Genomic DNA, 56,017 nt, shown 5'->3' with positions numbered 1-56,017 from the left:
TAGATGCCTTCCGGCAGGTCGTCACGGGAAACGTACAGCTGAATACGGCCGCCCACGTCCTGCAAGGTCACGAAGGAGGCTTTACCCATGATACGACGGGTCATCATGCGGCCAGCAACGGCCACTTCAACGTTCAGCGCTTCCAGCTCTTCGTTCTCTTTCGCGTCGAAGTCAGCGTGCAGTTGGTCTGAGGTGTGGTCACGACGAAAATCGTTCGGGAACGGCACGCCCTGCTCGCGCAGCGCTGCCAGCTTCTCGCGGCGGGTTTTCAGTTCGTTGTTAAGATCGACTACCGCGTCAGCGCCCTGTGCTTGTTGTTCAGACATGTTGGTTCCTCATAACCCTGCTTTCAAACTTGCTTCGATAAATTGGTCCAGGCTGCCGTCCAGCACCGCCTGCGTGTTGCGGGTTTCAACCCCGGTACGCAGGTCTTTGATGCGGGAGTCATCAAGGACGTAAGAACGGATCTGGCTGCCCCAACCGATGTCGGACTTGTTGTCTTCCATCGCCTGTTTCTCAGCATTTTTCTTCTGCATCTCCAGCTCATAAAGCTTCGCTTTCATCTGCTTCATGGCCTGGTCTTTGTTCTTATGCTGGGAACGGTCGTTCTGGCACTGTGTTACCAGCCCGGTTGGAATGTGGGTAATACGCACCGCTGATTCCGTACGGTTAACGTGCTGACCACCCGCGCCGGATGCGCGATAAACGTCGATACGCAGGTCCGCCGGGTTAATTTCGATATCAATATCTTCATCAACTTCCGGATAAACAAACGCGGAGCTGAAGGAGGTATGACGACGGCCACCGGAGTCGAACGGGCTCTTACGCACCAGGCGGTGAACGCCGGTTTCGGTACGCAGCCAGCCGTAGGCGTAATCGCCAATGATCTTGATGGTGACGGATTTCAGACCTGCGACTTCACCTTCAGACTCTTCGATAATTTCGGTTTTGAAGCCGCGCGCTTCAGCCCAACGCAGGTACATACGCGTCAGCATGCTGGCCCAGTCCTGCGCTTCGGTGCCGCCAGAACCCGCCTGAATATCGAGATAGCAGTCAGCGCTGTCGTATTCGCCGGAGAACATACGGCGGAATTCCAGCTGCGCCAGCTTCTCTTCCAGCACGTCGAGTTCTGCCACGGCTTCGTTAAAGGTTTCTTCGTCGTCGGCTTCGACGGCCAGCTCCAGTAAACCGGAAACATCTTCCAGCCCCTGGGCCATTTGATCCAGCGTATCTACGATAGCTTCGAGAGAGGAACGCTCTTTACCCAGCGCCTGTGCGCGTTCAGGTTCGTTCCAGACGTCCGGCTGTTCCAGCTCGGCGTTTACTTCTTCAAGACGCTCTTTCTTGGCATCGTAGTCAAAGATACCCCCTAAGAACGTCAGAGCGCTCCGTGAGGTCCTGAATACGGTTTTTTACCGGATTAATTTCAAACATGGTCTGTTTTCTTTTATGGACTTGTCAAAATGCGGTGATAAGAGCGGGATTGTACCGAATCCACGCCCTTTTTTATAGAGATTACTGCCGCTAAATTGGCCAGATATTGTCGATGATGATCTGAAGGGTGCGGTTACCGCGAAACTCGTTGATGTCCAGTTTATACGCCAGCTCGACCTCGCGCACGCCGTTGTCCGGCCAGATGGAGGTATCGACGTTGAAGGCAATGCCGTCCAGCAGCGGGCCGCCGCCGACCGGCTCAACCATCACCTTCAGATGACGTTCGCCGACGATGCGCTGCTGCAGCAGACGGAAACGACCGTCAAACAGCGGTTCCGGGAACATCTGCCCCCACGGGCCGGCATCGCGGAGCATTTGCGCCACGTCCATCGTCATCTCAAGCGGTGAAAGCTCGCCATCGGACACCACTTCCCCCTGCAGCAGGGCCGGGTCAATCCAGTCGGTGACAAGCTCACCAAACAGCCGCTGGAATTCGTCGAATTTCGCCTCTTCCAGAGACAGGCCAGCCGCCATCGCATGACCGCCAAACTTGATCATCAGACCCGGATACAGCGTATCGAGACGCTCCAGCGCATCGCGCATGTGCAGACCCTGAATCGAGCGGCCAGAGCCTTTCAGCGTGCCGTCACCCGCGGGCGCGAAGGCGATCACCGGACGGTGGAAACGTTCTTTAATACGCGACGCCAGAATGCCGACCACGCCCTGATGCCACTCGGGATGGTACATCGCCAGGCCCCCCGGCAGCGTATCGCCGCTGCGTTCAAGCGTTTCGCACAGGGTCAGCGCTTCGGCCTGCATCCCCTGCTCAATCTCTTTACGAGTCTGGTTCAGCGCATCCAGCTCGTTGGCCAGCACACGCGCTTCACCAATGTTGTCGCACAGCAGCAGCGCCACGCCGACGGACATATCGTCCAGCCTTCCGGCCGCGTTCAGACGCGGGCCGAGGGCAAAGCCCAAATCGCTTGCTGCCAGCTTGAGCGGATCGCGGTTGGCAATCTCCAGCAGCGCCTTGATCCCCGGACGGCACTTGCCCGCGCGAATGCGGCTTAGGCCCTGCCAGGTCAAAATGCGGTTATTGGTATCGAGCGGTACCACGTCCGCGACGGTGCCCAGCGCCACCAGATCGAGATATTCGGCCAGGTTCGGTACGGCAATACCGAGGGATTCGAACCAGCCCTTATCGCGCAGCAGGGTCCGTAACGCCAGCATCAGATAAAACGCCACGCCTACGCCCGCAAGGGATTTCGATGGGAAATCGCAGTCGCGCAGGTTGGGGTTAATAATCGCTTCCGCATCCGGCAGCGTTTCGCCCGGCAGGTGGTGATCGGTAACCAGCACCGGGATCCCCAACGCGTGGGCATGATCGACGCCCGCATGGGAAGAGATCCCGTTATCGACGGTCATGATCATCTGCGCACCGCGGGCGTGGGCCTGATCGACCACTTCCGGGCTGAGGCCATAGCCGTCTTCAAAACGGTTAGGCACCAGATACGTGACGTTATCGCAGCCCAGCGCGCGCAGGCTGAGCACGCTCAGCGCGGTGCTGGTTGCGCCGTCGGCGTCGAAATCCCCTACCACCACAATCCGCGTTCCTTCACGCAGCGCGTTGTAGAGCATTTCGGTAGCTTTTTCGATACCGCTCAGCTGCTGCCAGGGCAGCATCCCTTTCACGCTGCGCTCAAGATCCTCAGCGCGACGCACGCCGCGGCTTGCGTAGAGGCGCTTAAGCAGCGCCGGGAGATCGTCTGGCAAATCAACCGGTTCAACCGCCTCGCGGCGGCGCAATTTTATCGGGGCTTTCACGCGGATTATTTACCACCAAACTGTTTCTGGTGCGCGTCGAGGAACTCTTTCATCTCTTTTGGCCCCTGATAGCCCGGAACGACATAGCCGTTGCTCAGGACAATCGCTGGCGTACCGCTCACGCCAAACTGCACGCCGAGCGCGTAGTGGTTAGCGATATCAATGTCGCAGGAGGCCGGCTTAACGCCTTTGCCGTTCATCGCGTCGTCAAACGCTTTGTTGCGGTCTTTCGCACACCAGATAGCCTTCATGTCCTGCTCTGGCTGGCTCTGCACGCCCGCGCGTGGGAAGGCCAGATAGCGCACGGTAATACCCAGCGCGTTGTAGTCTTTCATCTCTTCATGCAGCTTGTGGCAGTAGCCGCAGGTGATGTCGGTGAAAACGGTAATAACGTGTTTTTCCTGCGCCGCCTTATAGACGATCATCTCTTTTTCGAGCGCGTTCAGGTTTTTCATCAGCAGCTGGTTGGTCACGTTGACCGGCTGCGCGCCGCTCACGTCGTACATTGGCCCCTGAATAATGTGCTTGCCGTCTTCGGTGACGTACAGCACGCCGCTGTTGGTCAGTACCGTTTTCATCCCAGCGACCGGTGCTGGCTGAATATCGCTGCCGGTGACGCCAAGCTTAGCCAGCGACTGTTTGATGGCGGCGTCGTCCGCATGGGCGAAACCGGTAAATGAGGCTGCCAGCAGGGTGAACAGCGCGAAAGATTTTTTCATATGTGATCCTGTTACAATTCGTCGGCACTCACGCACGAGGGTGGTGCTGTTGGTGTAGCTGCCGCAGGCGTTCCGTCGCGACATGGGTGTAAATTTGCGTCGTGGAAAGATCGCTGTGCCCCAGCAGCATCTGCACCACGCGTAAATCAGCGCCGTGGTTTAACAGATGCGTCGCGAAGGCGTGACGCAATACGTGCGGCGAAAGCTTTTCACTGTCGATACCCGCCAGTGTGGCGTAATGCTTGATGCGATGCCAGAACGTTTGCCGCGTCATCTGCTGGGCGCGCTGGCTCGGAAACAGGACGTCGATAGACGTACCATTGAGCAGCCACGGACGGCCATGCTCCAGGTACGTTTCCAGCCAGTAAACCGCCTCTTCCCCCAGCGGAACCAGCCTTTCCTTATTTCCTTTACCGATGACGCGCACCACGCCCTGACGCAGGCTGATGTCGCTCATCGTCAGGCCAACCAGTTCCGAAACGCGCAAGCCGGTAGCATACAATAGCTCAAGCATGGCTTTATCGCGTAACTCCAGCGGCAGGTCAACAGCCGGTGACTGTAATAATCTCTCAACTTGTGCTTCGCTGAGATCTTTCGGCAGCCGCTGCGGAAGCTTAGGGGAAGCCAGCAGCGCGCTGGGATCGTCTTCGCGAATCTTCTCACGGTAGAGATGCTGGAACAGCCGACGCATGGCGCTAAGCAAACGCGCGGAACTGGTGGCTTTGTAGCCCCCAGCGATACGTTCCCCCAGCAGCGCCTGCAGGTCATCACGCTGCGCGCTCGCAAGGGATAACCCCCGGTGCGCAAGCCACTCCACCAGCATGGTGAGATCGCGACGGTAGGCGCTGAGGGTATTCTCGGCCAGATTTTTCTCCAGCCACAGCGCGTCGAGAAACTGTTCGATCAGTGCGAGATCCTTTTCCACATCAGCCCCTTTGATTCTGCAGTCAGGCCATTATGCCTGATTGCGACCGGTTTCTGGTACACTACGCGCATAGTCAAAGCAAGAATTGAGATAGTTACGCGATGAATATTGGTCTGTTCTATGGTTCCAGCACCTGCTACACCGAAATGGCGGCAGAGAAAATTCGCGACATCATTGGCCCGGAACTGGTGACGTTGCATAACCTGAAAGATGACGCGGTCGCGCTGATGGAACAGTACGATGTCCTGATCCTTGGCATCCCAACCTGGGATTTTGGTGAGATACAGGAAGACTGGGAAGCCATCTGGGATCAACTCGACTCAGTCAACCTCGACGGCAAAATCATTGCCATGTACGGCATGGGGGACCAGCTCGGTTACGGGGAATGGTTCCTGGACGCGCTCGGCATGCTGCATGACAAACTGGCACCGAAAGGGGTGTCGTTTATCGGCTACTGGCCAACCGAAGGTTACGAGTTCACCAGTAAAAAACCGATTATTGCCGACGGCGAGCTGTTTGTTGGGCTCGCGCTGGATGAAACCAATCAGTACGATCTCAGCGATGAGCGCCTGCAAACCTGGTGCGAGCAGATTCTGGGCGAAATGGCAGAAAAGTTTAGCTAACGCGCATTATCCCTGCGTCGTCTGTTGCAACAGCATCCGGCGCAGGTCTCGCCACTCGGCAGCATCCATACTGTCAGCCGCCAGCCACAGATGCTGGCAACGCCCGCCGTCCACCTTGCGTAACCGTAACATCATGCCGCAGTTGAGCATCCAGGGCATACCAAGAATATCCCACTCTTTACCCTGCCAGCGCAGGCGGGAATCCATCAGTAGCTTGATCTCTCCCTGACGAGCATTAATGCGACGCTGGCTGCGTACGCTGTCAAACACGACAAACGAGAGTAACAACAGCCACAGCGGCGTATAGCTCAGCGGCCACGGCATCAGCAACACAAAGGCCGCAACCAGGCCGTGGAGCAATAAAGACATCCACTGCGAGCGCCACGAGACGCGAAGATCAGATTGCCACAGGACCACGTTCCCGATTCCGTGTTTGAATTAATTGCACCATCCGTTGCAACTCGGTGTCGGCGGGTTTGCCGTGGTTCATCAGCCAGTTGAATAAATCCGGATCGTCAGACTCAAGCAGGCGAACAAACAGACGCTTATCATCATCGCTTAAGCTGTCATACTCATATTCGAAGAAAGGCATGATGGAAATATCAAGTTCACGCATGCCGCGACGGCACGCCCAGTGAATACGGGCCTTGTTGTTAATATCCATGTTCAGTTTCCTGCATTACGTTTGGCACAGTCGGTACCCCGTTCAGTGTTCTTTATTTCTCTACGGGGACACCAGCTAGTGTAACGTGTTTTTGACCGTTTCATTACTGGAATATTGCGATCGCCGAGCAGGCTTCCAGAATAAACCCCACAAAGACAGCGGATTACATTATTTTGCGTAACGCTACGCATAACTGGTTTAGGGCACAAATGGTCTGTTGAAAGCGCTTGCATTGCCTGCAGGCTCTTTTACCATTAGGCATTATCAAAGCGTTAAGCAATTCAGGATATCGTTATGGCATTTACACCATTTTCTCCTCGCCAGCCCGCCGCCTCTGCGCGTCTGCCGCTGACGCTTATTTCTCTTGATGACTGGGCGCTGGCAACGCTCACCGGTGCCGACGCCGACAAATATCTGCAGGGCCAGGTGACCGCCGACGTCAGCCAGATGACCGAACACCAGCACCTGCTGGCCGCGCATTGCGACCCAAAAGGCAAAATGTGGAGCAACCTGCGCCTCTTCCGCCGTCAGGACGGCTTTGCCTTTATTGAGCGCCGCAGCCTGCAAGAGGCCCAGCTCAAAGAGCTGAAGAAGTACGCGGTCTTTTCCAAAGTCACTATCGCCCCGGACGACGAACATGTCCTGCTGGGCGTGGCTGGTTTCCAGGCGCGAGCGGCACTGAAAAATCTCTTCAGCGAACTGCCGGACGCAGAAAAGCAGGTGGTCAGCGAAGGCGCGACCTCCATCCTGTGGTTTGAACACCCGGCGGAGCGTTTCCTGTTAGTCACGGATGCGGCAACGGTCGAACGCGTGACCGAAGCGCTGCGCGGCGAAGCGCAGCTAAACAACAGTCAGCAGTGGCTGGCGCTGAACATCGAAGCGGGTCTGCCGGTGATTGACGCAGCAAACAGCGCGCAGTTCATTCCTCAGGCAACAAACCTGCAGGCGCTGGGGGGCATCAGCTTTAAAAAGGGCTGTTACACCGGCCAGGAGATGGTGGCGCGTGCAAAATTCCGCGGGGCAAACAAACGAGCGCTCTGGACGCTGGCGGGCCATGCCAGCCGTGTACCTGAAGCGGGTGAAGACTTAGAGCTGAAGATGGGTGATAACTGGCGCCGCACCGGCACCGTGTTAGCCGCCGTACAGCTGGATGATGGACGTCTTTTAGTTCAAGCCGTCATGAACAACGACATGGAAGCCGATAGCGTGTTCCGCGTGCGTGACGATGCGAAAACGCTGAGCATCGAGCCGTTGCCGTATTCGTTAGAAGAGTAATAGTCTACAGGTGTCCTCCCTCTCCCTTTGGGAGAGGGCCAGGGTAAGGGCAACCGCCCGCACGGTGGAAAAAACTACGCCTGCCCCACGTACAAATAGATCGCCAAAAAGTGGCATACGCTGCCGCCAAGCACAAAGCCGTGCCAGATGGCATGGTTGTATGGGATGCGCTTGCAGACGTAGAAAATCACGCCGAGCGAGTACACCACGCCACCTAAGGCCAGAAGCGTCACGCCCCCTACCGACAGTTTGATTGCCAGTTGATACACCACAATCAGCGACAGCCAGCCCATTGTCAGATAGGTGACCAGTGACAGCACCTTAAACCGGTGCGCGATGGTCAGCTTAAACAGGATCCCCAGCAGTGCCAGGCTCCAGATAACAATCATCAGGCCACGCGACAGCGGTGAGTTGAGCCCCACCAGCAAAAACGGTGTGTAGGTGCCTGCAATAAGAAGATAGATAGCGCAGTGGTCAAATTTCTTGAGCCACATCTTGGCCCGCTGATGCGGGATCGCGTGATACAGCGTCGACGCCAGGAACAGCAGGATCATACTCCCGCCATACAGGCTGTAGCTGGTAATGGCCATCGCGCTGGCATTGGCGTCTACCGCCTGTACCAGCAATAACACTAAACCGACAATCCCAAACACCAGGCCAATACCGTGGCTGATGCTGTTGGCTACTTCCTCAGCCAGCGAATATCCCTGTGCGATTAATGGTCTACTCACCATACAAAACTCCGGGAAAACAAAAGATGATTATTCATCGCATAACTATGCTAACTGAGAATGATTCCAGTGAACACCTGTTAGCTAAAATAATTTCATTTCAAAATTTATACCTAAAAATCATAGATATAATGAAATCTTTCACCTAACAATTGTTCACATAAAAATTTAATCATTATGAATCAAGAGTATAAAAATGGATCCTGCCCTCCGGGTGCATGTTATGATATGACGATGAGTTCAGAATGAGAGTTATGCCATTGTGAGTATGTTCACCCATTCCGCCATTGCCAGTCTCAATAACCTGGAGATGATGGTCTACAACTATGTCATAAAAAATCGTGACAAAGTCATGTACATGACCATCCGCGAGCTGGCGGATGCGGCAGACGTCTCAACCACCACTATCCTGCGCTTTTGCCGCAAGCTTAACTGCGAAGGGTATTCTGAATTTCGGGTGCGCTTTAAGCTTTATCTTGAACAGAACGAGCCCCAGCAGGCGAATTTCGGTGCCAGCGAAATTATCAGCTTTTTTAAAAGCGTGAATAATGAAGAGTTCGACGCGTTATTAGATAAGGCGGTTGATATTATTTTATCGTCAGAGCGAATTATATTTGTCGGTGCCGGAACATCGGGTTCGCTGGCAAAATATGGCGCACGCTTCTTTTCTAATATCGGGAAATTCAGTAACCATATTGATGATCCTTATTTCCCGGTCACCAATGATATGGCGAAAAATGCGCTGGCGATTGTGCTTTCCGTCTCGGGCGAGACCGAGGAGATCCTGCGCTTCGCCAGCCAGTTCAGCCTGCATCACTGCAAGGTGCTCTCGATAACCAGCCACGAGCACTCGCGTCTCGCAAAACTGGCGGACTTTAATCTCTCCTGGCACGTTCCTCAGACGCGTATTGCAGGCGTCTACGACATCACCACGCAAATTCCCGTCATTTATATTCTGGAATCTCTCGGACGTAAACTGGCGAAGAAACTCACAGAATAAAACACCCTGTTTTTTTGATGTGACAAATCACATTTACTGTGAATTGTTATATCGTGACATTCCATTTCGCTTTGCTAGACTCGATGCCAATAAGCCATTTATTGAGAAGAGCAGCGATGAAAAAATTAACCTTACCAAAAGATTTTTTATGGGGCGGCGCGGTTGCCGCTCACCAGGTTGAAGGCGGCTGGAACAAAGGCGGCAAAGGGCCAAGCATTTGTGACGTATTGACCGGCGGCGCGCACGGCGTCCCGCGCGAAATCACCCAGGAAGTCGTGCCGGGTAAATACTACCCAAACCACGAGGCCATCGACTTCCACGGCCACTATAAAGAAGACATCAAGCTGTTTGCCGAGATGGGCTTCAAGTGCTTCCGCACCTCTATCGCCTGGACACGCATCTTCCCGAAAGGTGACGAAACGCAGCCAAACGAAGAGGGGCTGAAGTTCTACGACGACATGTTCGACGAGCTGCTGAAATACAACATCGAACCGGTGATCACCCTCTCCCACTTCGAGATGCCGCTGCACCTGGTGCAGGAGTACGGTAGCTGGACCAACCGTAAAGTGGTCGATTTCTTCGTGCGCTTCGCGGAAGTGGTTTTTGAGCGCTACAAAAACAAGGTCAAATACTGGATGACCTTCAACGAAATCAACAACCAGCGTAACTGGCGCGCGCCGCTGTTCGGCTACTGCTGCTCGGGCGTGGTCTATACCGAACATGAAAATCCGGAAGAGACCATGTATCAGGTCCTGCACCACCAGTTTGTGGCCAGCGCCCTGGCGGTGAAAGCCGCACGCCGCATCAACCCTGAGATGAAAGTTGGCTGCATGCAGGCCATGGTGGCGCTCTATCCATTCTCCTGCAAGCCGGAAGACGTGATGTTCGCCCAGGAATCGATGCGCGAGCGCTATGTCTTTACCGACGTCCAGCTGCGTGGTTACTACCCATCCTACGTGCTGAACGAGTGGGAGCGCCGCGGCTTCTCCATCAAAATGGAGGCAGGCGACGAGCAGATCCTGCGTGAAGGTACCTGCGACTACTTAGGTTTCAGCTACTACATGACCAACGCGGTGAAAGCGGAAGGCGGTACCGGCGATGCGATTTCCGGTTTTGAAGGCAGCGTGCCAAACCCGCACGTGAAAGCATCCGACTGGGGCTGGCAGATCGATCCGGTAGGCCTGCGCTATTCCCTGTGCGAACTGTACGAGCGTTATCAGAAACCGCTGTTTATCGTGGAAAACGGCTTCGGCGCCTACGATAAGGTGGAAGAAGACGGCAGCATCAACGACGACTATCGCATCGACTACCTGCGTGCCCACGTGGAAGAGATGATCAAAGCCGTGACGCACGATGGCGTGGATCTGATGGGCTATACGCCGTGGGGCTGTATCGACTGCGTGTCATTTACCACCGGCCAGTACAGCAAGCGCTACGGCTTTATCTACGTGAACAAGCACGACGACGGAACCGGCGACATGTCGCGCTCACGTAAGAAAAGCTTCGAGTGGTATAAGGGCGTGATTGCCAGCAACGGCGAGAAACTTTAACGGCGCTATGATTGATCCCTTCTCCCCTTAGGGGGGAGGGGTTTACTTCCCGCCCGCCAGCTCAATAAAACTGCCCGTCACGTACGACGCCTTCTCGCTCAGCAGCCAGACAATCGCCTGCGCCACCTCTTCCGGCTGGCCGCCGCGCTGCATCGGCAGCAAGGATTTCACGCGATCCACTCGACCCGGCTCTCCGCCGGATGCATGAATATCGGTATAAATCAGCCCAGGACGTACGCAGTTGACGCGAATGCCCTGCGCCGCCACCTCCAGCGACAGCCCGGTTGTCAGCGAATCCACCGCCCCCTTGGACGCGGCGTAATCCACATATTCACCCGGCGCGCCCAGGCGCGACGCGGCGGAAGAGACGTTCACTATCGCCCCGCCCTTGCCGCCATGCTTAAAGGACATGCGTTTTACCGCTTCCCGGCAGCAGAGAAAGTAGCCCGTGACGTTGGTCGCCAGGACGCGGTTAATGCGCTCTGCGGACAGATTCTCGATAGTGGATTGTTCAAACAGAATCCCCGCATTATTGACCAGCGCACGAAGCGGCTCGCCTTCACGATCGAGGCTGTCAAACATCGCCAGCACCTGGGCTTCATCGCTGATGTCCGCACGTACGGCAAAGGCTTTACCGCCCGCTTCAACGATCTGGTTGATCACGTCCGTCGCGGCTTTAATGTTGTGATGATAGTTCACCGCCACGGTGTAGCCTTCGCGAGCCAGCTGCAGCGCGGTGGCTTTCCCAATTCCGCGGCTGGCGCCGGTGACCAGTGCAATTGCCATTATCTTCTCCCAATAAAAAAGCCGGGTGGCGGCTTCGCCTTACCCGGCCTACGTTACTACATCAGCAATGTTACTGGTATTCGCTCATCGGTACGCAGGAGCAGAACAGGTTACGGTCGCCGTAGACGTCATCGAGACGCTTCACGGTCGGCCAGTATTTGTTTGCCACGCCTGCCGGGAAGACCGCCAGCTCACGGGAGTAACCGTGGTTCCACTCTGCCACCATTTCGTGCTGGGTGTGCGGGGCGTTGACCAGCGGGTTATCTTCCAGCGTCCACTCGCCGTCCTGCACGCGGTCGATCTCCATGCGGATGGCCAGCATCGCGTCGATAAAGCGGTCCAGCTCGGCTTTGCTTTCAGACTCCGTTGGCTCCACCATCAGCGTGCCCGCAACCGGGAACGACATGGTTGGCGCGTGGAAGCCGTAGTCGATCAGGCGCTTGGCGATATCCAGCTCGCTGATGCCGGTCTGCTCTTTCAGCGGACGAATATCGAGGATGCACTCGTGCGCCACGCGACCGTCACGGCCGGTATAGAGCACCGGGAAGGCGGACTTCAGGCGAGTTGCAATATAGTTAGCGTTCAGGATCGCCACCTGGCTCGCCTGCTTCAGCCCTTCCGCGCCCATCATGCGGATGTACATCCAGCTGATTGGAAGGATAGAGGCGCTGCCGAACGGTGCCGCAGAGACCGCGCCCTGACGGGTCAGCATGCCTTCAATCTGCACCACGCTATGGCCCGGCACAAACGGCGCCAGGTGCGCTTTCACGCCGATTGGGCCCATGCCCGGTCCGCCACCGCCGTGAGGGATGCAGAAGGTTTTGTGCAGGTTCAGGTGCGACACGTCCGCGCCGATAAAGCCCGGAGAGGTAATGCCCACCTGAGCGTTCATGTTCGCGCCGTCGAGGTAAACCTGACCGCCGAACTGGTGCACCACTTCGCACACTTCACGGATAGTCTCTTCGTACACGCCGTGGGTGGACGGATAGGTCACCATGATGCAGGATAGCTTGTCGCCCGCCTGCTCGGCTTTCGCGCGCAGGTCGGCCAGATCGATGTTGCCGTTCTTATCGCACGCCACCACCACCACTTCCATACCCGCCATCTGGGCAGAGGCCGGGTTGGTACCGTGGGCAGAGCTTGGGATCAGGCAGATATCGCGGTGACCTTCGTTGCGGCTTTCGTGATAGTGACGGATTGCCAGCAGGCCCGCATATTCACCCTGCGCGCCGGAGTTCGGCTGCATGCAGAGCGCGTCATAACCGGTCAGCTTCACCAGCCAGTCGGAAAGCTGGTTGATCATCATATGATAACCTTCAGCCTGCTCCGGCGGGCAGAACGGGTGCAGCTCGGAGAATTCAGGCCAGGTGATCGGGATCATCTCCGCCGCGGCGTTCAGCTTCATGGTGCAGGAGCCCAGCGGGATCATCGCCTGGTTCAGCGCCAGATCCTTGCGCTCCAGAGAGTGCATATAGCGCATCATCTCGGTCTCGCTGTGGTAGCGGTTAAAGACCGGATGCGTCAGGATCGCGTCGTTACGCAGCATGCTTTCCTGAATGGAGCGGCTGTCGAGCGCGACCTCTTTGTCGAGCGCATCAATGTCCAGACCGTGCGCGTCACCCAGCAGCACGCTGAACAGGTTCAGGATATCGTCGCGGGTGGTGCTTTCATCCAGCGTAATGCCGACGGCGTTGTGGATGTCGCTGCGCAGGTTGATCTCTGCCGCATTCGCACGCGCCAGCACGGCCGCTTTGTCCGCCACGTCCACGCACAGGGTGTCGAAGTAGTGGGCATGGCGCAGCTTAAGGCCTTTCTGCTGCAGGCCGCAGGCCAGAATATCGGCCAGACGGTGAATGCGGCTGGCAATGCGCTTCAGGCCTGCCGGGCCGTGGAACACGGCGTACAGGCTGGCGATGTTTGCCAGCAGCACCTGGGAGGTACAGATGTTGGAGTTCGCTTTCTCACGGCGGATGTGCTGCTCGCGGGTCTGCATCGCCATGCGCAGCGCGGTGTTACCGGCAGCGTCTTTTGAGACGCCGATAATACGGCCTGGCATGGAGCGTTTGAATTCATCTTTCGCGCCGAAGAACGCAGCGTGCGGGCCGCCGTAGCCCATCGGCACGCCGAAGCGTTGCGCTGAACCGAATACGATATCTGCGCCCTGTTTACCCGGCGCCGTCAGCAGCACCAGCGCCATAAAATCAGCGGCAACGCTGACAACCACTTTGCGGGATTTCAGCTCGGCAATCAGCGCGCCGTAGTCGTGAACTTCACCGGTAGTGCCTACCTGCTGCAGCAGCACGCCAAAGACGTCCTGGTGATCCAGCACTTTGTCAGCGTCGTCTACGATCACGTCAAAGCCGAAGGTCTCAGCGCGTGTACGCACCACGTCCAGCGTCTGCGGATGCACGTCCGCCGCCACGAAGAAGCGGTTGGCATTTTTCAGCTTGCTCACGCGTTTTGCCATCGCCATCGCTTCGGCGGCGGCGGTCGCTTCATCCAGCAGCGAGGCGGAGGCGATATCCATTCCGGTCAGATCCAGCGTCACCTGCTGGAAGTTCAGCAGCGCTTCCAGACGGCCCTGAGAGACTTCCGGCTGATAAGGGGTGTAAGCGGTGTACCAGCCCGGGTTTTCCAGCATGTTGCGCAGGATCACCGGCGGTAACTGCACGTTGGTGTAGCCCATGCCAATGTAAGACTTATAGCGCTTGTTCAGGCCTGCGATAGCCTTCAGCTCCGCCAGCGCGGCGAATTCCGTGGTGGCTTCCCCCACCTGAGGCGGCGTGGCAAGCTGGATGTCTTTTGGCACAATCTGGCCGATCAGTGCGTTTAATGAATCCGCGCCAACCGTCTTCAGCATCTCCTGCTGTTGCTGAGCATCCGGCCCAATGTGACGTTCGATGAAGGCGCCACGGTTTTCAAGCTGGCTTAAAGTCTGTGTCATGAGCGATGGTTCCTGAAACGTGCAGTGAATTTAAGTTCCCTCTCCCTCTGGGAGAGGGTTAGGGTGAGGGGAAGATGGGCACCCTCGCCCCTGCCCTCTCCCGAAAGGAGAGGGGGATAAACGATTACTCGTCTTCTAACAGTGCTTCGTACGCGGTCGCATCCAGCAGCGCGGCAACCTGAGATTCGTCGCTGGCTTTGATCTTGAAGATCCAGCCGCCTTCATAAGGCTCGCTGTTCACCAGTTCCGGCGAATCGCTCAGCGCGTCGTTGACGGCAACGATTTCGCCGCTAACAGGGGCATAGATGTCGGATGCCGCTTTTACGGACTCCGCTACGGCGCAGTCGTCGCCCGCGCTAACGGTCGTGCCCACGTCAGGCAGGTCAACAAACACCATGTCGCCCAGCAGCTCTTGCGCGTGCTCGGTGATCCCTACGGTGTAAGTGCCGTCCGCCTCTTTGCGCAGCCACTCGTGTTCTTTGCTGTATTTCAGTTCTGCTGGCACATTGCTCATTGAAGTTCTCCTGATAAAAATGATTAGGCGACCGGCTTACCGGCGCGAACAAAAATCGGTTTGGTCACGTTGACCGGCATTTCGCGGTTGCGGATTTGCACCACCGCCGTTTCGCCAATGCCCGCCGGCACGCGTGCCAGTGCAATACTGTAGCCCAGCGTCGGGGAGAAGGTACCGCTGGTGATCACGCCTTCGCGATGATTGCCGTCGGCATCGGTAAAACGCACCGGCAGTTCGCCGCGCAGTACGCCCTTCTCGGTCATCACCAGGCCCACCAGCTGTTCAGTGCCCTTCTCGCGCTGCATCTCCAGCGCTTCGCGGCCAATAAAGTCACGGTCAGCCGGTTCCCACGCGATGGTCCAGCCCATGTTGGCGGCCAGCGGAGAGACGCCTTCATCCATCTCCTGACCGTAAAGATTCATCCCCGCTTCCAGACGCAGCGTATCGCGCGCGCCCAGACCCGCAGGCTTCACGCCAGCTTCCACCAGCGCACGCCAGAAATCAGCGGCCTTCTCGTTCGGCATCGCAATTTCGTAGCCCGCTTCACCGGTGTAGCCGGTGGTAGCGATAAACAGATCGCCCGCCTGCACGCCGAAGAACGGCTTCATGCCTTCGGTTGCTTTGCGCTGCTCGTCGTTAAACAGAGACGCGGCTTTCGCCTGCGCGTTCGGCCCCTGTACGGCGATCAGCGACAGATCGTCACGGACGGTGATGTCGATGGCATAAGGTTCGGCGTGTTGGGTGATCCAGGAGAGGTCTTTTTCGCGGGTGGCGGAGTTGACAACGAGGCGGAAGAAATCTTCAGTGAAGTAGTAGACGATAAGGTCATCAATCACGCCGCCCGAGGCATTCAGCATGCCGGTATAGAGCGCTTTACCCGGCGTTTTCAGTTTGGCGACGTCGTTTGCCAGCAGATAACGCAAAAACTCCCGGGTGCGGCTACCGCGCAGATCGACAATCGTCATGTGGGACACGTCGAACATACCGGCATCGGTGCGCACCGCGTGGTGCTCATCAATCTGCGAGCCGTAGTGCAGCGGCATCATCCAGCCGTGGAAGTCCACCATGCGGGCGCCGCATAACACGTGTTGTTCGTACAAAGGAGTCTGTTGAGCCATCTTGTCCTCGTTGAAAAATTCACCGTGAAACCCGGTATCGGCCCCGTTACCTGGCGCCGACGCAAACGTTCTCTTTTACCCGAACTTACCACCGAAACCGGCGGTTAACCATAAGGTAAAACGGGTCATCACATTAGCTTATGACCAAAAAACGCTAAAAAGCCTACAGAGTTATTCACTGGAAAAATGCGATTAACCCCGCACAAAATTAACAATGATCTAACAGGATTTAGCACATGCTGATATTTCGTGCGGAAAATCGGGCCGAATTTCCGTAACATAAAATCCCGTATATTAGATTTTCTAATGCGAAAAATGACGTGAAATTAGAATATTTCAAACGAGGAAATCTCCCCGGCGCAGAGGCCGGGAAAATAAAGTGTGACAGGGGTCTAAATTAGCGTAACCAGTCGGGAAGATCGTTAAGACCCATCGCCTGACGGAGGAGTTGGGGCTTAACACCCGGAAGGGTGTCAGCAAGCTTGAGGCCAATGTCGCGCAGCAGTTTTTTTGCCGGATTCGCCCCGGCAAACAGCTCGCGGAAGCCCTGCATGCCCGCCAGCATCATCGCCGCACTGTGCTTGCGGCTGCGCTCGTAGCGACGCAGGTACAGATGCTGGCCGATATCTTTGCCTTCGCGGTGCAGGCGACGCAGTTCCTCAACCAGCTCCGCCGCGTCCATAAAGCCAAGGTTGACGCCCTGCCCGGCCAGCGGATGAATGGTATGCGCCGCATCACCGACCAGCGCCAGACGGTGCGCGGCAAACTGACGCGCGTAGCGGCCGGTTAACGGGAACACCTGCCGCTCGCTTTCAAGCGTGCACAGGCCAAGGCGGTTATCAAAGGCCACGCACAGCGCCTGGTTAAAGGCGTCCGGCGCTGCCTCATGCATCTGCCGGGCTTTCTCCGGCACCAGGGACCAGACAATCGAGCACAGGTGCGGATCGGCAAGCGGCAGGAACGCCAGAATGCCGTCGTTGTGGAAAATCTGCCGCGCCACGCCGCCGTGCGGCTCCTCTGTGCGGATCGTCGCGACCAGAGCGTGATGACGATAGTCCCAGAAGGTCAGCGGGATATCGGCTTTATTACGCAGCCAGGAGTTGGCACCGTCAGCGCCGACCACCAGCCGCGCGGTCAGCATATCGCCGCTTTGCAGGGTGATAAACGCCTCGTTTTCGCCCCATGCCACCTGCTGGATCTGCGCAGGCGCAATCAGCGTCACGTCGCTGCACTGCTGTGCTTTCTGCCACAGCGCGTGGTGGATCACCGCGTTTTCGATGATATGACCCAGATGGCTGTAGCCCATGCTTTCATCATCAAAAGCAATATGACCAAAGCTGTCTTTATCCCACACTTCCATGCCGTGATAGCAGCTGGCGCGCTGCGCCACAATATCTGCCCAGACGCCAAGGTGCGTCAGCAATTTCTCGCTGGCGGCATTGATCGCCGAGACGCGGAGTTCCGGCGGGGCATCCGGGGCAACGGGCTGGGGCTGCTTTTGCTCCAGCACCGCCACGCGAAGGCCGCTGCCCTGTAAACCACAGGCCAGCGCCAGTCCGACCATACCGCCGCCAACGATGGCAACATCAACATTTTGCACGGTGATAACTCCTTAACGTGCGACCCAACCAAGAGTCCGCTGCGCCAGCACGTCACGTGCCGGAATGAATAGTTCCATCGCCATCAGCCCGAGGTTGCGGCCCGCAACCAGCGGTGCCCAGCGGTTGGCAAAAAGATGGACCAGGCCATCGGTCACACCGATAGTGGCCTCTTTATCCGCCTGACGGCGCTTCTGGTAATGGCTGAGTACCGAATAAGCACCACAGTCTTTTTGCTCGCTCCACGCCTGCGCCAGTGATTCGGCCAGGCTCATGACGTCGCGTAAGCCAAGGTTAAAGCCTTGCCCCGCGATGGGATGCAGCGTCTGAGCAGCGTTACCGACAAGCGCCAGACGATGGGAGATGGACTGAGACGCCGTGGTCAGCGATAGCGGATAGACTGTCCGCTTGCCGGCATGGGTAATACGCCCCAGCCGCCAGCCAAAGGCTTTCTGCAGCTCGGTACAAAAACGTTCGTCGGACCAGGCCTTCACCTCTTCAGCTTTATCCGGCGGATGACACCAGACCAGGGAACAGCGCCCGTCCGACATCGGCAGCATCGCCAGCGGGCCATGCTGCGTAAAGCGTTCAAACGCCCTGCCGTGGTGTTCAGCTGCGGTAGAGACGTTCGCAATGACCGCCTCCTGACCGTAAGGCTGCTGGCGCCACTCCACGCCGCACTGGGCGCCGAGCGACGAGCGCGAGCCGTCCGCGGCGACCAGAAGCTGGCCTTCAAGCACGGTGCCGTTTTCCAGCGTCACGCTGACCGACGCCTCACTGCGGCTCACGCTGGCCACGCGCGCTGGACAATGCAGCGTGACGCCCGGCGCATCCTGGAGCAGACGAAACAGACGTAACCCGACATCGTGCAGCTCAACAACCTGACCCAGCGCGTCAATGCGGTAATCCTGCGCGTCCAGCGTGACAAAGCCAGCATGGCCGCGATCGCTCACGTGGACGGTTTTGATTGCCGTGGCGCAGTCGGCGATGGCCTGCCAGATGCCAATGCGGGACAGCTGCTGGCAGGTGCCCTGCGCCAGGGCAATCGCGCGGGAATCAAAACCGGGATGATTCTTTGCCTGCGGCGCGACGGCTTCCACCAGGTGCACCGCAAGCTGCCCCTTCGTCAAATGCGAAATGGCCAGTGCCAGCGTGGCACCGGTCATGCCGCCGCCAACGATAATCACGCTCATGCGCGTGCCGCTGCCATCAGCGCCTCGATATCGTCAGCGTTTTTCACGACGCTCGCGGTCAGGTTTTCGTTACCGGTTTCGGTGATCACGATGTCGTCTTCAATACGAATGCCAATCCCGCGGTACTCTTCAGGCACGTCGGCATCCGGCGCGATATACAGGCCCGGTTCCACGGTTAACACCATGCCCGGCTCCAGCACGCGCGAACGGTCGGTGCCGTACGCGCCAACGTCATGCACGTCCAGCCCCAGCCAGTGGCTCAGGCCGTGCATGAAATACGGTCGATGCGCATTTTCAGCGATCAGGGTGTCGACCTCCCCTTTCAGGATCCCGAGCCTGACCAGACCGGTAATCATGATGCGCACCACTTCGCCGGTCACTTCCTGGATGGACGTACCCGGACGATACAGCCTGAGCGCCGTCTCAAGGGATTCGAGAACAATGTCGTAAATCGCGCGCTGTGCCGGCGAGAATTTACCGTTCACCGGGAAGGTACGGGTGATGTCCCCCGCGTAGCCCTGATATTCGCAACCGGCGTCAATCAGCACCAGATCGCCGTCGCGCAGCGCGCTTTCGTTTTCGGTGTAGTGCAGAATGCAGCCGTTTTCCCCGCCGCCAACGATGGTGTTGTAAGAGGGATAACGCGCGCCGTGGCGATTAAATTCGTGATGTATTTCGCCTTCCAGCTGGTATTCGAACATCCCGGGACGGCACTTTTCCATAGCGCGGGTGTGCGCCAGGGCGCTGATTTCGCCCGCACGACGCATCAAATTTAGCTCTTCTTCAGACTTGAACAGGCGCATCTCATGCACCACCGGACGCCAGTCCGTCAGCGTGGCGGGTGCGGACAGGTTCTGCCGCGAGCCTTTGCGCAGCTTATCCAGCGCGGTGAAAACAATCTCATCGGCGTAGGCATATTCGCCCTGCGCGTGATAGAGCACGTCGAGGCCGTTAAGCAGCTGATAGAGCTGCTGATTGATTTCGCTAAACGCCAGCGCGCGGTCAACGCCCAGCTTTTCCGGTGCGGCCTCCTGGCCTAAGCGGCGGCCAAACCAGATTTCGGCCGTCAGATCGCGCACGCGGTTGAAAATCACGCTGTGGTTGTGGGTGTCATTGCTCTTAATCAGCACCAGCACCGCTTCCGGCTCGTTAAAGCCGGTGAAGTACCAGAAATCGCTGCTCTGGCGATAGGGATATTCGCTGTCGGCGCTGCGCGTGACTTCGGGCGCAGCAAAAATCAGCGCGGCGCTGCCTGGCTGCATTGTTGCCAGCAGCGCCTGACGGCGGCGCGAATACTCTTGACTCGAGATAACCATGACACCCTCCTGTGCGTTATTTTTCTTAATGTAAGGTTGGCTTGCGGACTTCCGGCGCGGTCGGCTGAGAGCGCGTGAAGTTGTCGTGGCACAGCAATGCCGCCACGCGCACGTACTCGATAATCTCTTCAAGAGACATTTCCAGCTCTTCCTGGTCTTCGTCTTCATCGTAGCCGAGCTGGGCGATGTTACGCAGATCGTCGATCGCCTCACCCGCTTCGCCGGTCACTTTATCCAGTTTAGGCTGCGTCACGCCCAGGCCCAGCAGATAGTGGTTTACCCAGCCGGCCAGCGCATCGGCGCGATCGAACACGCTGACGTCGTCGCCTTCAGGCAGATAAAGCTGAAAAAGGAAGCCATCGTCTTCCAGGGAATCGCTGGTTGCGGCGTGCATTTTACGCAGCGCTTCCGCCAGCTCGTGACCAAACGCCAGCCCTTCATTCGTGAGGTCGTGGATCAGCGGCTGCCATGAGCTGTCGCTGTTTCCGCCGCACAGCATGCCACTGATCAGTCCGTGCATTTCGGCAGGGGTTAAACCGACTCCCTGCTGGTTCAGTAACTGGTTTAAATCCTTGTAACCAGGCATTTCGTTCTGTATAGACATGCGCATTCGTCGTCATTGGGGGGAAGTTTCATGATATGCTACCACTTTGGACCCTGGTGATACCAGAAAAGGGCTTGTATCTTCACATCAGGGTAGCTATAGTGTCGCCCCTTCGCAGCCCCCGGGGCATCAGGCGAAGGCAGCGCAGTCAATCAGCAGGAAGGTGGCATGTCTGCACAACCCGTCGATCTCCAGATTTTTGGCCGTTCACTGCGAGTGAATTGTCCGCCTGAACAAAGGGATGCTTTGAATCAGGCAGCGGACGATTTGAATCAGCGGTTGCAAGATCTAAAAGAACGCACTAGAGTCACAAATACTGAGCAGCTGGTTTTCATCGCCGCGTTGAACATCAGCTATGAACTGACTCAGGAAAAAGCGAAGACCCGCGACTACGCGGCAAGCATGGAGCAGCGCATTAAAATGCTTCAGCAGACCATAGAACAGGCACTGCTTGATCAAGGTCGCAATCCCGAAAGACCGGGACCAAAGTTTGAATAACACTTCTCAGTTGACTATGGTAGAGTAACTGTGAAGACAAAATTTCTCTGAGATGTTCGCAAGCGGGCCAGTCCCCTGAGCCGATATTTCATACCACAAGAATGTGGCGCTCCATGGTTGGTGAGCATGCTCGGTCCGTCCGAGAAGCCTTAAAACTATGACGACACATTCACCTTGAACCAAGGATTCAAGGGTTACAGCCTGCGGCGGCATCTCGGAGATTCCCTCTCTTTTCTTCTACCGACTACCATGACCCAATTCCCTGAAGTTTCTGCTTCACGCCAGGACATCCGTCAGTTAATTCGTCAGCGCCGCCGTGCGTTAACCGCCGATCGGCAAGCGCATTTTGCCCAGCAGGCCGCCGCCCGTATGATGGCGTATCCCCCTGTCGTGATGGCGCATACCGTTGCGCTGTTTCTGTCATTTGATGGAGAGCTGGATACCCAACCGCTGATAGAACAGCTCTGGCGCGCCGGGAAGAAAGTGTATCTGCCGGTGCTGCACCCGTTCAGCGAGGGGAATCTGCTGTTTCTGCACTATCACCCGCACAGCGAGCTGGTGGTGAATCGCCTGAAAATCACCGAACCGAAACTCGACGTGCGCGACGTGCTCCCGCTGTCACAGCTGGATGTGCTGATTACGCCGCTGGTGGCGTTTGATGAACAGGGCCAGCGTTTAGGGATGGGCGGCGGTTTTTATGACCGGACGCTGCAAAACTGGCAGCAGTACGGGTTGCAGCCGGTGGGTTATGCGCATGATTGTCAGGGCGTGGAGGCGTTGCCGGTGGAGAAATGGGATGTGCCGTTGCCGGCGGTGGTGACGCCATCAAAGTTATGGGAATGGTGAATCAAACGTGCGGCCTGATGCCCTCACCCCATCCCTCTCCCACAGGGAGAGGGTGAAAACATAAAAAAAAACGGTAACTATCGTTACCGTTTTGCATTTACCTCGCCACAATTAGTACAGCAGACGCGCGCGAATCGTCCCCTGAATCGCCTTCATGCTCTGCAGCGCTTTTTCGGCCACATCGTCATCCGCTTCGATATCAATAACCACGTAACCCATCTGCGAGTTCGTCTGCAGATACTGCGCGGCAATGTTGACGCCCTGCTCGGCAAAGATCTGGTTGATCGCGGTCAGCACGCCTGGACGGTTTTCGTGGATGTGCAGCAGACGACGACCACCGTGCAGCGGCAGAGATACTTCCGGGAAGTTCACGGCAGAGAGCGTAGACCCGTTGTCGGAATATTTGCTCAGTTTGCCCGCCACTTCCAGACCGATATTCTCCTGCGCTTCCTGCGTAGAACCGCCGATGTGTGGCGTCAGGATCACGTTGTCGAACTCGCACAGCGGAGAGGTAAACGGATCGCTGTTGGTCGCAGGCTCCGTCGGGAAGACGTCGATGGCGGCGCCCGCCAGATGCTTGCGCTTCAGCGCATCAGCCAGGGCCGGGATATCGACAACCGTGCCGCGCGCGGCGTTGATCAGCAGTGAGCCCGGCTTCATCAGCGCCAGCTCTTCCGCGCCCATCATGTTCTTTGTGGAGGCGTTTTCCGGTACGTGCAGGCTCACCACGTCGCTCATGTTCAGCAGGTCAGACAGGTGTTGAACCTGGGTCGCATTGCCCAGCGGCAGCTTGCTTTCGATATCGTAGAAAAACACGTGCATGCCCAGGGATTCCGCCAGAATACCGAGCTGCGTACCGATGTGGCCGTAGCCGATAATCCCCAGTTTTTTACCACGCGCTTCGAAAGAGCCGGACGCCAGCTTGTTCCACACGCCGCGGTGCGCCTTGGCGTTCGCTTCTGGAATGCCGCGCAGGAGCAGCAGCAGTTCGCCAATCACCAACTCCGCTACGGAACGGGTGTTGGAGAACGGGGCGTTGAAGACGGGAATACCGCGTTTGGCGGCAGCATTCAGGTCAACCTGGTTGGTACCGATGCAGAAGCAGCCGATAGCCACCAGCTTTTCCGCCGCGGCAATAACCTCTTCAGTCAGGTGAGTACGGGATCGCAGGCCAATGAAGTGGGCATCACGGATGGACGCTTTCAGCTCTTCGGTATCGAGCGCGCCTTTGTGAAATTCGATGTTGGTGTAACCTGCCGCACGAAGGCTATCGATTGCTTTTTGATGCACGCCCTCGACCAGCAGGAATTTAATCTTGTCTTTCTCCAGTGATACCTTTGCCATTTACCCGACCCTGTTTTTGTCTGAACTGATGTTGTGCTGGATATGAATCCGCTGTAGCCAACATATCAAAAAAAACTATTGCAGCAATATGAACGTTTGCGTCGGCACTCTGAAGAAAAGTCATACAGAGCAAAATGTCAGAGGAAAATGCTATGGAAATTTACAAACGCGGCAGGATCGGCAAAAGAGGCGGAAAAACGTGACACAAGTCACCGAATTTAGCTTTTCAAAAATTTTTTAGCGGGGGGAGGACTCCCCCCGTCAGATCATTTTACGATGGTTTTCACGCCGTCAGCGGTGCCGATCAGCGCCACATCCGCGCCACGGTTGGCGAATAACCCTACGGTCACTACGCCTGGGATAGCGTTGATGGCATTTTCCAGCGCAATCGCGTCGAGAATTTCCAGACCGTGAACGTCGAGGATCACGTTACCGTTGTCGGTCACTACGCCCTGACGATATTCCGGACGACCGCCCAGCTTCACCAGTTGACGTGCAACCGCACTGCGGGCCATTGGGATCACTTCGACCGGCAGCGGGAAATTACCCAGAATGTCGACCTGCTTGGAGGCATCCGCGATGCAGATAAACTTGTCCGCAACGGAGGCGATGATCTTCTCGCGCGTCAGCGCCGCGCCGCCGCCTTTAATCATCTGCATGTGGCCGTTGATTTCATCCGCACCATCAACGTAAATCCCCAGACGATCCACTTCGTTGAGATCGAAAACGGTAATGCCGAGGCTTTTCAGCTTTTCCGTGGAAGCATCAGAGCTGGAAACCGCGCCCTCGATTTGCCCCTTCATCGTGCCCAGCGCATCGATAAAGTGTGCCGCGGTTGATCCCGTACCGACACCGACAATGGTACCCGGCTGCACGTACTGGAGAGCGGCCCATCCTACTGCTTTTTTCAGTTCATCCTGCGTCATGATCGTTTTGCCTGTGGTGTGAAAACTCAGGGCGCATTATAGAACACGTCGAATGGAATTCGTCTGCCACGAAGGGAAAATTGTGTCATAGTGCAGAATAAGCAAAATTAAGGAGCCAGCCAGAGCAATGAAACGTCCGGACTACAGAACACTACAGGCACTTGATGCAGTTATTCGTGAACGAGGTTTTGAGCGCGCGGCGCAAAAGCTTTGCATCACCCAGTCCGCCGTATCACAGCGTATCAAACAGCTTGAAAACATGTTCGGCCAGCCGCTGCTGGTACGCACCGTGCCGCCACGTCCAACCGAGCAAGGGCAAAAGCTTCTTGCCCTGCTGCGCCAGGTTGAACTGCTGGAAGACGAGTGGCTGGGTGACGAACAAACGGGCTCTACGCCGCTGCTGCTCTCTCTGGCGGTCAACGCCGACAGCCTGGCAACCTGGCTGCTGCCGGCCCTTGCGCCGGTATTAGCGGATTCCCCTATCCGCCTGAATTTACAGGTTGAAGATGAAACCCGTACCCAGGAACGCCTGCGTCGCGGTGAGGTGGTTGGGGCGGTCAGTATTCAGCCTCAGGCCTTGCCAAGCTGCCTGGTGGATCAGCTGGGCGCGCTGGATTACCTGTTTGTGGGTTCAAAAGCTTTTGCCGAGCGCTACTTCCCGAACGGCGTCACCCGCGCGGCGCTGCTGAAAGCCCCTGCCGTGGCGTTCGACCATCTGGATGATATGCATCAGGCCTTCCTGCAGCAAAACTTCGATCTGCCGCCGGGCAGCGTGCCGTGCCATATCGTCAACTCGTCTGAAGCCTTCGTGCAGCTTGCGCGTCAGGGCACCACCTGCTGCATGATCCCGCATCTGCAGATTGAAAAAGAGTTGAAAAGCGGTGAGCTGATTGACCTGACGCCGGGACTGTATCAGCGCCGGATGCTCTACTGGCACCGTTTTGCGCCGGAAAGCCGGATGATGCGCAACGTCACCGACGCGCTGCTGGCATACGGGCACAAGGTGTTGAGACAGGATTAATCGATTGAATTCCCTCTCCCTGCGGGAGAGGGTTAGGGTGAGGGCAAATTACTGCGCCTTAGCCGCCTCAGTTTGCTGAGTTTGAGTTGGCTCCAGCTGGAACACCACATCCACCTGATCGTCGAACTGAATGGTTGGCTGCTCGTAAGTTTCCTGAGCAGAAACCGGGGCTGCATCTGCCTTCATCATCCGTACCATCGGGCTTGGCTGGTAGTTAGAGACGTGGTAACGCACGCTATAAACCGGGCCGAGCTTGCTCTTAAAGCCAGAAGCCAGCTGTTCCGCCTGGTGAATGGCATCATCAATCGCCGCTTTACGCGCTTCGTCTTTGTATTTTTCCGGTTGCGCAACGCCCAGCGACACGGAACGAATTTCGTTCAGACCCGCCTTCAGCGCGCCATCCAGCAGCGAGTTAAGCTTATCCAGCTGACGCACGGTCACTTCGACGGTACGCACGGCACGGTAGCCTTTCAGGATGCTTTTGCCATTCTGGTAGTCGTAATCAGGTTGAGTACGCAGGTTCGCGGAGTTGATATCTTTTTTACCGACACCGTTCTGCTCGAGGAAAGAGAGATATTGCGCAACACGATCGTCAGCCTGCTTCTTGGCCGATGCCGCATCTTTCGCAGACACATTGACTTCAATTGCCAGCGTTGCAACATCGGGTACCGCGTCCACGCTTGCGTTGCCTGAAGTGACGATGTGCGGGCCATCCGGCAGTTCACTTGCCTGCACCGACACCGCACCAAAACTTACTAATGCCGCCAGGGCCATCACCTTAAACTTCACTGTTATTCCTCCATGTTGCGAAGAGTGCCCATTAACAGGGCGCATGCCAGCAAGCTTAGCGGGTCTTGTTCAGTTGTCCATAAGACAAGGATTAGTTGAACAATTCCTGAACGTGGTGAATCCCCTCTTTTGCCAGCTGAAAAGCAATAAACCACATCACCAGCCCCACCAGCGTATTAATGATGCGCTGGGCTTTGGCCGTACGCAGACGAGGAGCCAGCCATGCCGCCATAATGGCGAGACCGAAGAACCAGAGGAAAGAGGCGCTGACCGTACCCAGCGCAAACCAGCGTTTCGGCTCAACGTCCAGCTGTCCGCCGAGGCTGCCCAGCACCACGAAGGTGTCCAGATACACATGCGGGTTAAGCCAGGTGACCGCCAGCATGGTGACGATAATCTTCCAGCGGCCCTGCTTCATGACTTCCGCGCTCGCCAGTTCGAGGTTGCTGCTCATCGCCGTTTTCAGGGCACCGAATCCGTACCAGAGCAGAAACGCCACGCCGCCCCAGGTGACCAGCGCCAACAGCCACGGAGACTGCATCAGCAATGCGCTGCCGCCAAAAATCCCGGCACAGATCAGCAGTAAATCGCTTATCGCGCACAGCAGGGCAATCATCAGATGATACTGGCGGCGAATGCCCTGGTTCATCACAAACGCATTTTGTGGGCCAAGGGGTAGGATCATGGCCGCACCTAAGGCAAGCCCTTGAAAGTAATAAGATAACATGACGAAATTCTCACAGTGTTGTTCTGGAAGGAGACTATACTGCGCGAATTACATTAGAGGAAATTGATAATATTAATTGGGGATTAGCAGTGCTTATAAAAATAATGCCCGGTGGCGCTAGCGCTTACCGGGCCTGCGGGACAAGTTATTCGGCTTCTTTGACTTTTTTGACGTTTACGTCCATCTGAGGGTACGGGAAGCTGATGCCGTTGGCATCGAAGTCGCGCTTAATGCGTTCCAGCACGTCCCAGTACACGTTTTGCAGATCGCTGCTTTTGCTCCAGATACGTACCACAAAGTTAATGGAGGAAGCGCCGAGTTCATTCAGGCGAACCGTCTGCTCTTTGTCTTTCAGAATGCGATCGTCTGAAGCAATGATGTTGGTAATCAGCGACTTCACCTGATCGATGTCAGAGTCGTACGCCACGCTGATAATCAGTTCATTACGACGCACCGGTTCACGGGAGAAGTTAATGATGTTGCCCGCGATAATTTTCCCGTTCGGCACAACCACGATGCGGCCATCGACGGTGCGCATGGTCGTTGAGAAAATTTGCACCTGCAGCACGGTTCCGGCAATGCCGCCAAGGTCAACGTACTCGCCGGAGCGGAACGGACGGAAGGTGACCAGCAGAACCCCTGCCGCCAGGTTTGAAAGCGAGCCCTGCAGCGCCAGACCAATAGCCAGACCGGCGGCACCGAGAACAGCAATGACTGAGGCGGTCTGCACGCCCACACGGCCCAGCGCCGCAATCAGCGTAAAGGCGATAATGCCGTAGCGCACCAGTGCGGAGAGGAAGTCAGCCACCGTGGCGTCAATGTGACGGGCCAGCATTACGCGGTTAACCGCGTTCGAGACAATACGCGCCACGATCATCCCGACGATGATGATGGCAATCGCCGCGACGATGTTCACGGCATAGCTCAGCAGCAGAGCCTGGTTGCGCACCAGCCAGTTACCGGCGTGATTGATGCTGTCTACAACATCGAGTTGTTCCATTTATTCTTCCTTTTGTTAAACCAAAACACAAAATCCATCCCCCATGGAGACAGGCAGGTCCGTAAAGGTTAAACAAAAAGCGCCGGGTTTGCCAAACAGATCACAAAAACCGGCCAGGCAGAGTATTGAAAAAGCATAAAAAAAGGCCCGCATTTGCGGGCCTTCTGATGTTGTTAGCAGCTCAAATTACAGAACGTCTACCGCGTTCAGTTCTTTGAATGCCTGCTCCAGACGAGTAATCATTGAAGTCTGGGCAGCGCGCAGCCATACGCGTGGATCGTAGTATTTCTTGTTCGGCTGGTCTTCGCCTTTCGGGTTACCCAGCTGACCCTGCAGGTAAGCTTCGTTCGCTTTGTAGTACTGCAGGATACCGTCCCAGGTTGCCCACTGGGTGTCGGTATCGATGTTCATTTTCACTACGCCGTAGCTTACAGAGTCTTTGATTTCCTGAGCAGAAGAACCGGAACCGCCGTGGAAGACGAAGTTCAGGCTGTTGTGCGGCAGGTTGTGTTTCTTAGAAACGTATTCCTGAGAATCACGCAGGATAGTCGGGGTCAGAACCACGTTACCTGGTTTGTAAACGCCGTGTACGTTACCGAAGGACGCTGCGATGGTGAAGCGTGGGCTGATTTTGCTCAGCTCGGTGTAAGCGTAATCAACGTCTTCTGGCTGGGTGTACAGTGCAGAAGCGTCCATGTGGCTGTTGTCCACGCCGTCTTCTTCACCACCGGTGCAACCCAGTTCAATTTCCAGAGTCATGCCCATTTTGGCCATGCGCGCCAGGTATTTGGAGCAGATTTCGATGTTTTCGTGCAGTGACTCTTCAGACAGGTCGATCATGTGAGAAGAGAACAGTGGCTTACCGGTAGCCGCGAAGTGTTTTTCACCCGCGTCCAGCAGACCGTCGATCCACGGCAGCAGTTTCTTCGCGCAGTGGTCAGTGTGCAGGATAACTGGAACACCGTAGTGCTCAGCCATCTGATGTACGTGGTGCGCACCAGAGATAGCGCCCAGGATTGCAGCACCCTGAGGAATATCAGTTTTCACGCCTTTACCTGCGATGAACGCAGCGCCGCCGTTAGAGAACTGAACGATAACTGGCGCTTTAACTTTAGCAGCAGTTTCCAGTACGGCGTTGATGGAGTCGGTACCCACGCAGTTAACTGCTGGCAGAGCGAAGTTGTTTTCTTTAGCTACCTGGAACACTTTCTGTACGTCATCACCAGTGATAACGCCAGGTTTTACGAAATCAAAAATTTTAGACATGTTGCTTAGTCCTGTATCTTCGGCCGTTAGAAAAGGTGCGAGCTCTTAAAAGCGCGCTGAAAATTGGGCAGGTTTCCCTGCCCTTGAATGGCTTACTTCTTAGCGCGCTCTTCGAGCATTGCTACTGCTGGCAGTACTTTGCCTTCCACGAATTCGAGGAATGCGCCGCCACCAGTGGAGATGTAGGAGATCTTGTCAGCGATACCGAACAGGTCGATTGCCGCCAGGGTGTCACCACCGCCTGCGATAGAGAACGCTTCGCTGTCTGCGATAGCGTTAGCAACGATTTCAGTACCTTTGCGGAAGTTCGGGAATTCGAACACGCCAACAGGACCGTTCCACAGGATAGTTTTTGCGTTTTTGAGGATTTCAGCCAGTTTCTGTGCAGAAACGTCGCCCAGGTCCAGAATCTGCTCTTCGTCTTTAATGTCGTTTACAGATTTCAGGGTCGCGGTTGCGGTTTCGGAGAACTCGGTCGCTACGCGAACGTCAGTTGGAACCGGGATATCGCAGGTGCTCAGCAGGCGTTTGGCTTCGTTAACCAGGTCTGCTTCGTACAGGGATTTACCCACGTTGTGGCCCTGAGCGGCAACGAAGGTGTTCGCGATACCACCGCCAACGATCAGCTGGTCAGCGATTTTAGACAGGGAATCCAGAACGGTCAGTTTGGTAGAAACTTTAGAACCACCAACGATAGCTACCATTGGACGAGCAGGTTCTTTCAGTGCTTTACCCAGCGCTTCCAGTTCGTCAGCCAGCAGAGGACCGGCACACGCTACGTCTGCGAATTTACCGATACCGTGGGTTGACGCCTGAGCACGGTGAGCCGTACCGAATGCATCCATCACGAATACGTCGCACAGTGCAGCATATTTTTTGGACAAAGTTTCGTCGTCTTTCTTTTCGCCTTTGTTGAAGCGAACGTTTTCCAGCACAACCAGTTCACCGGCTGCAACTTCAACGCCGTCCAGGTAATCTTTCACCAGGCGAACCGGGTTGGACAGTTTGTCTTTCAGGTAATTAACCACTGGCAGCAGAGAGAACTCTTCGTTGTACTCGCCTTCAGTTGGACGACCCAGGTGGGAGGTGACCATCACTTTCGCGCCCTGCTTCAGAGCCAGTTCGATGGTTGGCAGAGATGCACGGATACGCGCGTCGCTGGTCACTTTGCCATCTTTAACCGGTACGTTCAGATCGGCACGGATGAAAACGCGTTTACCAGCCAGATCCAGATCGGTCATCTTAATTACAGACATGGTGAATCCTCTCGTTGATTCTTAAAGTTTTGCAGACGCACAATGCGTCTTACCTGAAACCTTGAGCGGCCATTGCTAACGTGGTGTCGAGCATTCGGTTAGCAAAGCCCCATTCGTTATCACACCAGACCAGCGTCTTGATAAGGTGTGCACCACTGACTCGCGTCTGCGTGCCATCGACGATGGCGCTGTGCGGGTCGTGGTTAAAATCTACTGAGACCAACGGTAATTCCGTATAGTCAACTATACCATGAAATGCCCCCTGTGCCGCTTTTTGCAGCAAGAGGTTGACTTCACAGGCTTTTACCGGTTTTTTCACCGTCACGCTAAGGTCGATTGCGGTGACGTTAATCGTCGGGACGCGCACGGCAATCGCTTCAAACCGGTCATTAAACTGCGGAAAAATTCGGGTGATCCCTGCAGCCAGTTTCGTGTCCACCGGAATGATTGACTGGCTCGCCGCGCGAGTGCGTCGTAAATCCGGATGGTAGGCGTCGATAACCTGCTGATCGTGCATGGCGGAGTGAATCGTGGTCACGGTGCCGGATTCAATGCCATACGCATCGTCTAACAGTTTGATGACCGGAATAATGCAGTTGGTGGTACAGGAGGCGTTGGAAACAATGCGGTGTTCGGCCTGCAGCTCATGCTGGTTGACGCCAAACACGACTGTCGCGTCAAGGTCGTTACTGCCGGGATGAGAAAACAGGACTTTTTTCGCGCCTGCAGCAAGATGCGCTTCGCCATGTTCGCGGTTACCGTACACGCCTGTACAGTCAAGCACCACATCCACGCCCAGTTCACGCCAGGGTAGCCCGGAGATGCTGTTCTCATGCAGCACACGAATAGCGTCGTCACCAACAAAAAGCCGATCTCTTTCCTGGCGTACGTCCCAGGCAAAGCGTCCGTGGCTGGTGTCATATTTCAACAAATGCGCCATGCCCGTAGCATCCGCCAGTTCATTGATTGCCACCACGGTTATTTCCGCCCGACGTCCGGATTCATATAAAGCACGAACCACGTTACGTCCGATGCGACCGAAGCCATTAATCGCTACGCGTACGGTCATAGATCTCCTGCAAAGCAATCCCTGAGTTTGAGGTGGCTGAAAGAGTAATCCAGCTACGCCCGAAGGGGAATCCTTGCTGTCACAAACTGCGATTGATTGGTCAATTGTCGAACATTTAATCGACTGAAACGCTTCAGCAAGAATAAGCGAATCGGGGAATAAAAGGAATGTCTGTCCAGATGAATAAGCGAGCTATATGACTTGCGTCACATTTTAGGTGGAATAATGGCGGCAGGGGAAAAGCAAAACGGTAACCGAGAGGTTACCGTTTTTTAGTGTTTGCACCTTCTCCCGTGGGAGAGGGCTGGGGTGAGGGCATCAGCCCGCACCTTACAAACAATTACAGCAGTTCTTTCGCTTTCGCGACAACGTTCTCAACGGTGAAGCCGAACTCTTCGAACAGCTGTTCTGCAGGAGCAGATTCACCGAAGGTGGTCATACCGACGATAGCGCCGTTCAGGCCCACGTATTTGAACCAGTAGTCTGCGATACCTGCTTCCACTGCCACGCGAGCGGAAACCGCTTTAGGCAGCACGGATTCACGGTATGCGGCATCCTGCTTGTCGAACGCGTCGGTTGACGGCATGGAGACCACGCGCGCCTTCACGCCTTCGGCAGTCAGTTTTTCCCACGCTGCAACAGCCAGTTCAACTTCCGAACCGGTGGCAATGAAGATCAGCTCTGGCTGGCCCGCGCAATCTTTCAGCACGTAACCACCGCGAGCGATGTTCGCCAGCTGCTCAGGCGTACGCTCCTGCTGTGCCAGGTTCTGACGGGAGAGGATCAGCGCGGTTGGACCGTCCTGACGCTCAACGCCGTATTTCCACGCCACTGCGGATTCCACCTGGTCACATGGACGCCATGTGCTCATGTTCGGCGTCACGCGCAGGGAAGCCACCTGCTCTACCGGCTGGTGAGTTGGACCGTCTTCGCCCAGACCGATGGAGTCGTGGGTGTAGACCATCACCTGACGCTGTTTCATCAGCGCGGCCATACGCACGGCGTTACGTGCATATTCGACAAACATCAGGAAGGTAGAGGTGTACGGCAGGAAACCGCCGTGCAGGGAGATACCGTTGGCAATCGCGGTCATACCGAATTCACGTACACCGTAATGGATGTAGTTACCGGCAGTATCTTCGTTGATTGGCTTAGAACCAGACCACAGGGTCAGGTTAGATGGCGCCAGGTCAGCGGAGCCGCCCAGGAATTCTGGAAGCCATGGGCCGAACGCTTCAATCGCATTCTGAGACGCTTTACGGCTCGCGATTTTAGACGGGTTCGCCTGCAGCTTAGCGATGAACTCGTTCGCTTTCGCGTCGAAGTCAGACGGCATATCACCTTTCATACGACGGGTAAATTCAGTCGCTTCCTGTGGGAACGCTTTCGCATAGGCAGCGAACTTCTCGTTCCAGGCCGCTTCTTTCGCCTGGCCTACTTCTTTTGCATCCCACTGAGCGTAGATCTCAGATGGGATTTCGAATGCAGGGTGTTTCCAGCCCAGCGCTTCGCGGGTCAGTGCGATTTCCGCATCGCCCAACGGCGCACCGTGGGAGTCGTGAGTACCCGCTTTGTTCGGCGAACCGAAGCCGATGATGGTTTTGCACATCAGCAGGGACGGTTTGTCCGTCACAGCGCGCGCTTCTTCCACTGCACGTTTAATCGAGTCAGCATCGTGACCATCAACGCCACGTACTACGTGCCAGCCGTAGGCTTCGAAACGTGCTGCGGTGTCGTCAGTGAACCAGCCTTCAACGTGACCGTCGATGGAGATACCGTTGTCGTCATAGAACGCAACCAGTTTGCCCAGCTTCAGGGTACCTGCCAGGGAGCACACTTCGTGAGAAATGCCTTCCATCATGCAGCCGTCGCCCATGAACGCATAGGTGAAGTGGTCTACGATGTCGTGACCAGGACGGTTGAACTGCGCCGCCAGCGTCTTCTCGGCAATCGCCATACCCACAGCGTTAGCAATACCCTGACCCAGCGGGCCGGTGGTGGTTTCTACGCCAGCGGTGTAACCCACTTCCGGGTGACCTGGAGTTTTAGAGTGCAGCTGACGGAAGTTTTTCAGCTCTTCAATTGGCAGATCGTAGCCGGTGAGGTGCAGCAGGCTATAGATCAGCATAGAGCCGTGGCCGTTGGACAGCACGAAGCGGTCGCGGTCTGCCCATGCCGGGTTCTGCGGGTTGTGGTTCAGGAAATCACGCCACAGGACTTCGGCGATATCAGCCATACCCATAGGAGCCCCTGGGTGGCCGGATTTGGCTTTCTGTACTGCGTCCATGCTCAGCGCACGAATAGCATTAGCAAGCTCTTTACGTGAGGACATTTTAACTCCAGATCGGACTGTTAAAGGCCATGCCCTTGACGACAGCGCGTTTTGGGCTACGCCGGAAAAAAGTGCCAACAATGTAACCCAAGCCGCAAGTCATGTACATGGAGCATTCTTTTGCTTGTTAAGAAATCTCTGGATCATGCTCGCATGTTGCGCAATCTGCTCGCCCGGCCCTGCAGATATTCCTTATACTTAGCCCGACACCGGCTTCGCTGACGGTGCCCTTTTCGGATTTTATTCAGTTTAACGAGTACGGAAGCAACCTCATGAAAATGCGTGCAATAGTGCTGGCCCTGGGTACAACGCTCCTGCTGAGCGGCTGTCAGAATATGGATTCTAACGGTCTGATGACGTCAGGCGCAGAGGCCTTTCAGGCCTATTCCCTGAGCGATGCGCAGGTGAAAGCGCTGAGCGACCAGGCCTGTAAAGATATGGACGGAAAAGCCACGCTTGCGCCGGATAACAGTACCTACACGCAGCGTCTGAATAAGATTGCTTCCGCGCTGGGCGACAACATTAACGGCCAGCCGGTGAACTACAAGGTGTACATGGCGAAAGACGTGAACGCCTTCGCGATGGCGAACGGCTGTATCCGCGTCTATAGCGGGCTGATGGACATGATGACCGACAACGAAGTGGAAGCGGTGATCGGCCACGAAATGGGCCACGTTGCCCTGGGCCACGTGAAGAAAGGGATGCAGGTTGCCCTGGGCACCAACGCCATCCGCGCAGCGGCGGCCTCTGCGGGCGGTATCGTTGGCAGCCTGTCGCAGTCACAGCTTGGCGACGTGGGTGAAAAACTGGTTAACTCTCAGTTCTCACAGCGTCAGGAGTCCGAGGCGGATGACTACTCCTACGATCTGTTGCGCAAACGCGGCATTAATCCATCAGGTTTAGCCACCAGCTTCGAAAAGCTGGCCAAGCTGGAAGCCGGACGCCAAAGCTCCATGTTTGACGATCACCCTGCCTCAGAAGCGCGCGCACAGCATATTCGCGACCGTATGGCCGCAGACGGAATTAAATAATTTCAGAAGGAGGCAGTTTTGCCTCCTTTTTATTTCGCATGAATTGTTAACTTAACAGCACGTATCGATAACACCCCTGAAAGCCCCGCCAAATCTGCCCTATCGCATTGAAATGTCTGGTCACATAATTATTGCAAAGGTCTCTTTTTCCGGTAATTATCCCCCCGCAGTTATTCAAATTACTATATCCAGACAGAGACGTTCCCTCCGTGAAAAAAGAATTATCATTAATTGCTTTAAGCTTATTTGCCGCATTACCTGCCGCTGCAAGCCAGCAATCCGACAGCCAGGGTTTTATTGACGACAGCCATCTGGACCTGTTTTTACGCAATGCGTATATCAGCCGCGACTACCATCAGGGCCAGCAGGATAAAGCCGAATGGGGTCAGGGGATCATCGCCACGTTTGCATCCGGCTATACCGAAGGGCTGGTGGGCTTTGGCGTGGACGGTATTGCTCAATACGGCGTGCGCCTGGACGGCGGCCGTGGCAAGAGCGGCGCGGGCGGCATCGACTTCTTTAAGCAGGAAGATGACGGCCGGGCAAAATCCGATCTGGCAAAGTTTGGCGCCACCGCCAAAATGCGCATCTCGAATACCGTACTGAGCTACGGAAATCAGCGTCCTGAGCTGCCTATCATCAATGCCGACAGCTCTCGCCTGCTGTTTGAAAGCTACACTGGCACCATGCTGACCTCGAAAGAGATCGACGGTCTGGAAGTCAACGCCGGTTACTTCACCGACGAGCAGCGTAAAAGCGATGACCGCCACGACAGCGGGCTGAAGAGCCTCTCCTTCGGCGGTGCGAGCTATCAGTTTAACGACCAGTTCAGCGGCGCGCTGTACGCCTCTCATAATGAAGAGGTGATGAACAAGCAGTACCTGGGCATGAACTTCAAACAGCCGTTCAGCACCGGGCAGCAGCTGGTACTCGACTTCAACGGCTATAACTCCCGTCTGGACCAGGGTTACGCGGACAGCCTCGACACGGGCCGCAGCAACACCATCTGGAGCCTCGCGGCGAGCTACATCTGGGACATTCACACGTTTAAAGTGGCATACCAGCAGAGCAGCGGCAGCACCGGCTACAACTACGGCGGCTATCGCGACAAGGGCGGCGTGGGTGACGGCGGTAACACCATCTGGCTGGCGAACTCCTACTGGTCTGATTTTAACGGCGAAGATGAGCGTTCCTGGCAGGCATCCTACGGTCTGGACTTTGGCGGCCTTGGCTTACCGGGCCTGAGCTGGACCACCGCCTACGTGCGCGGCGATAACATCAAAACCTCTGAAACCAGCAACGGCAAAGAGCACGAGTGGTTTAACCAGATCCAGTACCAGGTGCAGGATGGTCCGGCGAAGGATCTGAAGCTGAAACTGCGCTACTCCGTCCTGCGCGTCTCCAGCAACGCCAGCGAGTACAACGTGGGCGGGGACGAGATCCGCGCTTACGTGGAATACCCGTTTAACGTGTTCTAAAGGCAATAAAAAACCTCTCAATAGAGAGGTTTTTTTTCACGCCAGGCGAGGCTTACTCGCCTTTTTTCGCAGCCTGGATGTAGAGCATCTCCAGCGCCAGAGTCGCCGCTGCCAGCGCGGTGATCTCGGACTGGTCATAGGCCGGAGCAACTTCTACTACGTCCATACCGACGATGTTCAGATCCTTCAGGCCGCGCACCAGCTTGATGGCACGATCTGAGGTCAAACCACCGATGACCGGCGTACCGGTGCCCGGTGCAAATGCCGGATCCAGACAGTCGATGTCGAAGGTCAGATACACAGGCATATCACCCACGATCTGCTTCACCTGAGCGATGATGTCGTCGACGCCGCGATCGTTAACCTGGCCCGCATCAAGCACGGTGAAACCGTTGTCTTTGTCGAACTCGGTGCGAATACCGATCTGCACGGAGTGATTCGGGTCGATCAGACCTTCGTTCGGCGCGGTGAAGAACATGGTGCCGTGGTCAAACTCGCAGCCGTTCGCGTAGGTGTCGGTATGTGCATCGAAGTGCACCAGCGCCATTTTACCGAAGTGCTTCGCATGGGCGCGCAGCAGCGGCAGGGTCACGAAGTGGTCGCCGCCGAAGGAGAGCATGCGCTTACCGGCAGCCAGCAGCTTCTCGGCGTGCGCCTGCAGCTTCTCGCTCATCTCACGCGCGTCGCCGAAGGCGTACACCAGGTCACCGCAGTCCACCACGTTCAGGCGCTCGCGCATGTCGAAGTTCCACGGGAAGCGGTTATGCTCCCAGGCCAGGTTAGTGGAAACCTGACGGATCGCTGCCGGGCCGTGACGTCCCCCCGCGCGGCCAGATGTTGCCATATCGAAAGGCACGCCGGTGATCACCCAGTCAGCGTCGCTGTCGTACGGCTGGAAGTTCATCGGAAGGCGTAAAAAACCAAACGCGTTAGATACCAGAGAGTTATCGTACTGATGACCTAAAGTGCTCATGTCCTGACCTCTTTTAAAGTCGATACATTAAAAACAGATGAAAAAAAATCCCCTCCGCGTCGTTAAACCCGACGAGGAAGGGATTGATTCGTAAATCGCTTATTGGGACGAATTATCGCCGGTAATGCATACGGGTTCAAGTGAGTATAGGGCATTGTGCGGCCTTTACCCCTCCCCCTACCCCTCTCCCCAAAAGGAGAGAGGGAATAAAAAGCCTACTCGTCTTCCAGGTAGGTGTACCCGTACAGACCCGCTTCAAACTCTTCAAGGAACTGCTGCTGGAGCGCATCGTCCAGCCCGGTATTTTTGACCTGGTCGCGGAACTGGGTGAGCAGTTTTTTCGGATCCAGCTGAACGTATTCCAGCATGTCCGCCACGGTATCCCCTTCATCGGACAGCTCGATTTCCACGTTGCCGTCAGGGAACACGAACACGTCCACCGCTTCGGTATCACCAAACAGGTTGTGCATGTTGCCGAGGATCTCCTGATACGCGCCGACCATAAAGAAGCCCAGCATCGGCGGGTTCTCCGGGTCGTATTCCGGCATTGGCATCGTCGTTGCGATACCGTCGCCGTCGACGTAGTGGTCGATGGCACCGTCGGAGTCACAGGTGATGTCCAGCAGCACCGCACGGCGTTCCGGCGCGTGGTTCAGCCCTTCCAGCGGCAGAACCGGGAACAGCTGGTCGATACCCCAGGCATCCGGCATCGACTGGAACAGCGAGAAGTTGACGTAAATCTTATCCGCCATACGCTCCTGCAGCTCGTCGATAATCGGACGGTGCGCGCGGTTGCTCGGGTCGAGCTGTTTCTGCACTTCATGGCACATGTTCAGGTAGAGCTGCTCCGCCCACGCACGCTCCTGCAGGCTGAAGGTGCCTGAAGAATAACCCACGTGAATATCGTGCAGGTCCATCTGGCTGTCGTGCAGCCATTCGCGCAGGGAACGACGCGTGCCCGGCTCGTGCATCTCCTGCCAGGTTTCCCACATGCTTTGCAGGGAACGCGGGGCATCGTCTGCCGGAGGCGTCGCTTCGCTGATTTCGCTACGCTCAACGCCGATGATGTTCGAGACCAGCACCGTATGGTGCGCGGTCACCGCGCGGCCGGATTCGGTGATTACCGTCGGGTGCGGCAGGCCGTTCTCTTCACAGGCATCGCCGATCGCCCAGATGATGTTGTTCGCGTATTCGTTCAGGCCGTAGTTCACGGAACAGTCAGACTGCGAACGGGTCCCTTCGTAGTCCACGCCGAGGCCGCCGCCCACGTCGAAGCACTGAATATTCACGCCGAGCTTGTGCAGCTCAACGTAGAAACGCGCGGATTCACGCACGCCGGTGGCGATGTCGCGAATATTGGCCATCTGCGAGCCGAGGTGGAAGTGCAGCAGCTGAATGCTGTCCAGACGACCGCGCTCGCGCAGGATTTCCACCAGCTGCAGCACCTGGTTCGCGGCCAGGCCGAACTTGGATTTTTCGCCGCCGGAGGACTGCCATTTGCCGGAACCCTGCGACGCCAGACGCGCTCGCACGCCAAGGCGAGGGATGACGTTCAGACGTTCGGCCTCTTCCAGCACGATCGCGATTTCGGTCATCTTTTCGATAACCAGATAGACCTTGTGGCCCATCTTCTCGCCAATCAGCGCCAGACGAATGTATTCACGGTCTTTATAGCCGTTACAGACGATCACTGAACGGGTCATGCCCGCATGCGCCAGAACCGCCATCAGCTCCGCTTTGGAACCTGCTTCCAGACCCAGCGGTTCGCCGGAGTGGATCAGGGATTCAATCACGCGGCGGTGCTGGTTCACCTTGATCGGGTAAACCAGGAAATAGTCGCCTTTATAGCCGTAGGACTCACGCGCGCGCTTGAACGCGGCGTTAATAGAACGCAGGCGATGTTGCAGGATCTGCGGGAAGCAGAACAGTGCAGGCAAACGCTGGCCCTGTGCTTCGCGGGCTTTTACCAGCTTGGCGAGATCCACGCGCGCTTCAGGGACGTCCGGATCCGGGCAGACGCTGATGTGGCCCAGTTCGTTAACGTCGTAGTAGTTATTGCCCCACCAGGCAATATTGTAAGTGCGCAGCATTTTGCTGGCTTCCTCGGAGCTCATCGCAACCTCCTGCATAGAACGTAGTACACCCTGTTCGCCCGCTGACGAAGGCGAAAAAGAAGACATGTCGTCAGACATAGCGAACCTCAACTCTTTGTAATAAGTGTAAAACAGTTGACTACTATCGCAGCGTTATACGGCGATAACAACCCATAAACGGCTCCGTTTCCCAGCAGAGTATGCTGAAAACCAGACCGTGCGACCGGTTTCTTATTCATATCATTGTAAAACACGTATCCGAACTCTGTATGACAAGGTTCGGCGAAACCACGAGAAAACTCTTGTATTAACAAGAGCGCCCTTGTTCAGTTTTCACAAAGCGTGACCGGCCCTGGAATCCTGAGAAGCGCCGAGATGGGTATAACATCGGCAGGTTTGCAGACTAGAAATGCGGGTTGCGGGAATCAAATACGCGCCAGAACGGCTGCGCTGAATGTGCGGAAAACGATGGTTCATTATCTCGTATCACCTCCACGGCCGCCTCTGTTGAAACGGACCACAAGCCAAAGCTAATAGTTCACTGCTTAACCCGGCTGGAAGTGGCGACACGATGAGTTCATCGAGCGCTTATTTTATATGAGCCGCGCGCCGCGTTTTATACCGAGAAGGGGGCTAAAAAGCAAAACAAAAATGCGCGAGCTGCCAGCAGCGTCAGGAAAAATTTCCAGCTGCCATTTCAACGCAGTGAGAGATGAATCAAAAAAAACTGGAAATCGGGCGAAGAAGTGACCTAAAATAGCCGTCCAGATGTTAATCCATCTATACTGATTAACACTCATACTGCCAGTGTCAAAAACCTGCAGGCCTTGGTAGAATTATCTCCTTTGGCTATTCCGCACAGCAGCTTGAGCTAACCAAATTCCTCTTAGGTGAAATAAAACATGGCAAAACACCTGTTTACGTCCGAGTCCGTATCAGAAGGACATCCTGATAAAATTGCTGACCAAATCTCCGATGCGGTGCTGGATGCGATCCTGGCGCAGGATCCAAAAGCGCGCGTAGCGTGCGAAACCTATGTCAAAACCGGCATGGTTCTGGTTGGCGGTGAGATCACCACCAGCGCATGGGTTGATATCGAAGAGATCACCCGTAACACGGTGCGTGAGATCGGCTATGTGCATTCTGATATGGGCTTTGATGCCAACTCCTGCGCGGTTCTTAGCGCGATTGGCAAACAGTCTCCAGACATCAACCAGGGCGTTGACCGTGCCGATCCGCTGGAACAGGGCGCGGGCGACCAGGGCCTGATGTTCGGCTATGCAACCAACGAAACCGACGTGCTGATGCCAGCACCGGTCACCTACGCACACCGTCTGGTGCAGCGTCAGGCTGAAGTGCGTAAAAACGGCACCCTGCCGTGGCTGCGCCCGGATGCGAAAAGCCAGGTCACCTTCCAGTATGACGACGGCAAAATCGTTGGGATTGACGCGGTAGTGCTTTCTACCCAGCATTCCGAAGATATCGATCAGAAATCCTTGCAGGAAGCAGTGATGGAAGAGATCATCAAGCCAGTTCTGCCGACCGAATGGCTGAGCTCTGCGACCAAATTCTTCATCAACCCAACCGGACGCTTCGTTATCGGCGGCCCAATGGGCGACTGCGGCCTGACCGGTCGTAAAATCATCGTTGATACCTACGGCGGCATGGCGCGCCACGGTGGCGGTGCGTTCTCCGGTAAAGATCCGTCTAAAGTTGACCGTTCTGCGGCGTACGCGGCGCGTTATGTGGCGAAAAACATCGTTGCAGCCGGCCTGGCTGACCGCTGTGAGATCCAGGTTTCCTACGCGATCGGCGTAGCTGAGCCAACCTCCATCATGGTTGAAACCTTCGGTACCGAGAAAGTGCCTTCAGAACAGCTGACGCTGCTGGTGCGCGAGTTCTTCGACCTGCGTCCATACGGCCTGATTCAGATGCTGGATCTGCTGCACCCAATCTACAAAGAAACCGCGGCATACGGTCACTTTGGTCGTGAACATTTCCCATGGGAAAAAACCGACAAAGCCGCCCTGCTGCGTGAAGCTGCCGGTCTGAAGTAATAGACTGACATCTGCGTGATAAAAGGCCAGCCTTCGGGCTGGCCTTTTTTTGTCGGATGGCGACGCAAAGGTGCGCATATGGAACCGATTACACCGCACCGGATGCGTCTCGCTTTCAGAATATTCTCTTTGCATGATCGCCTTTCTTCTGCTGTTACATCGCCTTTCAGTTAAGTCTGAAATGTGTTCTTTCGCGATGCATATCACCTCGTTTACCTCTATATTTTCAAAGCTTTAATTATTTTTACGGTTGCGCGTTAGTGTAACCGATTACACCTATGTGATTAATCTCACATATTTTTACGGGTCACTCACCTACCCTTTACATCAATAAAACTGATAACCCAACTGGAGGGCATAATGCCTGACAATAAAAAACAGGGGCGTACGTCCAACAAGGCGATGACATTCTTCGTCTGTTTCCTCGCCGCCCTGGCAGGATTACTTTTTGGCCTGGATATCGGCGTGATTGCCGGTGCATTACCTTTCATCACTGACGAGTTTCAGATCAGCGCTCACACCCAGGAGTGGGTGGTGAGCTCCATGATGTTCGGCGCCGCAGTGGGTGCCGTCGGCAGCGGCTGGCTCTCCTTCAAGCTCGGGCGTAAAAAGAGCCTGATGATCGGCGCGATCCTGTTCGTTGCCGGTTCACTCTTCTCTGCCGCAGCGCCTAACGTTGAGGTTCTGCTGGTTTCCCGCGTGCTGCTCGGTCTGGCCGTGGGCGTGGCGTCCTATACCGCCCCGCTTTACCTGTCTGAAATCGCGCCGGAGAAAATCCGCGGCAGTATGATTTCGATGTACCAGCTCATGATCACCATCGGTATTTTGGGCGCGTACCTTTCCGATACCGCGTTTAGCTACAGCGGCGCATGGCGCTGGATGCTCGGCGTGATCATCATCCCGGCCATTCTGCTGCTGATTGGCGTCTTCTTCCTGCCGGACAGCCCGCGCTGGTTCGCCGCCAAACGTCGATTCCACGATGCCGAACGCGTACTGATGCGCCTGCGCGACACCAGCGCGGAAGCGAAAAACGAGCTGGAAGAGATCCGCGAAAGCCTGAAGGTCAAACAGTCCGGCTGGGCGCTGTTTAAAGAGAACAGCAACTTCCGCCGCGCGGTGTTCCTCGGCGTGCTGCTGCAGGTGATGCAGCAGTTCACCGGCATGAACGTCATCATGTATTACGCGCCAAAAATCTTTGAGCTGGCGGGTTATACCAACACCACCGAACAAATGTGGGGGACCGTCATTGTCGGTCTGACCAACGTGCTGGCGACCTTTATCGCCATCGGTCTGGTGGACCGCTGGGGACGTAAGCCAACCCTGACGCTGGGCTTCCTGGTGATGGCGGCCGGTATGGGTGTCCTCGGTACCATGATGCATGTGGGCATTCACTCACCAACCGCCCAGTACTTTGCGGTCGGCATGCTGCTGATGTTTATCGTCGGGTTTGCGATGAGCGCCGGTCCGCTGATTTGGGTGCTGTGCTCTGAGATCCAGCCGCTGAAAGGGCGTGATTTTGGTATCACCTGCTCTACCGCAACCAACTGGATTGCCAACATGATCGTCGGCGCAACGTTCCTGACCATGCTCAATACCCTGGGCAACGCGAACACCTTCTGGGTCTACGCCGGTCTGAACATCTTCTTTATTGTGCTGACAATCTGGCTGGTTCCAGAAACCAAACACGTTTCTCTGGAACATATTGAACGTAACCTGATGAAAGGTCGTCCGCTGCGCGAAATCGGCGCCCACGACTGATCTTCATGCTGGAGGCGCCTCTTGCGCCTCCCCGCTTCGCGCTTTATGCTCTGCCCCTATGAAAGCACCCCGTCTCCCCATCGCCCTTCAGCAAGCCGTTATGCGCTGCCTGAGGGAAAAACTCGCCCAGGCGAACCTGAAGCTCGGCCGCAATTACCCTGAACCTAAGCTTGTTTATCAGCAGCGCGGCACCGCGGCTGGCACCGCCTGGCTCGAGCCCTATGAGATCCGCCTTAACCCGGTGCTAATGATGGAAAACCAGCAGGCGTTTATCGAGGAAGTGGTACCGCACGAGCTGGCGCATCTGCTGGTGTGGAAACACTTCGGACGCGTCGCGCCCCATGGAAAAGAGTGGAAGTGGATGATGGAAGCGGTGCTCGACGTTCCGGCACGCCGCACCCATCAGTTCGAGCTGGAATCGGTACGCCGCAATACCTTCCCCTACCGCTGCCAGTGTCAGCAGCACCAGCTTACCGTCCGCCGCCATAATCGCGTGGTGCGCGGCGAGGCGACCTACCGCTGCGTCAAATGCGGCGAGCCGCTGGTTGCGGAATAATCATCTGAACTTTCAGGAACTTTCCTGATCTGACTGATTGCATACGGGAACAACATTCGTTACGTTGCGGGCTCGTTTTGACACGGAGTGTAAGATGTCCCGTAATTTTTCTCTCGCGGTCGCCTTTCTGACGACGGCGCTCTCAGGCCATGCTCTGGCCGACGGTATCAACAGTTTCTCTCAGGCCAAAGCGGCCGGCGTAAAGATCAACGCTGACGTGCCGGGCGATTTCTACTGCGGCTGTAAAATTAACTGGCAGGGTAAAAAAGGGGTCGTTGACCTTGAGTCCTGCGGATATAAGGTGCGTAAAAACGAAAATCGCGCCAGCCGCATTGAATGGGAACATGTCGTTCCGGCCTGGCAGTTTGGCCACCAGCGCCAGTGCTGGGAGGGTGGCGGACGTAAAAACTGCGCCAAAGATCCGGTTTATCGTCAGATGGAAAGCGATATGCATAACCTGCAGCCTGCCGTAGGTGAAGTGAACGGCGACCGGGGTAATTTCATGTACAGCCAGTGGAACGGTGGCGAAGGCCAGTACGGTCAGTGCGGTATGAAGGTTGATTTTAAAGAGAAAGTCGCAGAGCCCCCTGCCCGTGCGCGCGGCAGTATCGCCCGCACCTACTTCTATATGCGCGACCGTTACGACCTCAACCTCTCCCGCCAGCAGACGCAGCTGTTCAACGCCTGGGACAAGCAGTACCCGGTGACGGAGTGGGAATGCCAGCGCGACGAACGTATCGCCAGAGTCCAGGGGAATCACAACCCTTACGTCCAGCGGGCTTGCCAGGCGCAAAAGAGCTAACCTACACTACGGCAATTCGCTTATATCGCATGACACATGGAATTTCTGACTATGCGCATTCCCCGCATTTACCATCCTGAACTGATTACCGCAGGCCGCGAAATCGCCCTGTCTGATGACGCAGCCAACCACGTTGGCCGCGTGCTGCGCATGGGCGCAGGTCAGGCAATACAGCTGTTCGACGGCTCAAACCAGGTTTTCGACGCGGAAATCACGCGGTCTGATAAAAAAAGCGTACACGTTAACGTCCTGCGTGGCGAAGTGGATGACCGGGAATCACCGCTGCACATCCATCTGGGCCAGGTGATGTCGCGCGGCGAGAAAATGGAGTTCACCATTCAGAAATCCATTGAACTGGGTGTAAGCCTCATTACGCCACTTTTTTCTGAACGCTGTGGCGTTAAACTGGACGCGGAACGTCTGAACAAAAAGATCCAGCAGTGGCAGAAAATTGCCATTGCGGCTTGCGAACAGAGTGGACGCAACCGTATTCCGGAGATCCGCCCGGCGATGGATCTGGAGGAGTGGTGTGCAGAAGAAGACAGTGGGCTGAAACTCAATCTTCATCCGCGCGCCAGCGCCAGCATCAATACGCTGCCCCTGCCCGTTGAGCGCGTACGCCTGCTGATTGGCCCCGAAGGCGGCCTGTCGGCGGATGAAATTGCGATGACGGCACGTTACCAGTTTACTGATATTCTGTTGGGACCTCGCGTTCTGCGCACTGAGACAACGGCACTCACGGCCATTACCGCGCTACAGGTACGGTTTGGCGATCTGGGTTGAAGCATTAACGGAGAAGAACATGATCAAGCTCGGCATCGTGATGGACCCCATCGCAAACATTAACATCAAGAAAGATTCCAGCTTCGCCATGCTGCTGGAAGCGCAGCGTCGCGGCTATGAACTCCACTATATGGAGATGAACGATCTTTACCTGATCAACGGTGAAGCCCGCGCGCGCACCCGCATCGTTAACGTCGAGCAGAACTACGACAAATGGTATGAGTTCGGCACCGAGCAGGATATCGCCCTGGCCGATCTCAACGTGATCCTGATGCGTAAAGATCCGCCGTTCGACACCGAATACATCTACTGCACCTATATCCTTGAGCGCGCAGAAGAGAAAGGCACGCTGATCGTCAACAAGCCGCAGAGCCTGCGCGACTGCAACGAGAAGCTCTACACCGCCTGGTTCTCTGACCTGACGCCGGAAACCCTGGTGACCCGCAGCAAAGCGCAGCTGAAAGAATTCTGGCAGAAGCACGGCGATATCATCATGAAGCCGCTGGACGGCATGGGCGGCGCGTCGATTTTCCGCGTGAAAGAAGGCGACCCTAATATTGGTGTGATTGCCGAAACGCTGACCGAGCTGGGCACGCGTTACTGCATGGCGCAGAACTATATTCCAGCGATCAAAGACGGTGACAAACGTGTTTTGGTGGTGGATGGCGAACCGGTTCCTTACTGCCTGGCGCGTATCCCGCAGGGTGGCGAAACTCGTGGGAACCTGGCGGCCGGCGGTCGCGGTGAGCCGCGCCCGCTGACCGAAAGCGACTGGGAAATTGCCCGCCGCGTTGGCCCGACGCTGAAAGCCAAAGGCCTGATCTTCGTTGGCCTGGATATCATCGGCGATCGTCTGACCGAAGTGAACGTCACCAGCCCGACCTGCATTCGTGAAATTGAAGCGGAATTCCCGATTTCGATCACCGGAATGCTGATGGACGCTATCGAAAAACGTTTACAGAAATAACCTAACAATACTATTAGTGACAGCGCCTGTGTTTGTCCCCATACTGGGCGCTGTCGCTTTTTAAACCAGGAAACAGTACCTCTGACAATGAATTTACAGCATCACTTTCTTATTGCCATGCCTGCTCTCCAGGACCCGATTTTTCGCCGCGCCGTGGTGTATATTTGTGAATACAATGAAGACGGCGCGATGGGCATCATCATCAATAAACCGCTGGAAAATCTTCAGGTTGAAGGAATTCTGGACAAGCTGAAAATCTCGGCTGAAGCGCGACTGCCGGAAATACGGCTTGATAAACCTGTGATGCTGGGCGGACCTCTTGCAGAAGACCGCGGTTTTATCCTGCATACGCCGCCGGTATTCTCTTCCAGTATTCGAATTTCGGATAACACCGTCATCACCACCTCGCGTGATGTGCTCGAAACGCTGGGTACCGCAGAGCAGCCTTCTGAAGTGCTGGTGGCGTTGGGCTATTCGTCCTGGGAGAAAGGCCAGCTTGAGCAAGAGATCCTCGATAACGCCTGGCTTACCGCGCCTGCGGACATGAACATCCTGTTTAAAACCCCTATCGCCGATCGCTGGCGTGACGCGGCGAAGCTGATTGGTATTGATATCCTGACCATGCCAGGCGTAGCGGGGCACGCCTGATGAGCGGAACGCTTCTGGCCTTCGATTTTGGTACTAAAAGCATTGGCGTCGCCGTGGGGCAGCGCATCACCGGTACCGCGCGTCCGCTTACGGCCCTGAAGGCCAATGACGGCACGCCAGACTGGAATCTTATCGAGCGTCTGCTCAAAGAGTGGCAGCCGGATGATGTGATTGTTGGGCTGCCGCTGAACATGGACGGCACAGAACAGCCGCTTACCGCCCGGGCGCGTAAGTTCGCCAATAAAATCCATGGCCGCTTTGGCGTCTCCGTGAAGCTTCACGACGAGCGTCTAAGCACCGTCGAAGCGCGTGCGGGTCTGTTTGAGCACGGCGGCTTTCGGGCGCTCAACAAAGGCAGCGTGGACTCTGCTTCCGCCGTGATTATCCTCGAAAGCTATTTCGACCAGGGCTTTTAACCACAGGGGCCTACAGCCGCCCCTGCGCCCGTCTCTCCGCCAGGCTCTGGTCAAAGTTCTGCATTCCTGCCTGCTGACCGGTTTGAATGATGCCGGGCAGTTGCCACGTTTTCCCTTCACGAATCAGATTCGCCGCCGCCGCTGTGTTCACCAGCAGTTCATACAACGCGACGCGCCCGCCCTGAAGATCGGGAAGCAGCCTCTGCGCCAGCACCGCCCTCAGGCTGCCGGCCAGCTGGTTACGCATCGGATCTTTCTCCTGCGCCGGGAACGTATCGACCAGCCGTTCAATCGCCTGCGATGCCCCGCGCGTATGCAGCGTCGCCAGCACCAGATGTCCGGTTTCCGCCGCCGTTAACGCCAGGCGGATCGTTTCGCTGTCGCGCAGCTCCCCCAGCAAAATAACGTCCGGATCCTGGCGTAAGGCGCTGCGCAGCGCTTCAGCAAATGACGGGCTGTGCTGACCTATCTCCCGCTGCTGGATCAGGCAACGTTCGCTCTGGTAGATAAACTCCACCGGATCTTCAAGTGTGAGGATATGGCCGTCAGCATGGTGGTTAAGAAAATCGACCATCGCCGCCAGCGTAGTGGACTTCCCGCTGCCGGTCGCCCCGGTGACCAGAATCAGTCCGGCGTCATTTGACAACAGTTCCGGGATTACCCGCGGCGCGCCCAGCGAAGAGAGCTGTGGGCAGCTACGTGGCAACAGCCGCAGCGTCAAAGAAACTCCGCGCATCTGCTTAAAGGCACTCCCGCGCAGGCGCTGGCCTCCCGCCACCGTCGCGGCAAAATCCACCTGTCCCTTTGCCCACCATGTTCCCTGCTGCTCATCGTTAAGCCACGCTTTTAATAACGCTCCGACATCGGGAGGCGGAAAGGGCGCAGGCTCAAGCCGGCCTAATCTACGCCAGCGCGGTGGCGAATCACTGCACAGGTGTAGATCGGAGACGTTATGCTTTACACTAAGGGCCACAATTTCTTCCACATCCATAGACTACTCCTCGGAAAATGAACGACATTGCGCATAACCTGGCACAGGTCCGGGACAAAATCTCAGCCGCCGCAGCGCGTTGCGGCCGTGCTTCAGAAGAAATTACGCTGCTTGCAGTCAGCAAAACCAAGCCTGCGAGCGCCATCGCAGAAGCTATTGATGCAGGCCAGCGGGCGTTTGGTGAAAACTACGTTCAGGAAGGCGTGGATAAAATTCGCTACTTCCAGGAACAGGGGAATACGGATCTGCAGTGGCACTTTATTGGCCCGCTGCAGTCGAACAAAAGCCGTCTGGTGGCAGAGCACTTCGACTGGTGCCACACCATCGACCGCCAGCGTATTGCTACCCGCCTGAATGACCAGCGTCCGGCAGAAATGCCGGCACTCAACGTGCTGATTCAGGTCAACATCAGCGATGAAAACAGCAAGTCCGGCATTGCTCTGAGTGAGCTGGATACGCTGGCCGCAGACGTGGCCGCCCTTCCGCACTTGACCCTGCGCGGGCTGATGGCAATTCCTGCGCCTGAGTCAAGTTATGAAAGGCAGTTTGCCGTGGCACAGCAAATGGCTGTAGCATTTGAGGCGCTTAAAGCGCGCTATAACACGGTAGACACGCTTTCGCTGGGCATGTCGGATGATATGGAAGCCGCCATCGCGGCAGGCAGCACTATGGTGCGCATCGGCACGGCAATTTTCGGTGCGCGCGACTACTCAAAATAATAAGGAAACCTGAGGAACGCCATGAAGACGTTGACTTTCCTGCTCTCAACAGTGCTTGAGCTGTATACGATGGCGCTTTTGCTGCGCGTCTGGATGCAGTGGGCCCGCTGTGATTTTTACAATCCGTTCTCGCAGTTTGTCGTGAAAATCACGCAACCTGTTGTCGGACCGCTGCGCCGCATTATCCCGGCGATGGGTCCCATCGACAGTTCGTCTCTGCTGGTGGCGTTTATTCTGAGCGTTATCAAAGCGATCGTGCTGTTTATGGTCATCACCTTCCAGCCGATTATCTGGATTGCTGCGGTCCTGATTTTAATCAAAACCATCGGCCTGCTGATTTTCTGGGTGCTGCTGGTCATGGCCATCATGAGTTGGGTAAGCCAGGGGCGTAGTCCGGTGGAGTATGCTTTGATTCAGCTGGCCGAGCCGCTGCTGCGCCCGATTCGCAACCTGCTGCCTTCGATGGGCGGTATTGATTTCTCGCCGATGATCCTGGTTCTGCTGCTCTATGTGGTCAACATGGGGATCGCTGAGCTGTTACAGTCCACGGGCGATATGCTGCTGCCGGGGCTGTGGATGGCGCTATGAGTGCCGTAAGCACCTGCGCTGACGGGCTGGTTTTGCGGCTGTATATTCAGCCGAAGGCCAGCCGTGACAGTATTGTCGGGCTGCATGGCGACGAGTTAAAAGTCGCCATCACCGCCCCGCCGGTTGACGGCCAGGCGAACGCGCATCTGACCAAATATCTGGCAAAACAGTTTCGCGTCGCCAAAAGCCAGGTCATCATTGAAAAAGGTGAACTTGGGCGACATAAACAGGTAAAAATCCTTAATCCGCAATCTATCCCGACGGAAGTCGCGGCTCTGACAGAACAGGACTAAACCATGCAGAAAGTTGTTCTCGCGACCGGCAACGCAGGTAAAGTGCGCGAGCTGGCCTCGCTATTAAATGATTTTGGGCTGGACGTGGTCGCCCAGACCGAGCTTGGCGTGGAGTCCGCCGAAGAGACGGGTCTGACGTTTATCGAAAACGCGATCCTGAAAGCGCGCCACGCCGCGCAGATTACCGGCCTGCCTGCGATTGCCGACGACTCCGGCCTGGCCGTGGATTTTCTCGGCGGTGCGCCGGGGATTTACTCTGCGCGCTATTCCGGCGTTGACGCCACCGACCAGCAGAATCTGGAAAAGCTGCTTGTCGCCCTGAAAGACGTACCGGACGAACAGCGCACCGCTCAGTTCCACTGCGTGCTGGTTTATATGCGCCACGCGGAAGACCCGACGCCTATCGTCTGCCACGGCAGCTGGCCGGGCGTGATTACCCGTGAAGCGGCTGGCAACGGCGGCTTTGGCTACGACCCTATTTTCTTTGTCCCGACCGAGGGCAAAACCGCTGCGGAACTGACCCGCGAAGAGAAAAGCGCAATTTCCCACCGCGGACGCGCGCTGAAACTGTTACTGGAAGCACTGCGTAATGGCTAATTTGCCGCCTTTGAGTCTGTATATTCACATCCCGTGGTGCGTGCAGAAATGCCCGTACTGCGATTTCAACTCGCACGCGCTGAAGGGCGAAGTGCCGCACGATGACTACGTTGCGCACCTGCTGGCCGACCTGGACGCCGATGTACCTTACGCACAGGGACGTGAAGTTAAGACCATTTTCATTGGTGGCGGTACGCCGAGCCTGCTGTCCGGCCCGGCGATGCAAACGCTGCTGGACGGCGTGCGTTCGCGCCTGAACCTGGCGGCGGATGCTGAAATTACGATGGAAGCCAACCCCGGCACCGTTGAGGCCGACCGTTTTGTCGACTATCAGCGCGCGGGCGTGAACCGCATCTCCATCGGCGTGCAGAGCTTTAGCGAGCCGAAGCTGAAACGTCTGGGGCGCATTCACGGCCCGGAAGAGGCGAAGCGCGCGGCAAACCTGGCGACCGGTCTGGGCCTGCGCAGCTTTAACCTCGATCTGATGCACGGCCTGCCGGATCAGTCGCTGGAAGAGGCGCTGGACGACCTGCGCCAGGCGATCGAACTGAACCCACCGCACCTGTCGTGGTATCAGCTCACCATCGAGCCAAACACGCTGTTCGGTTCCCGCCCGCCGGTGCTGCCGGACGACGACGCGCTGTGGGATATCTTCGAGCAGGGTCACAGGCTTCTCACCACTGCGGGCTATCAGCAGTATGAAACGTCCGCGTATGCGAAGCCGGGATACCAGTGTCAGCACAACCTGAACTACTGGCGCTTTGGTGACTATCTGGGGATTGGCTGCGGCGCGCACGGCAAGGTGACCTTCCTGGACGGGCGCATTCTGCGCACCGCCAAAACCCGCCACCCGCGCGGATACATGGAAGGCCGCTACCTGGAGCGTCAGCACGACGTTGAGGCGGAGGATAAACCGTTTGAGTTCTTCATGAACCGCTTCCGTCTGCTGGAAGCCGCGCCGCGCGCGGAATTTGCGCGTTACACCGGGCTGCCGGAGTCGGTGATTCGCCCGCAGATCGACGAGGCGCTGGCGCAGGGGTATCTCACCGAGAATGAGGAATACTGGCAGATCACCGAGCACGGCAAGCTGTTCTTAAATTCCCTTCTTGAGCTGTTCCTCGCCGACGATTCTGAAGGCTGATTCAGGATTTTGCATCCCGTTCTGCTGGCTGAGGGAAAGGCTGGCAGAGTGTGGGGATGGAAAAATCAAAACAACTCCGCAAACAAATGACGCCCGAAGAATTACGCCTCTGGTATTTGTTGAGAGGTCGTCGTTTCTTTGGGTATAAGTTTCGTCGGCAGATGCCTATTGGCACATATATCGTCGATTTTGCCTGCTTTAAGGCGAAGCTGATCGTTGAGCTGGACGGGGGACAACATCAGGGTGAAGAGGACTATGATTCACGTCGCACCGAGTTTTTGAATGCGAACGGATGGGAAGTCGTACGGTTCTGGAATAATGAATTCAGGGCTAACGAGGAGGTGGTGTTGATGGCTATTCTGCAGCGACTGCAGAGCCTGATGCCCTCACCCTAACCCTCTCCCACAGGGCGAGGGAACGATTACACCCTCTCCCATGGGGAGAGGGCCGGGGTGAGGGGCCCAGCGCGCAGAGATCTTACTTCAGCGTCCCCACCAGCGCCTTCCGGCTATCTTCCAGCGACACCACGCGTTTACACACGTCTTTGCCGAACTGCTGGAAATCATCTTCCTGGTTCTTCCACTCGTTCTGAATGGAGGTCTGCAGGCCGCCCAGACTGCCCAGCACGCCCTGCAGCGGGTTACCGCCGCCTTTCAGAACCGCTTTGGCGCCCATCTCGTTGATGCTGTCCTGGAGAATGCCGCCCATTGCCTGGTTCACCAGCTGCTGCCCGTCAGCGCGGACCTGATCGATCGCCTTGTAGTGGAACGTCAGGCCGTCGGTGCGCGTCTCGATAATGCGGTTCATCTGCTCTTTGAGCTGCTTATCGAGCTTCGTCAGGCGGGTGCGCATATTGCTGCTCTCACCCACTTCTTTAGTAATGATCTTATCCAGCGCGACGCGGCTTTTCTCTACGCGGGTCAGCGCGCCGTCGTTAATCCACGGCAGTGCGGTACGCAGCTCAGCCTGATAATCCTTCGCCTGCTCGCGCTGCGCGGCAGTCAGGTTTTGCGGCTTGCCGTTAAACGTCACGTTACCATCCGGCGTAATCACCAGATTGCCGTTCTCGCCTTTGACCTGCACGGTCTGCGGGCTTAACACCACGTCATCACGCGGGGTGACGCTACATTGATAATCCGCATGGGCGGTGAATCCGGTTGCCATCAAAGCAACAGCCAGCAACGTTTTGCGCATCTTAAACACTCCCTCAGACAAAATGGGCCAGCTAATGCTGGCCCCTTACTGCTTTATTAGTCCCACCAAACGTCGAAAAGTTCGCTGACGCGGACATCTTCGAGCTTGTGGTCTTCAAGCCATTTACGTACCAGCGCCTGATGTTCTTCGGTGCATTTACCCACTTCCTGGGTGCAGATCAGACCTTCCCAGGCCAGGTAACCGCTACCGTCGAAGGCCAGCTTGTTTGGCTCAATCACGTCATTGATGAACGCATCCACGTCCTGATCGATCTGTTCTACACTGGTGCCTTCCGGGAAACGCCACGCAACGGAGAAACCCACTTCCTGGAATTCTTCGATGTGCATCTTTTTACGCAGACGACGGCTACGATTCTTTGCCATTATTTCACCCTCTCGAACATTAAGTCCCATACACCGTGACCAAGACGATGGCCACGCTGTTCAAATTTCGTTACCGGACGCGATTCCGGACGCGGTACATAGTCGTTGCTCTCAGACTGGTTTTTATACCCGTCCAGCGACGACATCACTTCCAGCATATGTTCCGCATACGGTTCCCAGTCGGTCGCCATATGGAAGACACCGCCCAGCTTCAGCTTACTTTTCACCAGCTCGGCAAACGGCGCCTGAACGATACGGCGTTTATTATGACGTGCTTTGTGCCACGGGTCAGGGAAAAAGAGCTGAACCATGGTTAAAGAATTGTCAGGAATCATTTTATGCAGCACTTCCACCGCGTCGTGACACATCACGCGCAGGTTCTCAACGCCCTCTTCATGAGCCGTAGCCAGGCATGCACCCACGCCCGGGGAGTGGACTTCGATACCGAGGAAGTTCTGCTCCGGTCGCGCTTTCGCCATGGCCACCAGCGAGGTGCCCATACCAAACCCGATCTCCAGCGTGACGGGTGCTTCGCGGCCGAACAGTTCGGTAAAGTCCAGAGGCTGCTCGCTGAACTCAACGCCCATCACCGGCCAGTAGTTGTCCAGCGCATGTTGCTGCCCTTTTGTCAGGCGACCCTGACGGCGGACAAAGCTGCGAATACGGCGCAGCGGGCGACCGTTTTCATCAAATTCCGGTGAAATGACGTCGTTTTTCATAAAAGAGTTGTCTGCTTGTGAGAATGTTCGGGAAACGGGCATTATCCAAAGTTAAGGCTTCTATGCAAGCATGGGAAAGATCCGGTTTACAGCAGATTGACGCTGTGCTGCAATCTGCGTCCCTGATTATGCGAATCGATGACCATGCAAGCCTCTCAATTTTCAGCCCAGGTGCTGGACTGGTACGACAAATACGGGCGTAAAACCCTGCCCTGGCAAATTGAAAAAACGCCTTACAAAGTATGGCTCTCCGAGGTGATGTTGCAACAAACGCAGGTCGCTACGGTGATCCCTTACTTCGAGCGTTTTATGGCGCGCTTCCCGACGGTGACCGATCTGGCCAACGCCCCGCTGGACGAGGTCCTGCACCTGTGGACCGGTCTTGGCTATTACGCCCGGGCGCGTAACCTTCACAAGGCCGCACAGCAGGTTGCGATGCGCCACAACGGGAAATTCCCGGAAACCTTCGACGAGGTGGCGGACTTGCCCGGCGTCGGACGTTCAACCGCAGGCGCCATTCTCTCCCTGTCTTTAGGCAAGCATTTCCCGATTCTCGACGGCAACGTGAAGCGCGTGCTGGCACGCTGCTACGCCGTCGACGGATGGCCGGGGAAGAAGGACGTTGAAAAACGTCTTTGGGAAATAAGTGAAGCGGTCACCCCGGCTAACGGCGTCGAGCGTTTCAACCAGGCGATGATGGATCTCGGCGCGATGGTCTGCACGCGCTCAAAACCAAAATGCGAACTCTGCCCGGTGAATAATCTCTGCGTGGCGTATGCCAACCATTCATGGGCGCAATATCCGGGTAAGAAACCCAAGCAGACGCTACCGGAGCGCACCGGCTATATGCTGCTGATGCAGCACGGCGACCAGGTCTTCCTCGCCCAGCGTCCGCCGAGCGGTCTGTGGGGTGGTCTATACTGCTTCCCACAGTTTGAAGATGAAGATTTGCTGCGTGAATGGCTTAAACAGCGCGGGATTGCTGCCGATAACCTGACGCAGCTGACCGCGTTTCGCCATACGTTCAGCCATTTCCACCTGGATATTGTACCCATGTGGCTTCCCGTGTCGTCATTTGCCTCGTGCATGGATGAAGGCACCGCTCTCTGGTATAACTTAGCGCAACCGCCATCAGTCGGACTGGCGGCTCCCGTGGAGCGCCTGTTACAGCAATTACGTGCCGGTGCAATGGTTTAGCATCGACAAGAAAAAGAGGAATGAGTATGGCCAGAACGATTTTTTGTACTTTCCTGCAGCGTGACGCTGAAGGCCAGGATTTCCAGCTTTATCCGGGCGACCTGGGTAAACGCATCTACAATGAAATCTCCAAAGAAGCCTGGGGACAGTGGCAGAAAAAGCAGACCATGCTGATCAACGAGAAAAAACTCAGCATGATGAACCCGGAACACCGCAAGCTGCTGGAGCAGGAGATGGTGAGCTTCCTGTTCGAAGGTAAAGACGTGCACATCGAAGGCTATACGCCACCGGAAAAATAACAGCGTGCGGGGGAAACCCCGCCGTTAAAGCAAACACAACACGCACTCCCGGAATGATGAAAAAACTTTTAGCGCTAGCCCTTGTTGCGCCGTTGCTTGTCTCGTGTTCGTCAAAAAAAGGCGAAGATTACAACGAAGCCTGGATCAAGGACACCAACGGTTTTGACATTTTGATGGGGCAGTTTGCCCACAACATCGAGAACATATGGGGATTTAACGAAGTTCTTATTGCCGGACCAAAGGACTACGTTAAGTACACCGACGCCTATCAGACCCGTAGCCACATCAACTTTGATGAGGGGACGATCACGATTGAGACCATCGCAGGCACCGACCCTGCGGCGCGACTGCGTCAGGCGATCGTCAAAACCCTGCTGATGGGTGACGATCCGGGATCTATCGATCTCTACTCCGATGCCGACGATATCACTATCTCGAAAGA

Annotated in this window: 59 protein-coding genes and 1 other RNA gene (2 of these 60 running past the window's edge); 27 read left to right on the top strand and 33 right to left on the bottom strand. The window is 56.1% G+C overall.

The window, feature by feature from the left end; translation table 11 throughout:
• The 5 genes from lysS to xerD form a co-directional block, all read right to left on the bottom strand.
• Positions 1-326 carry the 5' portion of a lysine--tRNA ligase gene (gene lysS, locus LA04_RS01265; protein WP_023309094.1) on the bottom strand. It extends 1,192 nt beyond the left edge of the window, so only the first 326 of its 1,518 coding nucleotides appear in the window; the start codon lies at positions 324-326; its stop codon lies beyond the left edge, outside the window.
• A gap of 9 nt (positions 327-335) precedes the next feature.
• Positions 336-1,434 (bottom strand): peptide chain release factor 2 gene (prfB, locus tag LA04_RS01260; protein WP_096151315.1). Its coding sequence is split into 2 segments (ribosomal slippage): positions 336-1,358 and positions 1,360-1,434, totalling 1,098 coding nucleotides; the frame shifts between segments, so codons are not numbered across the junction.
• Positions 1,435-1,524: 90 nt separating this feature from the next.
• Positions 1,525-3,258, bottom strand: coding sequence for a single-stranded-DNA-specific exonuclease RecJ (gene recJ, locus LA04_RS01250; protein ID WP_047650203.1), 1,734 nt, complete (start codon positions 3,256-3,258; stop codon positions 1,525-1,527).
• Positions 3,259-3,263: 5 nt separating this feature from the next.
• On the bottom strand, positions 3,264-3,977 hold the full coding sequence (dsbC, locus tag LA04_RS01245; protein WP_029740340.1) for a bifunctional protein-disulfide isomerase/oxidoreductase DsbC: 714 nt from the start codon (positions 3,975-3,977) through the stop codon (positions 3,264-3,266).
• A gap of 28 nt (positions 3,978-4,005) precedes the next feature.
• Entirely contained in the window at positions 4,006-4,902 is an 897-nt protein-coding gene (gene xerD / locus LA04_RS01240; RefSeq protein ID WP_023309098.1) for a site-specific tyrosine recombinase XerD, read from the bottom strand.
• A 101-nt stretch (positions 4,903-5,003) separates the two neighbouring features.
• Here xerD and fldB point away from each other — a divergent pair, with 101 nt between their 5' ends.
• Positions 5,004-5,525 (top strand): flavodoxin FldB, encoded by a 522-nt coding sequence (gene fldB, locus LA04_RS01235; protein WP_008499710.1) that lies wholly within the window; start codon positions 5,004-5,006, stop codon positions 5,523-5,525.
• 6 nt (positions 5,526-5,531) lie between these two features.
• Here the strand turns inward: fldB and LA04_RS01230 are convergent, their stop codons facing one another.
• Positions 5,532-5,942, bottom strand: coding sequence for a protein YgfX (locus tag LA04_RS01230; RefSeq protein WP_021242050.1), 411 nt, complete (start codon positions 5,940-5,942; stop codon positions 5,532-5,534).
• On the bottom strand, positions 5,923-6,189 hold the full coding sequence (sdhE, locus tag LA04_RS01225) for an FAD assembly factor SdhE (RefSeq protein WP_010435322.1): 267 nt from the start codon (positions 6,187-6,189) through the stop codon (positions 5,923-5,925). Before sdhE ends, LA04_RS01230 begins: the two co-directional genes overlap by 20 nt.
• A gap of 294 nt (positions 6,190-6,483) precedes the next feature.
• Between sdhE and ygfZ the strand changes: the two genes are divergently transcribed.
• Positions 6,484-7,464 (top strand): tRNA-modifying protein YgfZ, encoded by a 981-nt coding sequence (ygfZ, locus tag LA04_RS01220; protein ID WP_047650201.1) that lies wholly within the window; start codon positions 6,484-6,486, stop codon positions 7,462-7,464.
• Positions 7,465-7,538: 74 nt separating this feature from the next.
• Here ygfZ and trhA read toward each other — a convergent pair whose 3' ends face one another.
• The gene (gene trhA, locus LA04_RS01215; protein ID WP_047650200.1) at positions 7,539-8,198 is read right to left on the bottom strand and encodes a PAQR family membrane homeostasis protein TrhA; all 660 of its coding nucleotides are present in this window, start codon (positions 8,196-8,198) and stop codon (positions 7,539-7,541) included.
• A gap of 265 nt (positions 8,199-8,463) precedes the next feature.
• Here trhA and LA04_RS01210 point away from each other — a divergent pair, with 265 nt between their 5' ends.
• Positions 8,464-9,195 (top strand): MurR/RpiR family transcriptional regulator, encoded by a 732-nt coding sequence (locus tag LA04_RS01210; protein ID WP_047650199.1) that lies wholly within the window; start codon positions 8,464-8,466, stop codon positions 9,193-9,195.
• A gap of 116 nt (positions 9,196-9,311) precedes the next feature.
• Entirely contained in the window at positions 9,312-10,745 is a 1,434-nt protein-coding gene (bglA, locus tag LA04_RS01205) for a 6-phospho-beta-glucosidase BglA (protein ID WP_047650197.1), read from the top strand.
• Positions 10,746-10,787: 42 nt separating this feature from the next.
• On the opposite strand, the gene LA04_RS01200 is transcribed toward bglA, so the two are convergent.
• The 8 genes from LA04_RS01200 to LA04_RS01165 all read right to left on the bottom strand — a co-directional run bounded on the left by LA04_RS01200 (position 10,788) and on the right by LA04_RS01165 (position 20,818).
• On the bottom strand, positions 10,788-11,531 hold the full coding sequence (locus LA04_RS01200) for an SDR family oxidoreductase (protein WP_047650195.1): 744 nt from the start codon (positions 11,529-11,531) through the stop codon (positions 10,788-10,790).
• Between the two features lie 70 nt (positions 11,532-11,601).
• Positions 11,602-14,475, bottom strand: a complete 2,874-nt coding sequence (gene gcvP, locus LA04_RS01195) for an aminomethyl-transferring glycine dehydrogenase (RefSeq protein ID WP_047650193.1) — start codon at positions 14,473-14,475, stop codon at positions 11,602-11,604.
• 124 nt (positions 14,476-14,599) lie between these two features.
• Positions 14,600-14,989 (bottom strand): glycine cleavage system protein GcvH, encoded by a 390-nt coding sequence (gcvH, locus tag LA04_RS01190; protein WP_008499718.1) that lies wholly within the window; start codon positions 14,987-14,989, stop codon positions 14,600-14,602.
• A 23-nt stretch (positions 14,990-15,012) separates the two neighbouring features.
• Positions 15,013-16,107 carry a glycine cleavage system aminomethyltransferase GcvT gene (gcvT, locus tag LA04_RS01185; RefSeq protein WP_023333312.1) on the bottom strand — a complete coding sequence of 365 codons (1,095 nt, stop codon included), beginning with the start codon at positions 16,105-16,107 and terminating at the stop codon, positions 15,013-15,015.
• Between the two features lie 397 nt (positions 16,108-16,504).
• Entirely contained in the window at positions 16,505-17,707 is a 1,203-nt protein-coding gene (gene ubiI, locus LA04_RS01180) for an FAD-dependent 2-octaprenylphenol hydroxylase (RefSeq protein ID WP_047650191.1), read from the bottom strand.
• 12 nt (positions 17,708-17,719) lie between these two features.
• Positions 17,720-18,898, bottom strand: coding sequence for a 2-octaprenyl-6-methoxyphenyl hydroxylase (ubiH, locus tag LA04_RS01175; protein ID WP_047650189.1), 1,179 nt, complete (start codon positions 18,896-18,898; stop codon positions 17,720-17,722).
• Positions 18,895-20,208, bottom strand: coding sequence for a Xaa-Pro aminopeptidase (gene pepP / locus LA04_RS01170; protein WP_126329757.1), 1,314 nt, complete (start codon positions 20,206-20,208; stop codon positions 18,895-18,897). Before pepP ends, ubiH begins: the two co-directional genes overlap by 4 nt.
• Before the next feature lie 31 nt (positions 20,209-20,239).
• On the bottom strand, positions 20,240-20,818 hold the full coding sequence (locus LA04_RS01165) for a YecA/YgfB family protein (protein ID WP_029739212.1): 579 nt from the start codon (positions 20,816-20,818) through the stop codon (positions 20,240-20,242).
• A 168-nt stretch (positions 20,819-20,986) separates the two neighbouring features.
• On the opposite strand from LA04_RS01165, the gene zapA reads away from it, so the two are divergent.
• The 3 genes from zapA (at position 20,987) to LA04_RS01155 (ending at position 22,162) form a co-directional block, all read left to right on the top strand.
• Positions 20,987-21,316, top strand: a complete 330-nt coding sequence (gene zapA / locus LA04_RS01160; protein ID WP_006811891.1) for a cell division protein ZapA — start codon at positions 20,987-20,989, stop codon at positions 21,314-21,316.
• 41 nt (positions 21,317-21,357) lie between these two features.
• Positions 21,358-21,541, top strand: a non-coding RNA gene (gene ssrS / locus LA04_RS23220) — 6S RNA.
• 24 nt (positions 21,542-21,565) lie between these two features.
• Positions 21,566-22,162, top strand: a complete 597-nt coding sequence (locus LA04_RS01155) for a 5-formyltetrahydrofolate cyclo-ligase (protein ID WP_047650183.1) — start codon at positions 21,566-21,568, stop codon at positions 22,160-22,162.
• Positions 22,163-22,273: 111 nt separating this feature from the next.
• Here the strand turns inward: LA04_RS01155 and serA are convergent, their stop codons facing one another.
• Positions 22,274-23,506 (bottom strand): phosphoglycerate dehydrogenase, encoded by a 1,233-nt coding sequence (serA, locus tag LA04_RS01150; protein WP_023333318.1) that lies wholly within the window; start codon positions 23,504-23,506, stop codon positions 22,274-22,276.
• Positions 23,507-23,772: 266 nt separating this feature from the next.
• A complete protein-coding gene (gene rpiA, locus LA04_RS01145) occupies positions 23,773-24,432 on the bottom strand; it encodes a ribose-5-phosphate isomerase RpiA (RefSeq protein ID WP_014885151.1) in 660 nt (219 codons plus the stop codon).
• Positions 24,433-24,559: 127 nt separating this feature from the next.
• Between rpiA and argP the strand changes: the two genes are divergently transcribed.
• Positions 24,560-25,453, top strand: a complete 894-nt coding sequence (argP, locus tag LA04_RS01140; protein WP_008499727.1) for a DNA-binding transcriptional regulator ArgP — start codon at positions 24,560-24,562, stop codon at positions 25,451-25,453.
• Between the two features lie 48 nt (positions 25,454-25,501).
• Here the strand turns inward: argP and LA04_RS01135 are convergent, their stop codons facing one another.
• From LA04_RS01135 to tkt, 7 genes are all read right to left on the bottom strand, one after another.
• On the bottom strand, positions 25,502-26,242 hold the full coding sequence (locus tag LA04_RS01135; RefSeq protein ID WP_047650181.1) for an oxidative stress defense protein: 741 nt from the start codon (positions 26,240-26,242) through the stop codon (positions 25,502-25,504).
• Between the two features lie 91 nt (positions 26,243-26,333).
• Entirely contained in the window at positions 26,334-26,969 is a 636-nt protein-coding gene (argO, locus tag LA04_RS01130) for an arginine exporter ArgO (RefSeq protein ID WP_047650180.1), read from the bottom strand.
• Positions 26,970-27,114: 145 nt separating this feature from the next.
• Entirely contained in the window at positions 27,115-27,969 is an 855-nt protein-coding gene (locus LA04_RS01125; protein WP_047650179.1) for a small-conductance mechanosensitive channel MscS, read from the bottom strand.
• Between the two features lie 186 nt (positions 27,970-28,155).
• Positions 28,156-29,235 (bottom strand): class II fructose-bisphosphate aldolase, encoded by a 1,080-nt coding sequence (gene fbaA, locus LA04_RS01120; RefSeq protein ID WP_014885155.1) that lies wholly within the window; start codon positions 29,233-29,235, stop codon positions 28,156-28,158.
• 92 nt (positions 29,236-29,327) lie between these two features.
• On the bottom strand, positions 29,328-30,491 hold the full coding sequence (gene pgk / locus LA04_RS01115; protein WP_047650178.1) for a phosphoglycerate kinase: 1,164 nt from the start codon (positions 30,489-30,491) through the stop codon (positions 29,328-29,330).
• Positions 30,492-30,540: 49 nt separating this feature from the next.
• A complete protein-coding gene (gene epd / locus LA04_RS01110) occupies positions 30,541-31,560 on the bottom strand; it encodes an erythrose-4-phosphate dehydrogenase (protein WP_032660071.1) in 1,020 nt (339 codons plus the stop codon).
• A 340-nt stretch (positions 31,561-31,900) separates the two neighbouring features.
• Positions 31,901-33,892, bottom strand: coding sequence for a transketolase (gene tkt / locus LA04_RS01105; RefSeq protein ID WP_047650177.1), 1,992 nt, complete (start codon positions 33,890-33,892; stop codon positions 31,901-31,903).
• Between the two features lie 272 nt (positions 33,893-34,164).
• Here tkt and LA04_RS01100 point away from each other — a divergent pair, with 272 nt between their 5' ends.
• Positions 34,165-34,923 carry a M48 family metallopeptidase gene (locus LA04_RS01100; RefSeq protein WP_047650176.1) on the top strand — a complete coding sequence of 253 codons (759 nt, stop codon included), beginning with the start codon at positions 34,165-34,167 and terminating at the stop codon, positions 34,921-34,923.
• Between the two features lie 209 nt (positions 34,924-35,132).
• Positions 35,133-36,401, top strand: a complete 1,269-nt coding sequence (locus LA04_RS01095; protein ID WP_047650175.1) for an OprD family outer membrane porin — start codon at positions 35,133-35,135, stop codon at positions 36,399-36,401.
• A 52-nt stretch (positions 36,402-36,453) separates the two neighbouring features.
• Here the strand turns inward: LA04_RS01095 and speB are convergent, their stop codons facing one another.
• From speB to LA04_RS25200, 4 genes are all read right to left on the bottom strand, one after another.
• Entirely contained in the window at positions 36,454-37,374 is a 921-nt protein-coding gene (speB, locus tag LA04_RS01090; protein WP_014071686.1) for an agmatinase, read from the bottom strand.
• A gap of 215 nt (positions 37,375-37,589) precedes the next feature.
• On the bottom strand, positions 37,590-39,566 hold the full coding sequence (gene speA, locus LA04_RS01085; protein ID WP_047650174.1) for a biosynthetic arginine decarboxylase: 1,977 nt from the start codon (positions 39,564-39,566) through the stop codon (positions 37,590-37,592).
• An 8-nt stretch (positions 39,567-39,574) separates the two neighbouring features.
• Positions 39,575-39,706, bottom strand: coding sequence for an acid stress response protein YqgB (gene yqgB / locus LA04_RS23210; RefSeq protein WP_127341063.1), 132 nt, complete (start codon positions 39,704-39,706; stop codon positions 39,575-39,577).
• Positions 39,707-39,800: 94 nt separating this feature from the next.
• Positions 39,801-39,944, bottom strand: coding sequence for a hypothetical protein (locus tag LA04_RS25200; RefSeq protein WP_419095317.1), 144 nt, complete (start codon positions 39,942-39,944; stop codon positions 39,801-39,803).
• Between the two features lie 425 nt (positions 39,945-40,369).
• On the opposite strand from LA04_RS25200, the gene metK reads away from it, so the two are divergent.
• From metK to ruvX, 8 genes are all read left to right on the top strand, one after another.
• Positions 40,370-41,524, top strand: coding sequence for a methionine adenosyltransferase (gene metK, locus LA04_RS01080; protein ID WP_010435443.1), 1,155 nt, complete (start codon positions 40,370-40,372; stop codon positions 41,522-41,524).
• Between the two features lie 360 nt (positions 41,525-41,884).
• Entirely contained in the window at positions 41,885-43,282 is a 1,398-nt protein-coding gene (gene galP / locus LA04_RS01075) for a galactose/proton symporter (RefSeq protein ID WP_023309123.1), read from the top strand.
• A 58-nt stretch (positions 43,283-43,340) separates the two neighbouring features.
• Positions 43,341-43,838 carry a SprT family zinc-dependent metalloprotease gene (locus LA04_RS01070; RefSeq protein ID WP_047650173.1) on the top strand — a complete coding sequence of 166 codons (498 nt, stop codon included), beginning with the start codon at positions 43,341-43,343 and terminating at the stop codon, positions 43,836-43,838.
• Between the two features lie 94 nt (positions 43,839-43,932).
• Positions 43,933-44,640 carry a deoxyribonuclease I gene (endA, locus tag LA04_RS01065; RefSeq protein WP_047650172.1) on the top strand — a complete coding sequence of 236 codons (708 nt, stop codon included), beginning with the start codon at positions 43,933-43,935 and terminating at the stop codon, positions 44,638-44,640.
• A 51-nt stretch (positions 44,641-44,691) separates the two neighbouring features.
• Positions 44,692-45,423, top strand: coding sequence for a 16S rRNA (uracil(1498)-N(3))-methyltransferase (rsmE, locus tag LA04_RS01060; protein ID WP_024906558.1), 732 nt, complete (start codon positions 44,692-44,694; stop codon positions 45,421-45,423).
• 19 nt (positions 45,424-45,442) lie between these two features.
• Positions 45,443-46,390 carry a glutathione synthase gene (gene gshB / locus LA04_RS01055; protein WP_045329321.1) on the top strand — a complete coding sequence of 316 codons (948 nt, stop codon included), beginning with the start codon at positions 45,443-45,445 and terminating at the stop codon, positions 46,388-46,390.
• 87 nt (positions 46,391-46,477) lie between these two features.
• Positions 46,478-47,038 carry a YqgE/AlgH family protein gene (locus LA04_RS01050; RefSeq protein ID WP_028014368.1) on the top strand — a complete coding sequence of 187 codons (561 nt, stop codon included), beginning with the start codon at positions 46,478-46,480 and terminating at the stop codon, positions 47,036-47,038.
• A complete protein-coding gene (gene ruvX, locus LA04_RS01045; RefSeq protein ID WP_029739223.1) occupies positions 47,038-47,454 on the top strand; it encodes a Holliday junction resolvase RuvX in 417 nt (138 codons plus the stop codon). The genes LA04_RS01050 and ruvX overlap by 1 nt, the downstream gene beginning before the upstream one ends.
• A gap of 10 nt (positions 47,455-47,464) precedes the next feature.
• Here the strand turns inward: ruvX and LA04_RS01040 are convergent, their stop codons facing one another.
• A complete protein-coding gene (locus tag LA04_RS01040; RefSeq protein ID WP_047650171.1) occupies positions 47,465-48,445 on the bottom strand; it encodes a type IV pilus twitching motility protein PilT in 981 nt (326 codons plus the stop codon).
• 17 nt (positions 48,446-48,462) lie between these two features.
• Here LA04_RS01040 and LA04_RS01035 point away from each other — a divergent pair, with 17 nt between their 5' ends.
• From LA04_RS01035 to LA04_RS01010, 6 genes are read left to right on the top strand one after another with little or no spacing between them, the layout of a single operon-like run.
• Complete coding sequence (locus LA04_RS01035; RefSeq protein ID WP_047650170.1) at positions 48,463-49,164, top strand: YggS family pyridoxal phosphate-dependent enzyme; 702 nt, start codon at positions 48,463-48,465, stop codon at positions 49,162-49,164.
• A gap of 21 nt (positions 49,165-49,185) precedes the next feature.
• On the top strand, positions 49,186-49,752 hold the full coding sequence (locus LA04_RS01030) for a YggT family protein (RefSeq protein WP_023309130.1): 567 nt from the start codon (positions 49,186-49,188) through the stop codon (positions 49,750-49,752).
• Positions 49,749-50,045: a DUF167 family protein YggU gene (gene yggU / locus LA04_RS01025; RefSeq protein ID WP_014885193.1), complete on the top strand. Its 297-nt coding sequence runs from the start codon at positions 49,749-49,751 to the stop codon at positions 50,043-50,045. The genes LA04_RS01030 and yggU overlap by 4 nt, the downstream gene beginning before the upstream one ends.
• A 3-nt stretch (positions 50,046-50,048) precedes the next feature.
• Positions 50,049-50,642 carry an XTP/dITP diphosphatase gene (locus LA04_RS01020; RefSeq protein WP_045327517.1) on the top strand — a complete coding sequence of 198 codons (594 nt, stop codon included), beginning with the start codon at positions 50,049-50,051 and terminating at the stop codon, positions 50,640-50,642.
• On the top strand, positions 50,635-51,783 hold the full coding sequence (hemW, locus tag LA04_RS01015) for a radical SAM family heme chaperone HemW (RefSeq protein WP_047650169.1): 1,149 nt from the start codon (positions 50,635-50,637) through the stop codon (positions 51,781-51,783). The genes LA04_RS01020 and hemW overlap by 8 nt, the downstream gene beginning before the upstream one ends.
• A gap of 56 nt (positions 51,784-51,839) precedes the next feature.
• Positions 51,840-52,178, top strand: a complete 339-nt coding sequence (locus tag LA04_RS01010; RefSeq protein ID WP_047650168.1) for an endonuclease domain-containing protein — start codon at positions 51,840-51,842, stop codon at positions 52,176-52,178.
• 82 nt (positions 52,179-52,260) lie between these two features.
• On the opposite strand, the gene LA04_RS01005 is transcribed toward LA04_RS01010, so the two are convergent.
• From LA04_RS01005 to trmB, 3 genes are read right to left on the bottom strand one after another with little or no spacing between them, the layout of a single operon-like run.
• Positions 52,261-52,977 (bottom strand): DUF2884 domain-containing protein, encoded by a 717-nt coding sequence (locus LA04_RS01005; RefSeq protein ID WP_023309135.1) that lies wholly within the window; start codon positions 52,975-52,977, stop codon positions 52,261-52,263.
• A gap of 56 nt (positions 52,978-53,033) precedes the next feature.
• Entirely contained in the window at positions 53,034-53,360 is a 327-nt protein-coding gene (locus LA04_RS01000) for a YggL family protein (RefSeq protein ID WP_014885198.1), read from the bottom strand.
• Positions 53,360-54,079, bottom strand: a complete 720-nt coding sequence (gene trmB, locus LA04_RS00995; protein ID WP_033146613.1) for a tRNA (guanosine(46)-N7)-methyltransferase TrmB — start codon at positions 54,077-54,079, stop codon at positions 53,360-53,362. The genes LA04_RS01000 and trmB overlap by 1 nt, the downstream gene beginning before the upstream one ends.
• Positions 54,080-54,223: 144 nt before the next feature.
• Between trmB and mutY the strand changes: the two genes are divergently transcribed.
• The 3 genes in view from mutY to mltC are tightly spaced (at most 56 nt apart) and all read left to right on the top strand, a layout consistent with a single transcriptional unit that may run on beyond the window.
• The gene (mutY, locus tag LA04_RS00990; RefSeq protein ID WP_200882511.1) at positions 54,224-55,276 is read left to right on the top strand and encodes an A/G-specific adenine glycosylase; all 1,053 of its coding nucleotides are present in this window, start codon (positions 54,224-54,226) and stop codon (positions 55,274-55,276) included.
• 26 nt (positions 55,277-55,302) lie between these two features.
• Positions 55,303-55,575 (top strand): oxidative damage protection protein, encoded by a 273-nt coding sequence (locus LA04_RS00985; RefSeq protein ID WP_023309138.1) that lies wholly within the window; start codon positions 55,303-55,305, stop codon positions 55,573-55,575.
• 56 nt (positions 55,576-55,631) lie between these two features.
• A protein-coding gene (mltC, locus tag LA04_RS00980; RefSeq protein WP_033146615.1) for a membrane-bound lytic murein transglycosylase MltC crosses the window boundary here: on the top strand, positions 55,632-56,017 show its 5' end (the start). 691 nt of this gene lie beyond the right edge of the window; only the first 386 of its 1,077 coding nucleotides appear in the window; it begins with the start codon at positions 55,632-55,634; its stop codon lies beyond the right edge, outside the window.

The organism is Enterobacter sp. UCD-UG_FMILLET (genome assembly GCF_000762975.1).
Taxonomy (GTDB): domain Bacteria; phylum Pseudomonadota; class Gammaproteobacteria; order Enterobacterales; family Enterobacteriaceae; genus Enterobacter; species Enterobacter dykesii.
This window is presented reverse-complemented; position numbering and strand designations above follow the sequence as displayed.

Bases quoted from the DNA above. Each gene is read 5' to 3' on its own strand.
- dsbC (WP_029740340.1), bottom strand. From the start codon at position 3,977: ATGAAAAAATCTTTCGCGCTGTTCACCCTGCTGGCAGCCTCATTTACC.
- fldB (WP_008499710.1), top strand. From the start codon at position 5,004: ATGAATATTGGTCTGTTCTATGGTTCCAGCACCTGCTACACCGAAATG.
- sdhE (WP_010435322.1), bottom strand. From the start codon at position 6,189: ATGGATATTAACAACAAGGCCCGTATTCACTGGGCGTGCCGTCGCGGC.
- ygfZ (WP_047650201.1), top strand. From the start codon at position 6,484: ATGGCATTTACACCATTTTCTCCTCGCCAGCCCGCCGCCTCTGCGCGT.
- trhA (WP_047650200.1), bottom strand. From the start codon at position 8,198: ATGGTGAGTAGACCATTAATCGCACAGGGATATTCGCTGGCTGAGGAA.
- LA04_RS01210 (WP_047650199.1), top strand. From the start codon at position 8,464: ATGTTCACCCATTCCGCCATTGCCAGTCTCAATAACCTGGAGATGATG.
- bglA (WP_047650197.1), top strand. From the start codon at position 9,312: ATGAAAAAATTAACCTTACCAAAAGATTTTTTATGGGGCGGCGCGGTT.
- LA04_RS01200 (WP_047650195.1), bottom strand. From the start codon at position 11,531: ATGGCAATTGCACTGGTCACCGGCGCCAGCCGCGGAATTGGGAAAGCC.
- gcvP (WP_047650193.1), bottom strand. From the start codon at position 14,475: ATGACACAGACTTTAAGCCAGCTTGAAAACCGTGGCGCCTTCATCGAA.
- gcvH (WP_008499718.1), bottom strand. From the start codon at position 14,989: ATGAGCAATGTGCCAGCAGAACTGAAATACAGCAAAGAACACGAGTGG.
- gcvT (WP_023333312.1), bottom strand. From the start codon at position 16,107: ATGGCTCAACAGACTCCTTTGTACGAACAACACGTGTTATGCGGCGCC.
- ubiH (WP_047650189.1), bottom strand. From the start codon at position 18,898: ATGAGCGTGATTATCGTTGGCGGCGGCATGACCGGTGCCACGCTGGCA.
- LA04_RS01165 (WP_029739212.1), bottom strand. From the start codon at position 20,818: ATGTCTATACAGAACGAAATGCCTGGTTACAAGGATTTAAACCAGTTA.
- zapA (WP_006811891.1), top strand. From the start codon at position 20,987: ATGTCTGCACAACCCGTCGATCTCCAGATTTTTGGCCGTTCACTGCGA.
- LA04_RS01155 (WP_047650183.1), top strand. From the start codon at position 21,566: ATGACCCAATTCCCTGAAGTTTCTGCTTCACGCCAGGACATCCGTCAG.
- serA (WP_023333318.1), bottom strand. From the start codon at position 23,506: ATGGCAAAGGTATCACTGGAGAAAGACAAGATTAAATTCCTGCTGGTC.
- rpiA (WP_014885151.1), bottom strand. From the start codon at position 24,432: ATGACGCAGGATGAACTGAAAAAAGCAGTAGGATGGGCCGCTCTCCAG.
- argP (WP_008499727.1), top strand. From the start codon at position 24,560: ATGAAACGTCCGGACTACAGAACACTACAGGCACTTGATGCAGTTATT.
- argO (WP_047650180.1), bottom strand. From the start codon at position 26,969: ATGTTATCTTATTACTTTCAAGGGCTTGCCTTAGGTGCGGCCATGATC.
- LA04_RS01125 (WP_047650179.1), bottom strand. From the start codon at position 27,969: ATGGAACAACTCGATGTTGTAGACAGCATCAATCACGCCGGTAACTGG.
- fbaA (WP_014885155.1), bottom strand. From the start codon at position 29,235: ATGTCTAAAATTTTTGATTTCGTAAAACCTGGCGTTATCACTGGTGAT.
- pgk (WP_047650178.1), bottom strand. From the start codon at position 30,491: ATGTCTGTAATTAAGATGACCGATCTGGATCTGGCTGGTAAACGCGTT.
- epd (WP_032660071.1), bottom strand. From the start codon at position 31,560: ATGACCGTACGCGTAGCGATTAATGGCTTCGGTCGCATCGGACGTAAC.
- tkt (WP_047650177.1), bottom strand. From the start codon at position 33,892: ATGTCCTCACGTAAAGAGCTTGCTAATGCTATTCGTGCGCTGAGCATG.
- LA04_RS01100 (WP_047650176.1), top strand. From the start codon at position 34,165: ATGAAAATGCGTGCAATAGTGCTGGCCCTGGGTACAACGCTCCTGCTG.
- speB (WP_014071686.1), bottom strand. From the start codon at position 37,374: ATGAGCACTTTAGGTCATCAGTACGATAACTCTCTGGTATCTAACGCG.
- speA (WP_047650174.1), bottom strand. From the start codon at position 39,566: ATGTCTGACGACATGTCTTCTTTTTCGCCTTCGTCAGCGGGCGAACAG.
- yqgB (WP_127341063.1), bottom strand. From the start codon at position 39,706: ATGAATAAGAAACCGGTCGCACGGTCTGGTTTTCAGCATACTCTGCTG.
- LA04_RS25200 (WP_419095317.1), bottom strand. From the start codon at position 39,944: ATGAACCATCGTTTTCCGCACATTCAGCGCAGCCGTTCTGGCGCGTAT.
- metK (WP_010435443.1), top strand. From the start codon at position 40,370: ATGGCAAAACACCTGTTTACGTCCGAGTCCGTATCAGAAGGACATCCT.
- galP (WP_023309123.1), top strand. From the start codon at position 41,885: ATGCCTGACAATAAAAAACAGGGGCGTACGTCCAACAAGGCGATGACA.
- LA04_RS01070 (WP_047650173.1), top strand. From the start codon at position 43,341: ATGAAAGCACCCCGTCTCCCCATCGCCCTTCAGCAAGCCGTTATGCGC.
- endA (WP_047650172.1), top strand. From the start codon at position 43,933: ATGTCCCGTAATTTTTCTCTCGCGGTCGCCTTTCTGACGACGGCGCTC.
- rsmE (WP_024906558.1), top strand. From the start codon at position 44,692: ATGCGCATTCCCCGCATTTACCATCCTGAACTGATTACCGCAGGCCGC.
- gshB (WP_045329321.1), top strand. From the start codon at position 45,443: ATGATCAAGCTCGGCATCGTGATGGACCCCATCGCAAACATTAACATC.
- LA04_RS01050 (WP_028014368.1), top strand. From the start codon at position 46,478: ATGAATTTACAGCATCACTTTCTTATTGCCATGCCTGCTCTCCAGGAC.
- ruvX (WP_029739223.1), top strand. From the start codon at position 47,038: ATGAGCGGAACGCTTCTGGCCTTCGATTTTGGTACTAAAAGCATTGGC.
- LA04_RS01040 (WP_047650171.1), bottom strand. From the start codon at position 48,445: ATGGATGTGGAAGAAATTGTGGCCCTTAGTGTAAAGCATAACGTCTCC.
- LA04_RS01035 (WP_047650170.1), top strand. From the start codon at position 48,463: ATGAACGACATTGCGCATAACCTGGCACAGGTCCGGGACAAAATCTCA.
- LA04_RS01030 (WP_023309130.1), top strand. From the start codon at position 49,186: ATGAAGACGTTGACTTTCCTGCTCTCAACAGTGCTTGAGCTGTATACG.
- yggU (WP_014885193.1), top strand. From the start codon at position 49,749: ATGAGTGCCGTAAGCACCTGCGCTGACGGGCTGGTTTTGCGGCTGTAT.
- LA04_RS01020 (WP_045327517.1), top strand. From the start codon at position 50,049: ATGCAGAAAGTTGTTCTCGCGACCGGCAACGCAGGTAAAGTGCGCGAG.
- hemW (WP_047650169.1), top strand. From the start codon at position 50,635: ATGGCTAATTTGCCGCCTTTGAGTCTGTATATTCACATCCCGTGGTGC.
- LA04_RS01010 (WP_047650168.1), top strand. From the start codon at position 51,840: ATGGAAAAATCAAAACAACTCCGCAAACAAATGACGCCCGAAGAATTA.
- LA04_RS01005 (WP_023309135.1), bottom strand. From the start codon at position 52,977: ATGCGCAAAACGTTGCTGGCTGTTGCTTTGATGGCAACCGGATTCACC.
- LA04_RS01000 (WP_014885198.1), bottom strand. From the start codon at position 53,360: ATGGCAAAGAATCGTAGCCGTCGTCTGCGTAAAAAGATGCACATCGAA.
- trmB (WP_033146613.1), bottom strand. From the start codon at position 54,079: ATGAAAAACGACGTCATTTCACCGGAATTTGATGAAAACGGTCGCCCG.
- mutY (WP_200882511.1), top strand. From the start codon at position 54,224: ATGCAAGCCTCTCAATTTTCAGCCCAGGTGCTGGACTGGTACGACAAA.
- LA04_RS00985 (WP_023309138.1), top strand. From the start codon at position 55,303: ATGGCCAGAACGATTTTTTGTACTTTCCTGCAGCGTGACGCTGAAGGC.